Below are 40,946 nucleotides of genomic sequence, written 5' to 3' on the forward strand. Positions count from 1 at the left end.
ATCGAGATGGGGCGCACGCCCGATCGCGCCGCCCTCGAAGATCCGGCAGCGGATCTGAAAGCCCTGACGCTCTGAATTTCAAAGGTGCATGAACCGGGGAGATCCCGGTTCCGGCCGCCGGCCGCCTTTCAGGATTCGGCATTTGTTAAGCATGACCTGACGTTACGTTAGGTCATGCCGTGCCAGTTCAGGTCAATTCACGGATTCTTCAGGCTTCTCCGGCTGATTGAGGCAAATTGCCCTCCTGCCTGGTGACCCTGATGCTCCGTATACTGACCTGCATAGTCGTTGAGCACAATATTCGACTCGTTCTGCTGGCGGCCCTCATCTGCATACTGTCCTGTTATGTGGCGGTCATGCTCACGCAAAGGGCGCGTATGGTCGAGGGCACGGCGCGCCATCTCTGGCTGGGGGCGGCCGGCGCGACGAGCGGGTTTGGCATATGGGCGACGCATTTCATCGCCATGCTGGCCTACGATCCCGGCGTCGTGATCGGCTACGACATGAAGCCGACGCTGATCTCGCTTGCCGTGGCCATCGTGGTGACGACGATCGGCCTTGCCGTTGCGACCTGCGTTTCGGGCCGCCGCGCCCTTGTGGCGGGTGGGCTCCTGCTGGGTGCCGGCATTGCGTCCATGCACTATATCGGCATGTCGGCCGTGGAGCTGCCCGGCACCCTTCACTGGGATCCCGTCTATATCGCGGCCTCGCTCGTCTGCTCGGGCCTGTTCGGCGTGCTTGCCCTTCTCGTCTGCATGCGTGCGAAGCCGGGCATCCGCTCGCGCCTCCTTGCCACGGGCCTGATGGCGCTGGGCGTCGTGTCGCTGCATTTCACGGGGATGGCGGCCGTGACGATCGAGCCGGGCCTGATGCCGGTCGGCGAAGACGCGCTGATCTCGACGACCCTGATGGTGCCGCTGATCGCAGCCGTTGCCTTCTCCCTGCTTTTTACCGGTCTGACGGCGGCGGTGTTCGCAAGGCAGGCGGAGCTTGCCGCAAGCGAGAGCACGCGCCAGTTCGCCATGCTTGTCGAAGGCGTCAAGGACTATGCCATCTATATGCTCGATCCCGAAGGCCGCGTCGCCAACTGGAACGAGGGGGCGGAGCGTCACAAGGGCTACAAGGCGTGTGAAATCGTAGGCCAGCATTTCTCGCAGTTCTACAGTGCCGAGGATCGTGCCGCCGGCCTGCCGGAGCAAGCGCTCCGTATCGCACGGGAAGAGGGCAAGTACGAGAATGTGGGATGGCGCTACCGCAAGGACGGTACGGCCTTCTGGGCCAATGTGGTCATCGATCCCATCCATGATGCCGGTGGTGCGCTCGTGGGCTATGCCAAGATCACCAAGGACGTGACGCGGGAGAAGACGGATGCCGACCGGCTCGCCGCGGTGACGAAGAACCTCGATCTGGCGCTCGAGAACATTTCGCAGGGCCTGTGCCTGTTCGACAAGGACGAGCGCCTGTTGCTCGCGAACAGACGGTACAGCGAAATCTTCGGCTTCCCGGAAGGCCGCATCCAGCCGGGCATGACCCTGCGCGAGATCGTGGATCAGGGCGTTGCCGACAACTATGCCGATCCGGATGTGGCGCGGCTCAAAGCCCGTGACATCTATGCGCGCCGCCGCGCGGCGATCCAGGCGAATGACGGCGGGGCCATCATCGAGAAGCTGCCGAGCGGCATCTCGATCCAGTTGCGCTATCGCACGCTGCCGGATGGCGCCTGGGTTGCGACCTATGAGGACGTCTCCGAGCGCCTGCGCTCCGAGGAGCAGATTTCCTTCCTGGCCCGCCATGACGGCCTGACGGGCCTGCCGAACCGGGCGAGCTTCAACCACCGGCTCGAAGCCGATCTCGATGCTGCGCTCCGCTCCGGCGGCAAGGTCGCGGCCATCGGCATTGACCTCGACAAATTCAAGGAAATCAACGACACGCGTGGCCACGCGGCAGGCGACGAGGTGCTTGTCACGCTGTCCCGGCGCCTGGAGGCCTGCCTTGAGGCGGACGAGACGATCGCCCGTTTCGGTGGCGACGAGTTCGCGGCGGCAAAGCGCTTCGAGGACATGTCGGAGCTGACCGATTTCATCCAGCGCCTCGAAACCTGCCTCAACGAGGAAATCCGCATCGACGGCTACGACATCAAGCCGGGCGCAAGCCTCGGCGTGGCGATCTATCCGCAGGATGCCGACAACCTCGAAGCGCTGCTCAACAATGCCGACCTTGCCATGTATCGCGCCAAGGATGCGCTGATGCAGTCGGTCTGCTTCTATGAAGTATCGATGGACGAGGCGGCCCGCAGCCGCCGTCTCATCGCCAACGATCTCTGGCAGGCGGTGGAGCGCAAGGAACTGCAGCTCCACTACCAGGTCCAGAAGGCGGTCAATTCGGGCGATACGGTCGGCTACGAGGTGCTGCTGCGCTGGCATCACCCGGTGCACGGCATGATCCCGCCCTCCGACTTCATTCCGATTGCGGAAGAGTGCGGCGCCATCCTACCGGTTGGTGAATGGGTGTTGCGCGAGGCCTGCCGCGAGGCGGCGACCTGGGGCAATGACTACAAGATCGCCGTCAACCTTTCGCCGGTCCAGCTTGGCAATGCCGATGTGGCGGACCTTGTGCACCGGGTCCTGCTGGAAACCGGCCTCAGCCCGCACCGGCTGGAACTGGAAATCACCGAATCGACGATCATCGGCGACAAGGAGCGCGCGCTGCACACGCTCCGCCGCATCAAGGCGTTCGGCGTCACCATCGCCATCGACGATTTCGGCACAGGCTATTCGTCGCTGGAAACCCTGCGCGCCTTCCCCTTCGACAAGATCAAGCTGGACCGCAGCTTCATGAAGGAAGTGGAGGCGAGCCCGCAGGCCAAGGCGATTGTTCGCGCCATCCTCGCGCTTGGCCAGACGCTGCGCGTGCCGGTACTGGCCGAAGGCGTTGAGACGCGCAGCCAGCTCGACATCCTTCTCGACGAAGGGTGCGACGAGGCGCAGGGGTATTTCCTGGGACGGCCGGTTCCGGTCGAGCACATCCGGGTGGGCGCAATAGCCGACGAAGCCGCCTGAGGCGGCTTCCCTTCCATCTATTGGCGCTGGAACTGCCGGCCGGCCAGATCGATCTGGAAGCGCGGGAAAATGAAGACGCCGATAATCGTACCGGCGTATTTTTCTTCGAGGCCCGTCGATTCACCGACGCAGAACACCGGCTGGCGCGCCGCGCCGTCGAGATGAATCGTCGTGGAAAAACAGAAGGACGACGAAGAGGTCGCAGCCTTTTCGAACAGCTCCAGTACACGCGTGCGATCGAGCGGCTCATAACAGCGGATGAGATTGAGCAGGCCGCAGGCGCGCTGCGACAGGCCATGCGCCAGCATGGCCTTCTCGCCGAGCGTGAAAAGCCCGTTGGAAAGATCGCCGGTCCAGCGCTCTGTCACGCAATATTGCGTGAGAAGCTCGTTGTCCGTCTCGTCGAAGTTCAGCGAGCCCGACAGGAAGGGCGCCGAAAGATCGGTCTTGATTATCTTGAACACCTACGACCCCAGGGCAGTTGCTCGAATCGGATCCGCATCCCCGCCTTGGGGCTGCGACACGCTAAAAAGCAGCGCCGGCTGACATCCATCGACGTCGGCCGAAACACTTTCTCATGTATTGAACTGCGCCCGGATCCTACGAATTGTATCGGATCGGACGTACGCGTGAAGTCCGCCGATGACTTCCGTTAGGGTCTTCCGCGGCTGTTCTGAACTAGAGGAATGCTGGCAGCACACGATTGTCTATCGAAAGCGAGCCACGAAACCTCGGGTAAAACTAATTGTTCACTTGGGGCGTCTTTATAGTTTGTTTTTTGATGCCAGCAACGGTTTTTTGGTAATTATTTTACAGATGGAGAAATTCTTTTCACGGGAACGATACAGATCCTGACGTATCGCAAAAACAGAAAGGGCGGCCCGAAGACCGCCCTTTCCGAACTGAACCGGATGGCCCAGATGCAAAGGCTTTCGCCTGTTACATCATGTCCATGCCGCCCGTTCAGCGCGCTTGACGCGCTGAACCACTTTTAAAGTGCATGGGCGAAGCTTGATGGCCATCCCGCAACAGGCTTTCGCCTGTTACATCATGTCCATGCCGCCCATGCCGCCCATGCCGCCAGGCATGCCGCCCGGTGCATCCTTCTTCGGCAGTTCGGCAATCATGGCTTCCGTCGTGATCAGCAGCGAAGCAACCGAAGCTGCGTTCTGCAGAGCCGTGCGGACAACCTTGACCGGGTCGACGATGCCGAGGGCGATGAGGTCGCCGTATTCGCCGGTCTGGGCGTTGTAGCCGTAGTTGTCTTCGTTCTTGTCGAGGATCTTGCCGACAACGATCGAAGCTTCGTCACCTGCGTTTTCCGCGATCTGGCGAACGAGGGCCTGGAGCGCGCGGCGGATGATGTTGATGCCGGCTTCCTGGTCGTCGTTTTCACCCTTGACGGTGATCTTCGTGGAAGAACGGAGCAGGGCAACGCCGCCGCCCGGTACGATGCCTTCCTGAACAGCAGCGCGCGTCGCGTTGAGGGCGTCGTCGATGCGGTCCTTCTTTTCCTTCACTTCGACTTCCGTCGAGCCGCCGACGCGGATCACGGCAACGCCGCCAGCGAGCTTGGCAAGGCGTTCCTGCAGCTTTTCGCGGTCGTAGTCGGAGGTGGTTTCTTCGATCTGGGCCTTGATCTGTGCGACGCGGCCTTCGATTTCAGCCTTCTGGCCTGCACCGTCGACGATCGTCGTGTTTTCCTTGGAGATCGAAACCTTCTTCGCACGGCCGAGCATGTCGAGCGTGACGTTTTCGAGCTTGATGCCGACGTCTTCGGAGATCACGGTGCCGCCCGACAGGATGGCGATGTCTTCGAGCATGGCCTTGCGGCGGTCGCCGAAGCCCGGAGCCTTGACGGCAGCGATCTTGAGGCCGCCACGCAGCTTGTTGACGACGAGCGTAGCAAGTGCTTCGCCTTCGACGTCTTCAGCGATGATGACGAGCGGCTTGCCAGTCTGGACGACGGCTTCGAGAACCGGGAGCATCGCCTGCAGGTTCGAGAGCTTCTTCTCGTGAAGGAGAATGTAAGCGTCTTCGAGGTCGGCGATCATCTTTTCCGGGTTGGTCACGAAGTAGGGCGACAGGTAGCCGCGGTCGAACTGCATGCCTTCGACGACTTCGAGTTCGGTTTCGGCGGTCTTGGCTTCTTCAACCGTGATGACGCCTTCGTTGCCGACCTTCTGCATGGCTTCAGCAATGTCGAGACCGACCTGCTTGTCGCCGTTTGCGGAGATCGTGCCGACCTGTGCGACTTCTGCCGACGTGTTGATCTTCTTGGCCTTGGCCTGGAGATCCTTGACGACTTCAGCAACGGCGAGATCGATACCGCGCTTCAGGTCCATCGGGTTCATGCCGGCTGCAACGGCCTTGTTGCCTTCGCGAACGATGGCCTGGGCAAGAACGGTTGCGGTCGTGGTGCCGTCGCCGGCGATGTCGTTCGTCTTGGAAGCGACTTCGCGAACGAGCTGTGCGCCCATGTTCTCGAACTTGTCTTCCAGTTCGATTTCCTTGGCGACGGAAACGCCGTCCTTGGTGATGCGCGGAGCGCCGAAGGACTTGTCGATGACAACGTTACGACCCTTCGGGCCGAGCGTTACCTTGACTGCGTCTGCGAGAACGTCGACGCCACGCAGCATCTTTTCGCGCGCGGTACGGCCGAATTTAACTTCTTTGGCTGCCATTGTGTGAGCTCCTGAAAGAGGTATCAGCGAATTTCGAAAGGGAATTTACCGGCAGATCAGCCGATGATGCCCATGATGTCGGCTTCCTTCATGATCAGAAGGTCTTCGCCGTCGAGCTTGACTTCGGTGCCCGACCACTTGCCGAACAGAACGCGGTCGCCAGCCTTGACGTCCAGCGGAACGACCTTGCCGGATTCGTCACGTGCGCCGGAGCCGACGGCGACGATTTCGCCTTCCTGCGGCTTTTCCTTGGCGGTGTCCGGAATGATGATGCCGCCCTTGGTCTTGGCTTCGGATTCGACGCGACGAACGACGACGCGGTCGTGAAGCGGGCGGAAGGTGGTGCTTGCCATTGTCTTATCCCTCGATCAAATGACACTACAGGTCACGAAATGGACCCGTCGGATTGATGTTAGCACTCTCAATTTGCGAGTGCTAGCGAAGCCGAGATAGGGGTCGATGACTTTCGAGTCAAGAACGGCGCCCTGAAATTGTTTCGGCCGGAATGGTTTCCGCAGTCGCCAGATGGGAGCCGCATCGCACGCCATCAAGGCAGGCGTGTGAAATTTGAGCCGATTAGCTGTGGATGGGGCAAAATTACCCTGAGAGGCTTGTTTTCTTGGCCTCGCTTTGCAATGTCAGCCGGGCTCGATCTCGACACGGGAAACCTTAATGTCTCAACGCATCCAATCCTTCCGCGACATTGCCTCGCAATATGACGTGGTGCTCTGCGACGTCTGGGGCGTCCTGCACAATGGCGTGGAAGCCTTTTCCCACGCGTCCGAAGCGCTTGCCGTCGCGCGCGCCGCGGGCCTGACCGTGGTCCTCATCACCAATTCGCCGCGCCCGCATCCGGGCGTCAAGGTGCAGATCCGCGGCCTTGGCGTTGCCGACGACGCCTATGACCGTATCGTCACCTCCGGCGACGTCACCCGTGCGCTGATCGCCGACGGTCCGAAGAACATCCACTTCATCGGCGCGGAAAAGGATCTTGCGCTGCTCGATGGCCTTGGCGTCGAACAGGTGGCGCTGGAAGAGGCCGAAATCGTGGTTTGCGCGGGCCTGCGCGACGACGAAGCGGAAACGGTCGAGGATTATCGCGAGGAGATGGCGAAGCTTGCCGCGCGCAAACTGCCCTTCATCTGCGCCAATCCGGACCTCGTCGTCGAGCGCGGCCACCGGCTGATCGCCTGCGCCGGCGCGATTGCCAAGCTCTATGAAGACCTCGGCGGAACGACCCGCATCGCCGGCAAGCCGCATCGGCCGATCTACGAGAAGTCGCTGGCCGAGGCGCGCGACGTGCGCGGCGCCTTCAATCACAGCCGCGTGATCGCCATCGGCGACGGCATGCCGACGGACGTGCGCGGCGCCGAAGCCTTCGGCCTGGATGTGCTGTATATTTCCGGCGGCATTCACGCGCAGCACTATGTCGAAGCCGGCCGCACGGACGAGGCGAAGCTGGAAGCCTTCCTCGCCCAGGAAAATGCCCATCCGAAATGGTGGATGCCCCGGCTGCAGTGACGGGACGGAGACGGTCATCGTGACGGTATTTCACAGGAATGAAACGAAGCAGCCCCTGCCGGAGCATCTGCGCGGCGGCGTCATCGCCATCGGCAATTTCGACGGCGTGCACCGTGGCCACCAGGCCGTGCTGCAGGGGGCGCTCGACATAGCGGCGCAGCGCGGTATTCCCGCGCTGGTCCTCACCTTCGAGCCTCATCCGCGCACGGTCTTCCGGCCGGAGCGCGCCGTCTTCCGCCTGACGCCCGCCCCGCTGAAGGCGCGCATTCTCGAAGGCATGGGCTTTTCCGCCGTCATCGAATATCCCTTCGACCGCAGTTTCTCCGAAATATCCGCCCACGATTTCATTCGCGCCATCCTCATGGAGTGGCTGCATGCCTCCGAAGTCGTCACCGGCTTCGATTTCCATTTCGGCAAGGGCAGGGAGGGCGGGCCGGCTTTCCTGATGGCCGCCGGCGGGGACAACGGTTTCGGCGTGACGCTGGTCGATGCGTTCCGCGACGAAAACGCCTCGGTCATCTCCTCCAGCTTCATCCGCTCACTGCTGGGCGATGGTGCGGTCGCGGAAGCGGCGGGCCAGCTCGGCTACCGCTACACGGTCGAGGCGGAGGTCATCGGCGGCAAGCAGCTCGGCCGCACGCTCGGCTATCCGACCGCCAACATGCAGCTTCCGCCGGAAGTGGAGCTGCGCAACGGCATCTACGCCGTGCGCTTCCGCCGCCCCGATGGCAGTCTCCATGATGGCGTCGCCAGCTACGGTCGCCGTCCGACGGTCGATGCGAACGGCATGCCGCTGCTCGAAACCTTCCTGTTCGACTTCTCCGGCGATCTCTATGGCGAAATCTCCGCCGTTTCCTTCTTCGGGCACCTGCGCGACGAGCTGAAATTCGACGGCCTCGATGCGCTCGTCGTCCAGATGAAGCGCGACGAGGAGGAGGCAAGGGCACTCCTCGCCGGCGTCCAGCCGCTCGGCCCGATCGACCAGCGTCTCTGTTTCTAGGCCTGCCATGGCAAGCGCGCCGTGCCCCCTCTATCTCTTCCGGTCGCCAGGATTTGCGCCGTCCGGCGATACGGTGGTCAGCATCGCGCCGCTGGAACAGGTCGTCGCCGTTTATGGCGGCGGTGGCGTCTTCGACACGGACGGGCTTTCCGCAGCCTTCGGCGGGGCGGCGATCTTCAGGAACGACGCGACCGGCGCTCTATTCGCGGGCGTCTGGGGTGGCCGCAATGCGTCCCGTTTCCGCCGCCAGATGAGGGAGAACATGGCCGTCGTGCTGTGTCGCGAGGCTCCCGACGCGCGGCTTGTCGTCTGGCGTGCCGACGCTGCGCGCCCTGCAAGGGGGCAGGGCGGCGAAGGCTGACATCCTGCCGGCCAAAGTGTTCGTTTCGCTTTTGCGCCCTTTTCAAAGCGGCGAAAAGGCCGTAATACCGCGCGCATGATGCTCAACCGGCTGACCATCGATCTGCGAATTAGTGGCCCGGCTTTCCGCGCGCTCTGAGCGAGGCCGGAAGGTCCGGGATTTAGGGCGTTCTCCATAGCGCCCCCGCCGTCATTGCCCCGGTGCATTGCAAATGCATTGATTGACATTTCCCCGCATGCGCGGAAAACGCGCGACGAGACGATAGCCACACCCATGACCGATACGCCCGAAAAAGTCGATTATTCGTCCACCCTCTACCTGCCGCAGACGGATTTCCCGATGCGCGCCGGCCTGCCGACGAAGGAGCCGGAAACGGTGGCCCGCTGGCAGCAGATGGGTCTTTACAAGAAGTTGCGCGCTTCCGCCGCCGGCCGCGAGAAGTTCGTGCTGCACGACGGCCCGCCATATGCCAACGGCAACATCCATATCGGCCACGCGCTGAACAAGATCCTGAAGGACGTCATCACCCGCTCGTTCCAGATGCGCGGCTTTGACTCTAATTACGTTCCCGGCTGGGACTGCCACGGCCTTCCGATCGAGTGGAAGATCGAGGAAAAGTACCGCGAAAAGGGCAAGAACAAGGACGAGGTCCCGGTCAACGAATTCCGCCAGGAATGCCGTGACTTCGCGGCCGGCTGGATCAAGATCCAGTCCGACGAGTTCAAGCGCCTCGGCATCGAGGGCGACTTCGACAACCCCTACACGACGATGAACTTCCATGCGGAAGCCCGCATCGCCGGCGAACTTTTGAAGATCGCCAGGAGCGGCCAGCTCTACCGCGGCTCCAAGCCGGTCATGTGGTCGGTCGTCGAGCGCACCGCGCTGGCCGAAGCCGAAGTCGAATATGCCGATGTCGAGAGCGACACGATCTGGGTGAAGTTCCCGGTGACCGAAGGCCCGGCCGACCTTCTGGGCAACTTCGTCGTCATCTGGACGACCACGCCCTGGACGATCCCCGGCAACCGCGGCATCAACTTCTCGTCCCGTTTCCCCTACGGCCTTTATGAGGTCGAGAGCGCCCAGAACGATTTTGGTCCGCAGCCGGGCGAAAAGCTGATCTTTGCGACGCGCCTTGCCGACGAGGCCGCCGCCAAGGCAAAGCTCACCTTCAAATTCGTCCGCGACATTGGACCGGAAGAGCTGGCGGCGGTCGTCTGCGCCCATCCGCTGAAGGATCTTGGCTACGACTTCAAGGTTCCGCTGCTCGATGGCGACCACGTCACCGACGATGCCGGCACCGGCTTCGTGCACACGGCGCCCGGCCACGGCCGCGAGGACTTTGACGCCTGGACGGCGGCAGCCCGCGTGCTTGAAGCCCGCGGCATCTCCTCGAAGATCCCGTTCACCGTCGACGACGCCGGCTTCTACACGTCAGACGCCCCCGGCTTCGACGGCGCCCGCGTCATGGACGACAACGGTAAGAAGGGCGATGCCAACGACCGCGTCATCAAGGCGCTGATCGCCTCCAACACCCTGTTCGCCCGTGGCCGCGTCAAGCATTCGTATCCGCATTCCTGGCGTTCCAAGAAGCCGGTCATCTTCCGCAACACGCCGCAGTGGTTCGTCTACATGGACAAGGAACTGGGCGACGGCACCACGCTGCGCTCGCGCTCGCTCAAGGCGATCGACGATACCCGCTTCGTGCCCGCGACCGGCCAGAACCGCCTGCGCGCTATGATCGAGAGCCGCCCGGACTGGGTGCTGTCGCGCCAGCGCGCCTGGGGCGTGCCGATCGTCGTCTTCGCCGACGAAAAGGGCGAAGTGCTCATCGACGAGGCCGTCAATGCCCGCATTCTCGAAGCCTTCGAGAAGGAAGGCGCCGATGCCTGGTTCGCCGAAGGCGCCAAGGAGCGCTTCCTCGGCGGCGACCACGATCCGGCCAGGTGGACACAGGTCATGGACATTCTCGACGTCTGGTTCGACTCGGGCTCGACGCATACCTTCACGCTGGAGGACCGTCCCGACCTGAAATGGCCGGCCGACGTCTATCTGGAAGGTTCCGACCAGCATCGCGGCTGGTTCCATTCCTCGCTGCTCGAAAGCTGCGCGACGCGCGGCCGCGCGCCTTACAACGCCGTCGTCACCCATGGCTTCACCATGGACGAGAAGGGCGAGAAGCAGTCGAAGTCCAAGGGCAACGTCGTTTCCCCGCAGGACGTGATGAAGGAATCGGGCGCCGATATCCTGCGTCTCTGGGTCATGACGACCGACTACTGGGAAGACCAGCGCCTCGGCAAGACGATCATCCAGACCAATATCGACGCCTACCGCAAGCTGCGCAACACGGTGCGCTGGATGCTGGGCACGCTGGCGCACGATACGGGCGAGGAGATCGCCCATGCCGACATGCCGGAGCTGGAAAAGCTGATGCTGCACCGGCTGTCGGAACTGGATGCGCTAGTGCGCGAAGGCTACGACGCCTTCGACTTCAAGAAGATCGCCCGCGCGCTGATCGACTTCTCCAACGTCGAGCTGTCGGCCTTCTACTTCGACATCCGCAAGGATGCGCTCTATTGCGACGCCCCGTCCTCGCTGAAGCGCCGCGCCAGCCTCTGCGTCATCCGCAAGCTGTTCGAGTGCCTCGTCACCTGGCTTGCGCCCATGCTGCCCTTCACCACGGAAGAGGCCTGGCTGTCGCTGAAGCCCGATGCCGTGTCTGTGCATCTCGAACAGTTCCCGGCGGTGCCGGCCGAGTGGCGCAACGATGCGCTCGAAGCCAAGTGGGAGAAGATCCGCAGCGTACGTTCGGTCGTTACCGGCGCGCTGGAAATCGAACGCCGCGAGAAGCGCATCGGCGCCTCGCTCGAGGCTGCCCCGGTCGTGCATATCGCCGATCCGGAGCTGCTGACGGCGCTCGAAGGCCAGGACTTTGCGGAAATCTGCATCACCTCGGCCATCACGCTCGTTGCCGGCGAAGGCCCGGCAGAGGCCTTCCGTCTTGCGGAAGTCGCCAGGGTCTCGGTCGAGCCGAAGCTCGCGGAAGGCCGCAAGTGCGCCCGGTCCTGGCGTATCACGACCGATGTCGGTTCGGATGCGGACTATCCGGACGTTTCGGCGCGCGACGCATCGGCGCTGCGCGAAATCGGCTTCCGCCGCGCCGCCTGAGCGGCGGGCCTGTTGACGGCCGGTGCTTTCCGGCCGTCGATTTGCCGCGATGAATTGCGCTTCAAAGCGTCATCCGGTAATGCTGCCTGAAAATGGTCGGATTGTTCCGCCATGGCACGGCGGACTTTTGCCGTGAGGTGGGTTTTCGGCGTACCGGCTCTGCTGGAAGGGTGTTCATGGGAATGACGCGAAATATTCGGGTGCGTACCGGCCTTCTGGGCCTCCTGGGCGCAAGCCTCCTTTTGACCGGTTGCATGGGCCCGACCTACGGAACGGACAAGACCGCCGGCGAACAGCTGATGAACGATCTCGGCGATGCCGTCATGATCCAGCCGGAAAACCAGGACGCCAAGAAGATCCGCTACCAGCCGCGTGGCAGTCTGATCGTGCCGAAGGACAAGGTCGCGCTTGCCAGCCCGCAGCAGTCTGTGTCGAGCAAGGACAATCCAGAATGGCTGGAAAATCCCGAGGACATGCGCGAGCGCCTGCGTGACGAGGCGGATGCCAATACCAACAATCCGCGCTACCGCTCGCCGCTCGCCAGCCAGAATTCGAATGCCGAACAGCTCGGCTCCGCTGCGCAGACGAAGGCCTATCGCGACGCCCGCCGGCTGCAGATGGGCGCCTATTCCGACAAGCGCCGCTACCTGAGCGATCCGCCGGTCGACTATCGCCGCATGCCGGAAGAGGCGCAGGCGGATCTGGGCGAGCCGGAGAAGCAGAAGGAGCGCCAGCGCAAGAAGGATGCAAAGGCGGCCAAGCAGAACAAGTCGACCTGGTGGCCTTTCTGATCCCATGACGGCTTATCGTATCCGTCCCGCCACCGTGGCGGATGCCCCGGTCATCCTGCGGTTCATCCGCGAACTTGCCGAATACGAAAAAGCGCTTCACGAAGTCGCCGCGACGGAAGAGACCGTCGCGGCTTCGATTTTTGGAGAGGGTTCCGTCACCCGCGCCGCGATCTGCGAGACGGCGGAAGGCGAGGCGGCCGGCTTTGCCGTCTGGTTCAAGAGCTATTCCACCTGGCAGGCGAAAAACGGCCTCTATCTCGAAGATCTCTATGTGACGCCGGCCCATCGTGGCGCCGGTGTCGGCAAGCTGCTGCTTCGGCACCTCGCGCGCGTCGCGGTGGAAGAAGGCTGCGGCCGTTTCGAGTGGAGCGTGCTGGACTGGAACGAACCGGCGATCCGCGCCTATGATGCCATTGGCGCCGAGCCGCAAAACGAGTGGATTCGCTACCGGCTGGCCGGCGACAGGCTGAAGAAGTTCGCCGAAGGCTGATCAGCGCCGTTCTGTGAAAAAGTCCTTGAGAATTTCCGCTGCTTCCATGCCGCCGATGCCGGAATAGACGTCCGGCGCGTGGTGGCAGGTCGGCTGGGCGAAGAAACGCACGCCATTGTCCACGCCGCCGCCCTTCGGGTCTTCCGCGCCATAGTAGAGCCGGCGGATGCGGGCGAAGGAAATGGCGGCGGCGCAGAGCGTGCAGGGTTCGAGCGTCACGTAGAGGTCGGCGCCGGTCAGGCGCTCCTGTCCGAGCTTGCAGGCGGCCTCGCGGATGACGGCGACCTCGGCATGCGCGGTCACGTCGTTCTCCGCGCGGGTGCGGTTTCCGGACTGCGCGATGACCACGCCGTCCTGCACCAGCACCGCCCCGACGGGCACTTCGCCACGCGCGCCGGCGGCGCGAGCCTCGCCGAGTGCGATCTCCATGAAGCGATTTGTCATGACCGGCACGAATTCCTCTTAACCCCGGACGCCTGACCTGATAGGACACGGCAAAACGCAGGCAGCACAAATGACATTCAAAGACAAGCCAAAACGGCCGGGCACCAAGCCCGCGGGCCGTGATACCAAGCCGCGTGGCGCCTCATCGGCCGCAGCGGACAAGAAACCCTTTGCCGCGGGCAAGCCCGCCGGCAAGAAGCCGGGCGGCAAGCCCTATGCCGACAAAGCCGCCCCGCGCGATGCAAAACCGGCCCGCGCCGGCAAGCCCGCGCCGAGCGTATCGGCCGGCGCCGAGCTTGTGCCCGAGCGTATTTCCAAGCTGCTCGCGCGCGCAGGCATCGCTTCGCGCCGCGATATCGAGCGGATGATCATGGAAGGCCGCGTCAGTGTGAACGGCAAGGTGCTGGAGACGCCCGTCCTCAACGCCACCTTCGCCGACCATATCGAGGTCGACGGCCAGCCGATCCGCGGCATGGAGCGCACGCGCCTCTGGCTCTACCACAAGCCGGCGGGCCTCGTGACCACCAATGCCGACCCGGAAGGCCGGCCGACCGTCTTCGAGAACCTTCCCGAAGACCTGCCGCGCGTCATGTCCATCGGCCGCCTCGACATCAACACCGAAGGCCTGCTGCTGCTGACGAATGACGGCGGCCTTGCACGCATGCTTGAACTGCCGACAACCGGCTGGCTGCGCCGCTACCGCGTGCGCGCCCACGGCAAGATCGAGCAGGCCGACCTCGACAAGCTGAAGGAGGGCATTGCCGTCGACGGCGTGCTCTACGGCGCGATCGATGCGACGCTCGACAAGGTGCAGGGCTCCAACGTCTGGCTGACGCTGGGCCTGCGCGAAGGCAAGAACCGCGAAGTCAAGAACGTGCTCGGCGCGCTCGGCCTCGACGTGAACCGCCTGATCCGCATTTCCTACGGTCCGTTCCAGCTCGGCGAACTGCCGGAAGGCCATGCCCAGGAAATTCGCGGCCGCACGCTGCGCGACCAGCTCGGCCCGCGCCTCATCGAGGAAGCCAAGGCGAATTTCGATGCGCCGCTGTTCGACCACGCATCCGACGATGCGGAGGAGAAGCCCGAGAAGAAGAGCCGCGCCGATGCCGCGCCCGCCTGGGGCGAGAGACCGGCCCAGCGATACGAGAAGCCTGCGGATCGCCGTGAAAACGCCCGCGCCCGGCTCGACACGAGGCGCGACGACCGTTTTGGCGACAAGCCGCGCGGCGGCGGTCGCGACGAGGACCGTTTCGAGTCCAAGCCGAAGCGCGAGCCCGCCGTCAGGGCGCGCAAGTCCAATGTCTGGATGGCGCCCGGCGCCCGTCCGGTTGCCGAAAAGAAGGCCGAGACCGCCGATGGCGTGAAGCGCGAGGCGCGCGAGCGTCCGGAAGGCGCACCGAAGACCAAGCGCTACGGCCGCACGGCCGATGGCGGCCTGTCGCGCTCCGGCAAGAAGTTCGATCCCGATCGCAAGGGTCCGGCCCGCGGCCGTCCCGGCGACGAAAGGGTTGAGAAGCCGCGCATCCTGAAGACGCGCGACGAGGACGGCGAGTGGATCCGCGCCACCGAGCAGGAAAGCCGCGACCGTGACGACGCAGGGCGCGGCGGCTTCGGCCGCAAGCGTTCCGGCGCCGGTGACGACCGTCCCGCCCGCTCCTTCGGCGATCGCCCGGCCTTTGGGGATCGCAAGCCCCGCGCGGAAGGGGAACGCTCGTTCGGTGATCGCAAACCGCGTGGCGAAGGCGACCGCTCGTTCGGCGACCGCAAGCCGCGTGGAGAGGGTGAACGCTCGTTTGGCGATCGTAAGCCCCGTGCGGAAGGTGAACGGTCCTTCTCGGATCGCCCGCCGCGCCGTGATGGCGGCAAGCCCTTCGGCGGCAAGCCTTCCGGCGGCAAGTCCTTCGGCGGCAAGCCGGGTGGACGCCCCTCCGGTGGAAAACCCGGCGGTGGCCGGCCCGCGGGCGGCAGCCGCCCGCGCGGCAAGGGCAAGTAAGCGCAAGTGCGGATCGTCGGCGGAGAGTTCCGCGGCCGCCCGCTCGCGACACCGAAGTCGGACGACATTCGTCCGACGACGGATCGCACGCGCGAAAGCCTGTTCAACATCCTGTCGCATGCCTATCCGCAGGCGCTCGACGGCACGCGCGTGCTCGATCTCTTCGCGGGAACGGGTGCGGTCGGCCTTGAGGCCATGTCGCGCGGTGCGCGCGCGGCGCTGTTCATCGAGCAGAGCGTCGAGGGCAGGGGACTGCTGCACGCCAATATCGAAACGCTCGGGGTGATCGGCCGCGCCAAGATTTTCCGTCGCGATGCCACCGCGCTCGGTAGCGTCGGCACGATGGAGCCGTTCGATTTCCTGTTCGCGGATCCGCCCTATGCCAAGGGGCTCGGCGAGCGCGCGCTGGATGCCGCCGCGCGCGGCGGCTGGCTCAACGATGGCGCCCTTGCGATCCTCGAGGAGCGCGCCGATATTCAGCCTGCCGCCGTCGATGGCTTCGATCTCATCGAAGTGCGCACCTTCGGCGACACGCGCATGCACTTCTATCGCTACCGGTCCGGCTGACAATCCGGGCCTCCGCAAAGGATGCCAGCGATGACCGATGCCCTCGTTTCCAAAGCGACGCCGCAGGAAAGCGGCCCGACCGTCGCCATCGCGCTCGGCGGCGGCGGCGCACGCGGCCTTGCCCATATCCATGTCATCGAGGTGCTGGACGAACTCGGCATCCGCCCGGTGCTGATCACCGGCGCCTCCATCGGCGCCATCATGGGCGCGGCGATGGCCGCCGGCATGTCGGGCAGCGAAATCCGCACGCATACGCTTGCTGCAATCGGTCGCCCGAGCCAGATCATGAACCGGCTGTGGAGCCTGCGCCCGACGCGCTTTTCCGAAATGGTCGCCGGCGGCTTCCGCGTCGGCCAGTTCAATCTGGAGCGCGTGCTGAAGGCCTTCCTGCCTGACCGCCTGCCGGAAACCTTCGAAGAGCTTGCAATCCCGTTGAAGGTCATCGCATCGGACTACTATGCCCAGTGCGAATGCGTCTGCGACAGCGGGCCGCTTTTCCCTGCCGTCGCCGCTTCCGCCGCGCTGCCGGCGATCTTCCGTCCCGTGGTCATCGACGGCCGCGTGATGATCGACGGAGGTCTGTGGAACCCGGTGCCGTTCGATCATCTCGCCGGCAAGGCGGACGTCACCATCGGGGTCGATGTCATCGGACATCCGCCGGCCGGCACCGCGGAGCTGCCGAACAGCATCGACAGCCTTTACGGCGCGACCCAGCTGACCATGCGCTCCATCGTCACGCTGAAGCTGGAAAAAAGCGCGCCGGACATCTTTCTCCAGCCGGATGTCGGGCGGTTCCGGGTGCTTGATTTCGCCAAGGCCGAGGAAGTGCTCTCCGCCTCGGCCGGCATTCGCGACGAGTTGAAGCGGGCGCTCGACCGGACGTTCTCGGCGCTGGTCTAGGGTTTTGCTTTTGCCGCATTTTCCAACGCCGAAGCAATGCCGCTTCGGCTGGGAATGCTCTATGCGCTTTCCGCCTCGTCGGCCTCTGCCTGCGTCTTCTTCCTGGGTTTGACCAGCGGTTCCGGCTTCACCGGCTTGGAATGCAGCATGTGGCGGCCTGCCGCTATGCCTTCGACGGCCTGAAGCTCCAGACGCGCCACGTCGCGGCGGCGGATATCGTCACCGATCGCCAGCGCGTCGTCGGGCTCGACCCCCAGTTCCTCCAGCGTTTCGCGGCCGAAGAGAAGGGCGGATTCGAAGGTCTCGCGCACATCGTGCTGCACGCCGCGCCCGCGCAGCGAAAGCGTATGGACGCGGTCGTAGGAGCGCACGAAGAGGGTCGCAGTGGGGTATTCGGATTGCACGAGGTCGACGATGCGGTCGGTGGTGCCTTTGCCCTGCGTGCAGATGGCGACGATCTTGGCGCGCTCGATGCCGGCGGCGCGCAGAACGTCCTTGCGCGTGCCGTCGCCGAAATAGATGCGGAAGCCGAAGCTTGCCGCCTGGCGCACGCGATCCGTCGAGTGGTCGATGACCGTGACCTCGCGCCCGCCGGCGAGCAGGATCTGCGCGGCGATCTGGCCGAAGCGCGAGAAGCCGATCATCAGCACGTCCGCGCCGGCCCCCTCGAAATCCTCCTCCATTTCCTCCGCCTCGTCCTCGACGAGCAGGAAGCGCGACAGTGCCGCGGCGATCGGCGTCAGCGCCATGGATATCGTGACGATGGCGATCAGCAGCGAGGCGAGGTCGCCGGAAAAGATGCCGGCGGCGGAGGCGGCGGTAAACAGCACGAAGCCGAATTCGCCGCCCTGCGGCAAGACGAGCGCAATGCGCACGGCATCGTTGTGCGGCGAGCCGGTAAAGCGGCAGAGCGCGTAGATGACGAGGCTCTTCACCAGCATCACCGCGGGCGTGGCCACAAGGATCGTCAGCCAGCTCGAAAAGATCACGTCGAGATGCAGCGACAGGCCGACGGCCATGAAGAATAGGCCGAGCAGGATGCCGCGGAAGGGCTCCACATCCGCCTGCAATTCATGGCGGTAGGAGGAATCGGCAAGCAGCACGCCGGCAAGGAAGGCCCCCATCGCCATGGAGAGCCCGGCCATCTGCAGGAGCATCGCAGCGGCAAGCACCACGAAGAGCGCCGCTGCGATCATCGCCTCGCGCGCGCCGGTGCGGGCAATGATCTGGAACAGCGGATTGAGCAGGTAGCGGCCGGCGACGAGCAGGGCGGCGATCGCCGACACGGCGATCAGGAAGTCCTCGAAGGCCGTGGTCGTGTCTTCCGGCATCTGCTGGGCAAGCAGCGGGATCAGGGCGAGCAGCGGCACGATGGCAAGGTCCTGCAACAGCAGCAGCGAGAAGGCCCGCTGGCCATAGCGCGTGTTGGTGTCGCCCTGCTCGTCGAGGATCTGCATGGCGAAGGCGGTGGAGGAGAGCGCAAGGCCGAAGCCGATGATCAGCGCGCCGTCCCAGTCCGCAAGGCCGAACAGGAGGGTCAGTCCCGTCAGAGCCAGTCCGGTCACGGTGACCTGCGCGATGCCGAGCCCAAAAATGTCGTGCCGCATCGACCAGAGGCGCGAGGGCTTCAGTTCCAGGCCGATGAGGAACAGTAGGAAGACGACGCCAAGTTCGGCCACGCCCAGCAATTCCTCGCCGTCGCGGATCTGGTGCAGGATGGGGCCGATCACCACGCCGGCGGCGAGATAACCGAGAATGGTGCCAAGTCCCAGCCGCTTGAAAATCGGCGCGGCCAGCAGCGCGCCGCCGAGCATCATGAGGACCTCGTTGTACGGACTATGGGTATAGGGCATGCAGAAGGCTTTCTCCGGGGGCGCTCGCAGGGCAAAAAGAGGGGCAGGCCCTTGATGCTCGTGCCCGTGCACAATAAATGGGGCATCAAAGAAAGGCCATGTCATGTCAGAGACGATCGATTCCGCAAGCCTTCTCGCGCGCGCCGGTGAACTTATCGACCGCGCCATCCAGGCGGGGGCGGATGCAGCCGATGCCGTCGTCGTCCGTGGCCGCTCCTCGTCCGTCAGCGTCCGGCTTGGCAAGGTCGAGGGCACGGAAGCCTCCGAGAGCGACGACTTTTCGCTGCGCGTCTTCGTCGGCAAGCGCGTCGCCAGCGTCTCGGCCAATCCCGGCTTCGACCTGAAGGTGCTTGCCGAGCGCGCCGTGGCCATGGCCAAGGCTTCTCCGGAGGACCCGTTCGCCACGCTCGCCGATGAGGCCGATCTTGCGCGCGAATGGCCCGATCTACAGCTTTTCGACCCGACCGAAGTGTCTGCCGACCAGTTGACGGAAGCAGCGCTTGCCGCCGAGGCCGCAGCGCTCGCCGTCCCGGGCGTCACCAATTCCGGCGGCGGTGGCGCGTCCGCCGGCATGGGCGGGCTGGTGCTCGCCACCTCGCACGGCTTCTCCGGCGCCTACAGCGCCAGCCGCTTCGGCCGGTCCGTCAGCGTCATTGCCGGCGAAGGCACGAAGATGGAGCGCGACTACGACTTCGATTCCAGCCTCTATTTCGCGGAACTGCGAGAGGCGCAGGACATCGGCCGCGAAGCGGGCGAAAGAGCCGTGCGCCGGATCAACCCGCGCCAGGTGCCGACGGCGAAAAACGTCACCGTCGTCTACGACCCACGCGTGGCGCGCGGCATCGCCGGCCACATTGCCGGGGCGATCAACGGCGCCTCCGTCGCCCGCAAGACCAGCTTCCTGCGCGAGCGCATGGGCCAGCAGGTGCTGAAGGCCGGCCTTTGCGTCACCGACGATCCGCTGGTCGTTCGCGGATCGGCCTCCCGTCCGTTCGACGGCGAGGGCATCAGCGGCAAGCGCCTCGCGATGATCGAGGATGGCGTTCTACAGCACTGGTTCCTCTCCACGTCGACGGCGAACGAACTCGGCCTCAAGACCAATGGCCGTGGCGTGCGTGGCGGCACGTCGGTCAATCCGGCCTCGACCAACCTTGCGCTGGAGCCGGGCGACATTTCGCCGGAAGAGCTGATCCGCTCCGTCGGCACCGGCTTCTACGTCACCGAGCTGATCGGGCAGGGCGTCAACATGGTGACGGGCGAATACAGCCGCGGCGCTTCCGGCTACTGGATCGAGAATGGCGAACTGACCTTCGCGGTCTCGGAAGTCACGATCGCCTCGAACCTTGTCGACATGTTCATGCGCATCACGCCGGCAAACGACATCGATCGCAGCTTCGGCGTTGCCGCGCCGACGCTCGCCATCGAAGGCCTGACGCTTGCCGGAACGTGAGACCATGACCACCCCCGCCAGCGACTGGACCGCCGACCTTGATCTCCTGGTCGGCGCTGCGCGGCTTGCGGGCGCCCGCGCGCTCGAGTTCTTCCGCAAGGAGCCGGAAGTCTGGTGGAAGCATGGCGGCCGCTCGCCGGTCAGCGCGGCCGATTTCGCCGCCAACGACATCCTCAAGAAAGAGCTTCTGGCGGCCCGCCCCGGATATGGCTGGCTGTCGGAGGAGACGGATGACGATGCCGCCCGGCTTGATAGCGAGACCGTCTTCGTCATCGACCCGATCGATGGCACGCGCGCCTTCATCGCCGGCAAGGACATCTGGTGCGTCAGCGCCGCCGTCGTCCATCACGGCCGGCCGGTCGCGGGCGTGCTCTTCGCGCCCTCGCTTGACGAGATTTTCACCGCTGCGCAGGACGGACCTGCCCTGAAGAACGGCCAGCCGATCGCCGTAACGCCGCCGGATGCCGCGCGCCCGACGCGCATGGCCGCGCCCGAGGATATGGCTCAGGGACTCCAGATGACCGGCGGCGTGCACCGCATCCCGCATGTGCCTTCGCTCGCCTATCGTCTCGCCATGGTGGCGGACGGGCGCATCGACGCGACGCTGGTCAAGCGCAATGCGCATGACTGGGATCTGGCGGCCGCCGACATCATCCTGATGCGCGCCGGCGGTGCGCTCGTCACGCTCGACGGCGAACCGCTTGCCTACAACCGGGCGGTTGTCAGCCATGAGACACTGGCGGCGGCCGGCCTGTCCCGGCTTTCAGGGCTTGTCGAAGCCGCGCGGAACCTTGCCGGCCATTGACCTTTTCTGCGGAATGCCGCAAACCGTCTGCCGAAATCGGCACAATAAAAGAGAGAAAACATGACCGAATCGACTGAACCCAAACAGCTCCTTCATCTCGTTTTTGGCGGCGAACTGAAGACCCTTGCGGATATGCAGTTCCGTGACCTGAACAACCTCGATATCGTCGGCATCTTCCCCGATTATGCGAGCGCGCTCACGGCCTGGAAGTCCAAGGCGCAGCAGACCGTCGACAATGCGCATATGCGCTATTTTATCGTGCATATGCACCGTCTTCTGGACCCGCAGCAGCAGGGCTGAGCCGCGTTCCCCGACATCGTCCCGCGCGGCGCGGCTGCGCCGGACAGAAGAACTGGACCTTGCATGATCCACGATCGCCCGAAAGCTGCAACGAGGGTGTCCCGCCGATGAGCAGACGGCTCGCCCGCGCAGCACTTTCGTTCTATCGCTGGGGCGGCTTCGCGCTCTATCCGGTGGTCGGCCCCTATCTCGCGCTGCGCGCGGCCAAGGGCAAGGAAGAGCGCTCCCGCCGCCGCGAGCGCTACGGCATCGCCAGCGTCGAGCGTCCCGCCGGGCCGCTCGTCTGGTTCCATGCCGCCAGCGTCGGTGAAACCAATGCGATCCTTCCCCTGATCAAGGAAGTGCGCCGCCGCGGCATTGCCGTGGTGCTCACCACCGGCACCGTCACCTCCGCCAAGGTCGTGCAGGATCGCCTCGGCAGCGATGTCATCCACCAATATGTGCCGCTCGACCTGAAGCCGGCGGTCAGCCGCTTCCTGGAATACTGGCATCCCGATCTTGCCATCATGGCGGAATCGGAAATCTGGCCGATGACCATTCTCGAACTCGGCCGCCGGCAGATCCCGCAGGTTCTGGTCAATGGCCGCATTTCCGACCGTTCCTTCCCGCGCTGGAAGCGCCGCCATGCAATCGCCGATGCGCTGTTCGAGAATTTCTCGCTGGTCATCGCGCAGTCCGAAGTGGATGCCGAACGGTTCCGCGCGCTCGGTGCCCTGCCGGTTCTCGTTTCCGGCAATCTCAAGGTCGATACCGATGGGCCGCCGGTCGATCCCGTCGTGCTGAAAACCTATCTCGACCAGATTCCGGGCCGGCGCAGCTGGGCGGCGATCTCCACCTTCGAGGGCGAGGAAGCGGCTGCCGGCAATGTGCACCGCGTGCTGAAGGAACGCATTCCGGGCCTGCTCACGATCATCGTGCCGCGCCATCCCGAGCGCGGCGACGCCGTCGCCGACATGCTGACGGCGCGCGGCCTCAAGGTCGTCCGGCGGACATCGGGCGACCCGCTGACGCCCGAGACGGATATCTTCCTCGGCGATACGATCGGCGAGATGGGGCTTTACCTGCGCATGACGGAGCTGGCCTTCGTCGGCCGCTCGCTCTTTGCCGAAGGCGGCCAGAACCCGCTGGAGCCGGCCATGCTCGGTTGCGCCATCCTGTCGGGCCCCAATGTGCAGAATTTCCGCGAGGCCTATCAGCAGCTCGCCCGCAGCGGCAGCGCCAAGACGGTGCGCGATGTCGAGATGCTGGCCAAGGGCGTCAACTATCTCCTGACGCATGACGACACCCGCCAGCAGATGATCGATGCGGGGCAGGAGACCGTGCAGGAAATGCGCGGTGCGCTGCGCGCCACGGTCAAGGGGCTGGAGCCCTACATCAATCCGCTCACCGTGAAGGCGCGGCTGCATCCACGCCAGACTTCCTGAAAGGACGGGACATGACCAAGGCAGCGACGATTTCCGGCATCCTCTTCGATAAGGACGGGACGCTGCTCGACTATGCCAAAAGCTGGGTGCCGGTGAACTACGAGCTTGCCCGCATCGCTGCGGGCGGCGACGAGGACCTTGCCCGCAAGCTGCTGGTCGCGGGCGGCATGGATCCGGATACCGGCTATGTCATGCCCGACAGCCTGCTTGCCGCCGGCAACTCGGTGGAGATTGCCGATGGCATGGTCGCCGCCGGCGCGCCTTTTACGGTGGAAGCGCTGACCACGCTGTTCGACGGGCTTTTCGCCAATTCCGCTGGCCTTGCCGTCGCCGTCACGGACCTTGCCGCCTTCTTCGCCACCATGCATGCCCGCGGCTTCTGGCTCGGCGTCGCTTCCAGTGACAACGAGGCCTCCATCCGCGCGACCGCGAAGCGCTTCGGCTTCGAAAACTACCTGCACTACGTCGCCGGCTACGACAGCGGCTTCGGCATCAAGCCCGAGCCCGGCATGGTGCTCGGCTTCTGCGCGGCGACGGGCCTCGAGCCGCACGAGGTCGCCGTCGTCGGCGACAACAATCACGACCTGCACATGGGCCGCAATGCCGGCGCCGGCCTGACCGTCGCCGTGCTGACCGGCACGGGTTCGCGTGCCTCGCTGTCGGACGCCTCCGACTATTGCCTCAACGACATCACCGAGCTTGTTCCGCTGTTTCCCGAGGCGGCTGCCGCCCGTCCGGTGGCGTGAGCCGCCAGATCGGCCCATGCCGTCACTGCCCGCAGTTGATTTTCCGCGCCGTCTCGCGTTTCTTGGACCGCAACGACCGGGCAAGGGAATCCGTGGGGGACCCGCATGGTAACTGAAGCGCCGCCATTCTGGTGGACGAAGCCGGACTGGCGCGCCTATGCGCTCCTGCCGGTTTCGCGTCTCTATGGGCTGATCGCCGGCCAGCGCATGCGCAAGGGGCGGCGCGCCGAAATACCGGTTCCGGTCATCTGCGTCGGCAATTTCACGGTCGGCGGGGCCGGCAAGACGCCGACCGCCATCGCGCTCGCCCGCGCGGCCAAGGCCCGGGGCCTCAAGCCCGGTTTCCTCTCGCGGGGCTATGGCGGCTCGCTCGACGTCACCACCGTCGTCGATCCGAGCCATCACCGTGCCCGCGCCGTGGGTGACGAGCCCTTGCTGCTCGCCCGCGAGGCGCTGACCGTCATTGCCCGCAAGCGGGCGAAGGGCGCGATGAAGCTGGTGGAGGAGGGCGCTGACCTCATCATCATGGATGACGGCTTCCAGAGCGCCCAGCTTGTCTTCGACTATGCGCTGCTCGTGGTCGACACGCGCCGCGGCATCGGCAACGGCTATCTCGTGCCGGCCGGGCCGGTGCGCGCGCCGATAGACGAACAGATGCGGCAGGCAAGCGCGCTGCTGGCGATAGGCAATGGCGATGCGGCCGACCGGCTGATCCGCCAGGCCGCCCGCGCCGGCAAGGCGATCCATCCCGCAACGCTCGTCACCGTGGGGGCGGACGATCTGGAAGAGCAGGTCGTCATGGCCTGGTCAGGCATTGCCGACAACGAGAAATTCTTCCGCACCGTGGCCGAGACCGGCGCGCATCTCTATGTCACGCGGAGCTTCCCCGATCATCATTATCTCAGCGACGATGAAGTGGCCGAAATTCTCGATCACGCCGAGGCGCATGATTATCGGCTCCTCACCACATCCAAGGACAGCGTGCGGCTCGGGGGCGGGCACGGCCGGTCGGAGGAACTGAAGGAAAGAAGCCGGGTGATCGAGGTCGAAATCCGCTTCGACGACCCGAAGGGGCCGGATGCGATCATCGATGCGGCGATCGCAAATGCCCGGCGGCGGAAACTGGGGAAGAGCTAGAGAAATTCCGGTGAAACCCGGCTCACCGCAATTACTCCAGGACTTTGTTCTTGCCGCACTATCCGACGCCGAAGCGATGCCGTTTCGGCTGGATTAGCGCTTCTGGTTCGGCAGGGCGCCGGCGCGCTTCTCGGCGTCCAGCGAGGCGGCGCAGCTGACATAGGCCTCCTGGCGCGCGACGCTCCAGTAGCGCAGTTCGTCGACCGGGACAGTCTCGCCGGTCATTGCGCAGGTCACATGCGAGCCGGGCATCAGAATCTGGAAATCGCCGTCGAGATAGCGGATCTTTGCTTCGCGGCTGCCGCCGCGGCCTTCCATATGGTTCATCATCGATCTCGGTATCCTATCAAGAATTGCAGCCCTGCATATCGCGCCGAACGCCAGAGTTCCAGCGTTTTCAGCTCCGGCCGAACAGCCGTTCGATATCGGAAAGCTTCAGTTCGATATAGGTGGGCCGTCCATGGTTGCACTGGCCGGAGCCGGGCGTCGCTTCCATCTGCCGCAAAAGCGCATTCATTTCCTCCGGCCGCATGCGCCGGCCCGAGCGCACCGAACCGTGGCAGGCCATGGTGGCGGCGAGATATTCGAGCTTGTTCTTGAGGCCGCTCGCCGTGTCCCATTCCGCCAGTTCATCGGCAAGTTGGCGGATGAGCCCGGCGGCATCCATCTCGCCGAGCATGGCGGGCGTTTCGCGCACCGCGACCGCGCCTGGCCCGAAGCGCTCGATGCCGAGGCCAAGTTTCGCGAATTCCTCGGCGTGCGACACCAGCCGGTCGCAATCGTCCTCCGGCAGGTCGACGATCTCGGGGATCAGCAGGGCCTGTGCGGGGACGGTGCGCGAATGCAGGGCATTGCGCATCTCCTCGAAGACGAGCCGTTCATGCGCGGCGTGCTGGTCGACGATCACCAGCCCGTCCTCGGTCTGCGCGACGATATAGTTTTCGTGCAGCTGCGCGCGCGCCGCGCCCAGCGGGTGGCGCTGCGGCTGCTCCTCTTCCGGCAGGGCGGCGGAAGGCGTGAACATCGGCTCGCTGCGCGCCGAGGGCGCGGCGAATTCGGCAAAGCCCGCCTGCCGCTCGCGCAAGGGGGCGGGGGAGGTCTCGAAGGGCCGGTAGGGCGAGGCGGTCGGCGTCCAGGGCGCGGAAGGGCGCTGTGCCTCCGGCCGGAAGGCGCGCATCAGGCCGCTTGCGCCGGTTGTCGACGCCCGGTCGCCCTCGCGGGCAAGCGCCTCGCGGATCGCGCCGATGATGAGGCCGCGCACGAGGCCGGGGTCGCGGAAGCGCACGTCGGATTTCGCCGGGTGCACATTGACGTCGACCAGCGCCGGATCGATCGTCATGAAAAGTACGGCGACCGGATAGCGCCCGTGCGGGATGGTTTCGGCATAGGCGGCGCGCAGCGCAGACCAGACCAGCTTGTCCTGCACCGGGCGGCCGTTGACGAAGGCGAACTGGTTGAGGCTGTTGCCGCGGTTGAAGGTCGGCACGCCGGCAAAGCCGGTCAGCCGCACGCCCTCGCGCTCCGCATCGATCTCGATGGCATTGTCGCGGAAATCGCGGCCGAGCACCTGCGCGATGCGGGCAAGCCGGTCGGTGCCGGTTGCCGGAAATTCCAGCGTCGTGCGGTCGGCGCCGGACAGGACGAACCGCACATGCGGGAAGGCGATCGCCATGCGGCGCACGACGTCGGAAATGGCCGAAGCCTCCGCCTTCTCGCTTTTCAGAAACTTGAGGCGGGCAGGCGTCGCGAAGAACAGGTCGCGCACCTCGACCACGGTGCCGCGATTGGCGGCGGCCGGGCGCACCGGCTCCACCTTGCCGCCCGTCACGCTGATCTCGGCCCCTTCGCTCGCCTCGGCGGTGCGGCTGAGCAGCGAGAGCCTTGCGACGGAGCCGATCGAGGGCAGCGCTTCGCCTCGGAAGCCGAGCGTGCGGATGTCGGTGAGGCTGTTGTCGAGCTTGGAGGTGCAGTGGCGGCGGATCGCCAGTTCGAGATCGACAGGCGCCATGCCGCCGCCATTGTCGGTGACGCGCAGCAGCGTCTTGCCGCCGCCGGCCGTGGCGATCTCTATCCGTGTCGCGCCGGCGTCCAGTGCGTTCTCGATCAGTTCCTTGGCCGCGCTTGCCGGCCGTTCGATCACCTCGCCGGCGGCAATCTGGTTGATGAGGGTTTCCGAAAGCTGCTTGATGCTCATGGCGCCATTTTCGCGGATTCGGCCGTTCCCCGCCAGTGGCCAAACCGGCTTATCCCGGCCTCTGCACATCCGCCGCCCGAAATGGTTTAAGCAGGCTTTAATAAAATGCTGCGAACGTGCGCCTGCGCTTGTATGAGCACAAGCTGGCCGGTCCTTCCCGGTGGACGATTTCAGCGTCGCTGTCCGCTGACATTCCCGTCAAGTCCCAAGGTGCGCGAGCGCCGTTCAGCATGTATCCGGGGATGCCAGCAGGCGAGGACTGCCATTATGAATGATGTAGCGCCGTCAGACGCGCACATCCGGTCGGGAATGTTCGAGGCCGCGTGCGATATCCTCGCCGCCGCGGTGATTGTCTATGACAGGAACGATTGCCTGGTCTTCGCCAGCCGTCAGGCCCTGCGCTATTTTCAGGTCCCCGCCGATACGCTGAAACCCGGTGCGCGGCTGCGCGACGTGATGGGCGCGATCTTCGACAGCGGCGTGCGCTACGGCATCGCGCCGGAGCAGCGCAACAAGGCAGTCAATCGCGAGGAGTGGATTTCCACCCGCATTTCCGTCCACTGGCGAGAGCAGTACGAAGCCATCGAACGGCTCGGTCGTGACCGCTGGGTCCACTTCCGCAAGCGCCGCCTGCCGAACGGCTACAATGTGACGACACTCGTCGACGTGTCCGAGCACAAGAAGCAGGAAGGGCAGTGGCGCGCGGATCTCGAGCGCATCGCGCTGACGGAGGAAATCCTCGAAACCCTGCCGTCGCCCATGGTCATCAAGGACCGGAACCTTTCCTATATCGCGGTCAACGCGGCCTTCTGCGCGATCTATGACGTCAGCTCGGGCAGCATACTCGGCCGCTCGATATGGGCGCTTGCCGATGCGACGAGCGCCGAGCGTATCGAAAACAGCGACCGCGCCGTACTGGAGACGGGCGAACCCTTCACGCAGGCCGAACATCTCACCCGCGCCGACGGCTCGGATCTCTACGCCATTACCCGCAAGTACAGGATCGGCGCGCCGGAGAACCATGCGGTCGTGACGGTCATGCAGGATGTGACGGCATTCGTGACCGGCGAGAGGGCCATGACGGATGCGGGTGACGCGTTGCTGCGCGTGCCCGGCGGTTTCATAGAGGCGCAGAACTGCTTCGATCCGGTGCGCGATGCGGAACGTCGTCTGCTGCTGGACCAGCTGGATCTGGAAGACCTGCACGCGGTGGCGGGCAAGAGGATCCTGATCGTCACGTCCAATCCGCGCATCGAGGACATCCTCGTCGGCGAGATCAAGGCGCATGGCGCCGATTGCTGCGCGGTCCGCAGCGCGCGCGAGCACGACGCCTTCCTCACCCTTGCCGACAGGCATGGCCTTGCCATCGATCTGATCGTCATGGACGACAACCTGCCGGACCACGGCGTCATAAGGCAGAACGGCCGCGGCCTCGCCATCCAGTCGATCGCGCTGGACGGCATCGGGACCGACCTGATGCGCGCCCTGGTCGATGAGCACGAGCTTCTGACGGAAAACGGTTCGCCGCTCGGCGATATCGTTACGCCCGTCCCGCTTGCCGACGACTGGTACATCGCCACCGACATCACGACCATGCCGCCCGCCACGGTGGGCGATGTGGAGGTGCTGGTCGCCGAGGACAACCAGATCAACCAGTTCGTTTTCTCGCAGATCCTCGAAGGCATGGGCATTTCGCACCGCATCGCCGAGAACGGCGAGGAGGCGGTCACGCTCTGGCGCAAGCATCAGCCGCGCCTCGTGCTGATGGATATTTCCATGCCGGTGATGAACGGCATCGATGCGGCGATGGAAATCCGGGAAGCCGAGAAATCGACGGGAACCCGCACGCCCATCGTCGCGGTCACTGCCCAGGCGCTCAATGTCGACATGCAGAACTGCCTGGATGCAGGCATGGACGACTATATCACCAAGCCGGTCAGCCCAGAGATGATCGAAGCCATCTACCGCCGCTACGCCGCGACGAAGCCGGAGAAATTCGTCGCCTAGGGAAGCGTCCGCAAGCGTTCGAGGCGTTTTCGCGTCCTGTATCGCGTGGGCATGCGCGGAACGGGCGGTCAACTCCCTATAAATGGGGAGAGTTGAGGGGAGGACTGGGGGGTACTTGCTATGCTTTTGTTAACGGTCATGCCTCATCGTGGGCAAGTCGCCGGAAATAGGGTGCAAGTACGGGAAATCATTGATGAAGTCTGCTGATCACGCGACACTGGATGTTTCCCAGACTGATCTTCATACCATGGCATATACCGACCCGCTGACCGGGCTCGGCAACCTCTATCGCCTGCGTGACAAGGTACGCCAGATCGCCAAGGAGCGCGAGGAAGACCCCGCGCCCTTCGCCATCGGCATCGCCAATCTCGACGGCTTCAAACCCATCAACGACCTTTTCGGCCCGCGCGCGGGTGATGAAATCCTCTGCCAGGTGGCCCACCGCCTGAAAGCCTGTATTCCGGACGGCGCGACCGTCACCCGGCATGGCGGCGACGAGTTCGCCTTCGTGCTGCCGCTCGTCTTCGAGCGCAAGGGCGCCGAAAAGATCGGCCAGATGCTGCGCGAGGTGCTTTCCGCGCCCTTCGATCTCGGCGATCGCAACGTTCGGCTTTCCGCCTCCTTCGGCTTTGCCATCTATCCGTTCGCGGGCGAGGATTTCACCGAGCTTCTGAAAAGCGCCGATACCGCCCTCTACCGCTCCAAGCGCCGAGGCCGCGGCCAGATCACCGTCTATTCGCAGGAAATCGCCCAGGAGATGAAGCGTGCCACGCAGCTCGAACAGGCGCTGCGCAATGCCATCATCGCCAATGAGGTGGACGTGCATTTCCAGCCGATCGTCAGCCTGCGCGACGATACGGTCGTCGGCTTCGAGGCCCTGGCGCGCTGGTGCGATGCCGATCTCGGCTATGTCTCGCCGGCCGTCTTCGTGCCGCTTGCCGAAGAGCGCGGCTTCATCGATGCGCTCTCCGATACGTTGCTGCGCAAGGCGGCGGAAGCGGCGCTCTCCTGGCCGCGCGAACTCTTCCTGTCCTTCAATCTCTCCTCCGCCCAGTTGATGGACCCGAAGACGGCGTTCAACACGCTGGCGATCCTCAACCGCGTCGGGCTCGACCCGCGCCGACTGGAACTGGAGATCACCGAAACCGCCGTGATGACGGATGCCGATACGGCGCAGAAGATCGTGGGCGAGCTGCGGGCCGCCGGCGTGCGCATCTCGCTCGACGATTTCGGCACCGGCCAGTCGAGCCTCGGGCGTCTGCGCGATTTCACCTTTGACAAGGTGAAGATCGACCGCGCCTTCGTCTCTCGCATTTCCAATGACAAGGCGTCCGAGCATATCATCAAGGCCATCGTCGCCATGTGCGAGGGGCTCGATCTGGCGGTGGTGGCCGAGGGCATCGAGGATTTCTCCGAAGCCCTGAAATTGAAAGCGCTCGGCTGCGGGATGGGGCAGGGCTATTTCTACGGAAAGCCGGCCGATGCGGTCGCCACCATGCGCTTCCTGGCCGATCGCTATATCTGTGTCGAAGGCCGCGCCGCTTCGGCCTGACCAACCGTCCCTGAATAAGCCAATTCATTAAAATTGCATGTTTCGGTTTAGCCGGGCGGCAAGCACTGGTTGTTATGCTCGTCGTCATCGAATGGGTGAGGGATGGAGCCAAGGATGACCAGCATCAAGGATATGCCCGTCAGGGCGACCGATCGTTCCAGAGTGCGCATTTTCGCAGATGTCCGGGTCATGCACCAGACGACACGCGGCCGGGTCGTCGACCTGTCGCCGAGCGGCATGGCGCTCGATCTGGAAAAGCCCATCCAGGTGTCGCCGGGGCAACTCGTGACCATCGAGAGCGAGGAACTGGGACGCCTTTCCGGCACGATCCGCTGGCTCAGCAATGGTCGGCTCGGCATCCAGTACAAGTTGTCGACCAATGCGCTGGCGCAGATCACCTCCTACTTCCGCTTCTTCCATGAAGAGGTGCGGCCGGTCCTGCGCCGCTAGAACAGTTCCGGTGAAAACCGGATCGCCGCAACCGCTCTAGGGGTTTGTTTTTGCCGCATTATCCGGCGCCGAAGCGATCCCGCTTCGGCTGGAAATGCGCTAGCGCGCCGGGCCTTCACCAGCCCGGCTCACCCGGCCTTCTTCCACGAGCCAGTCGCGCACGCGCCTGGCCGGACCGTTGAGTTCGCGCGAGCGCGGCCAGACGACGTGGAAAGCGTCGTCGGTTTTCAGCACATGGCCGCCGACGGGAACGAGCGCGCCCGAGCGCACCTGTCCCTCGATGAGGTGCTGCCAGCCGAGCGCCACGCCTTCGCCCGCCAGCACCGCCTGGATCACCAGCACGTAGTCGTTGATGGCGAGCCGCCGGGCCTGCGCCGGGTATCGCACACCGGCGCTGGCGAACCATTCCGGCCAGTCGCAGGCGGCGCGCACCGGTTCCTCCAGATGGATGAGCGGCAGCTTCAGCAGTTCTTCCGGTGTCTGTGGATGTCCACGGCTTTCCACGAAGGCGGGGCTTGCGACAGCCGTGACGACTTCCGGTGCGAGCAGCGCGGAATGATAGCGCGGCCATTTTGCCGGATCGCCGCCGCGGATGCCGAGCGGGATCGGTTCTTCATCGAGGTCGAGATCGCGCACGCTGGTCTGGATGCGCAGGTCGATATCCGGCAGGTCGGCCCGCAGCTTGGCAAGCCGCGGCAGCATCCACATCGATGCGAAAGCCGTGGAGGCGGCAAGCGTCACATTGGCCTCGCGCCCCTTGGCGCGAATGTCTTCCGCCGATTTCTGGATGCGCGACAGGCCGAGCGATACGTCGGCATGAAACCGCTCGCCGGCATCGGTGAGTTCGACGGCGCGGTGGACGCGGTGAAACAGCGCGACACCAAGCTGTTCCTCCAGATTGCGCACGGCATAGGACACAGCCGCCTGCGTCATGCCGAGCTCGGCGGCGGCGCGGGTGAAATTCTGATGCCGCCCGGCCGCCTCGAAGATGATGAGGCTGGAGGCGGAGGGAAGCAGGCGGCGCAGGGTTTCCATAAGCTCACCTTATAGTGTCGAATAATTTTTACCAGCGTTACAACCGGGTTTTTCCCGCCTAGCCTCGCTTGGAATTATGGAGGCGATCATGGGTGAGGCAGCAACGAACGAAGCACCGGCGCGGCGGGGCAGGGGCATACGGCGGGACAACACCGCCAAGCCGCTTGGCGTGCCCTATATCGTGCGCGCAATTCCGACCTATGACGTGCTTTCGGAGGAAAATCTCCAGAAGATCGAGCGCGCGGCGGATCGCATCCTCGCCGAGGTCGGCATCGAGTTCCGTGACGATCCTGCCACCATCGACCACTGGAAGCGCGCCGGCGCGAAGGTGGAGGGCGTACTCGTCCGCTTCGAGCCCGGCATGCTGCGCGAGATCGTTTCCTCGGCACCGGCCGAATTCACGCAGCACGCGCGCAACCCGGCCAACAACGTAGAGATCGGCGGCAACAAGGTCGTCTTCTCGCCCGCCTACGGCTCGCCCTTCGTCATGGACCTCGACAAGGGCCGGCGCTACGGCACGCTGGAGGATTTCCGCAATTTCATCAAGCTCGGCCAGTCGAGCCCGTGGCTGCACCATTCCGGCGGCACGATCTGCGAACCCGTCGATATTCCGGTGAACAAGCGCCATCTCGACATGGTCTACAGCCATATCAAATATTCAGACCGCGCATTCATGGGCTCGATCACCGCCGAAGAGCGCGCGGAGGATTCCATCGACATGGCGCGCATCCTGTTCGGCGCGGATTTCGTCGATAAAAACTGCGTCATCCTCGGCAATGTCAACGTCAACTCGCCGCTCGTATGGGACGGCACCATGACGAAGTCGCTGCGCGCCTACGCCCGCGCCAATCAGGCCGCCGTCATCGTGCCCTTCATTCTCGGCGGCGCTATGGGACCCGTGACGAATGCCGGCGCCATCGCCCAGTCCTTCGCCGAAACGCTTGCCGGCTGCGCGCTGACCCAGCTCGAACGCAAGGGCGCGCCGGTCATTTTCGGCAACTTCCTGTCCTCCATGTCGCTGCGCTCCGGCTCGCCGACCTTCGGCACGCCGGAACCGGCCATCGGCTCCATGGTGGTCGGCCAGCTTGCCCGCCGCCTGAAGCTGCCGCTGCGCTGCGCCGGCAATTTCTCCAATTCCAAGGTGCCGGACGGACAGGCCATGCAGGAAGGGCTGATGTCGATGCTGTCGGCCGTGCATTGCGGCGCGAACTTCATCCTGCATTCGGCCGGTTTCCTCGATGGCCTGCTCTCGATGTCCTATGAAAAGTTCGTCATGGATGCGGATCTGTGCGGCGCGCTGCATTCCTATCTCGCGGGCGTCACGGTCGACGAGAACACGCTTGCCATGGATGCCTTCCTGCAGGTCGGCCCCGGCAGCCATTTCCTCGGCTGCGACCACACGATGCGCAACTACCAGACCGCCTTCTGGGATTCGACGCTCTCCGACAACGAACCCTTTGAAAAATGGAGCGATGAGGGCGGCTCGACGGACATGGCGACCCGCGCCAATCGCCAGTGGAAGAAGACGCTCGCCGAATACGAAGCGCCGCCGCTGGATGTCGCGGTCGACGAGGCGCTTTGCGACTACATGGACCGCAAGAAGGCCGCTATCGCGGATGCGTGGTACTGATCTTTCGGACATCGTCCGAACAGGACGGCAATGAAAATCCCGGCGGCGCAGGGAACGCCACCGGGCTGGAGGTCAATAGAACCCGCCGGATTATTCGACCGGCTGGGTCGTCGCGGGGGCCGTGCCCGTATCGGTCGTCGATGAGGTCGTCGCGTCATCGACCGGGGCATTGGCCTGGCGTTCGGCGACCTGCTGCGCCTTCGTCTTGAATTCCGGCGCAGCCTGCAGGCTTTCGGCCGTTTCGGTCGTCGTCAGCTTGACGTCTTCCGTTTCCGGGGCCTGCGTGATCGAGATCGTGGTGAACGGAACGGCCACCCACTTTTCGCCGATGCCCAGGAAGCCGCCGACACCGATGATGGCTGCGGTGATGCCGCCATCCTTTTCCATGATCAGGTCGGAGATCTTGCCGATGCTTTCATCGGCGCTGTTGTAGACCGCCTGCCCGATATAGGTGTTGGCGCTGATCTGTTCATCGGACTGTGCTGCCAGATAACCGCCGCCAGCGGCCGGAGCCTGGGCGGTATCCTCGGTTGCCGTGCCCGTAGCCGGCGTCTGGGCCGTGTCTTCGGTCGGCGTCGTGCCCGGGGTTGCGGCGGTGTCGTCCGGGGTCGTGCCCGTTGCGGCGTCACCGGTCATGCCCGGCTGCTGCTCCATGGTCTGGCCGGCGGACGGCTGGGTGGTGTCCTGTGCATACGCTGCCGGAGCAAGGGCCGCGCCAAGAAAAATTGCACCAGCGGCAACGGAAGTAAGAAGCTTGTTGGTCATTGTGAACCTGCCTTTCGTCTCGTTGGTATCAAGGCGCGGCGGAGGTGTGAAACGTGCCCGTCCGCACCGGCTGATGGACAAGGAACGGGCCCCCAACTGTTTGGTTCCGATAAAAATTGCCTTCCTTTTGATGACAGCCATGCAAAAGGAGCGGCTCACCCGGTAAACGGGTGGCCGCTCCTGTGTTCAACGGGCAAAGGGTCAGAGCGCGAATTTCGGCTCGAAACGGCCCTTGACCGCAACGCCCAGCTCGAATGTCTGGCCGGCATGCGGATCTGCAAGGCGCGCGGCCGCGTCCATGTCCGCCCAGGCGGAGGTCACCAGCAGCCGGTCGGCCTTCTGGCCGATGAAGGCTGTGCAGCTTGCCTGCGAGGCCGGCACCTGGTGGCGCGCGACCTTCGTGCCGTCCGGCTTGTAGACGTCGACGGCGTTCGATCCCCAGCGCGCATTCCAGATCAGCCCGTCCGCATCGCATACCGAACCATCGATGCCGCCGGGTGTCCCGCTCCCATCGCTGAGGATTTCGGGCTCGCCGGTCGGAAGACCGGTTTTCGGGTCGAGCGTCACCTTCATCAGATGGTTGATATTCGTATCGGTGAAATAGCCGGTCGCGCCATCCGGCGAAAAGCAGATGCTGTTCGGGATGGTGACGTTGGCGAAGAGCTTCGTTACCCGCTCGCCCGCGACATGATAGATCGCGCCGGAATGTTTTTCCGCGCTGCGGCCCATCGTGCTTGCCCAGAGTGCGCCCGAAGGGTGTACGCGCCCGTCATTGGAGCGATTGACCGCCTTGTCCTCCAGCTTGACGAAGGGCGTGAGCCTGCCGTCCGCGATGTGCCGGATGAAGAGGCCCTGATCGGAAACGATGAGCTGGCGCTCTGCATCGATGACCGCAAGCACGCTGCCGAGGAAGGGCAGGTCGTGCACGGCCTTGGTCATGGTCGAAAGATGCAGTTCGTGCAGCTTCTGGCCAATGATGTCGAACCAGAAGGCCTTGTCGCTCGCCGGATCGTAGGTCGGGCCTTCGCCGAGCTGGCAGCTCGTCTCGCAAAGGACGCGGCCGGTGAAGGAATGGGTATCGGTCATCTGGTCGCTCCGTAGACAGCATCATAGGCATCGACCGTCGCCTTGCCGCGCGCGCGCACGTCAGCGGCGCTCATGCCGGGCTTGTAGATGCTGGAGCCGAGGCCGAAGCTGCGGATGCCGATGGCGGCATAGTCGGCAAAGTTCTTGTCCGACACGCCGCCGACGGCCGCGATCTCCAGCTCGGCCGGCAGCACCGTGCGGATCGCCTGGATGCCGGACGGGCCGAGCACGCTGGCCGGGAAGAACTTCAGACCCGTCGCGCCGGCGCGGGCGGCGGCCAGCGCTTCCGTCGGGGTGAAGACGCCCGGCATCGTCACCATGCCCTTGGCGGCGGCGGTCGAGATGACATCCGGCTCGACGTTCGGGCTCACCATCAGCCGGCCGCCGATATCGGCGAGGCGGTTGACGTCCGCCACCGTCAGCATGGTGCCGGCGCCGATGAGGCAGCCTTCGGGCGCCATCTTCACGGCGATCTCGATCGACTTGAAGGGCTCCGGCGAGTTCAGCGGAATCTCGATCGCGGTAAAGCCGGTCTCGATCAGCGCGCCGACGACCTCTTCGGTCTCGCTCGGCTTGAGGCCACGCAGGATGGCGATCAGGGGATACTTCATCGGGGGGAAGGGAATGCGGCTCATAGCTTTTACTTTCTCAGAGCAATTCCGGAAAAGGATGATGCGGCTTCGCGTCCGGAATTGCGTTGCAGTTCATGTTCAGAAGGACCAGAGCGCCCTGGCGCCCGCGGCAAGGCCATGGCGCACGGCGATATCGGCGTCGATAACGGAGGCTGAAAGGCCCGCAGCGGCCAGCGCTTCCTTGTAGAGTTCGCCGAGCCCGCCCGAGACGACGAGCGCAATCGGCGTGCCTTCGGCGACGAGCGAGAGGGCGCCGGCAATTTCCAGCCCGATCATCGTGCCGGAAAGGCGTGCCTTGGCATCCACCGGCGAAAGCCCGGCGATGAGCGAGCCGGCCCGCACGGTGAAAATCTGGTTCGTGGCAAGCGCAGGATTGGCCACCATGCGCGAGACGGCCGCGCGGAAGGCGGGGTTGTCGCCGGAAATTGGGCCGGCTTCGGCAATGGCGTGGCTGAGGGTGGTGTTCGTGGCGATGGCCTCGAAAAGCTCGCCCGTCATGAAGGTGGAAAAGCCTTCGACCTTGCCACCGGACAGGCGCACCCATTTGCTGTGCGTGCCGGGCATGCAGACGAGGTGAGCGCCGTCGCCGAGTTCGCCGGCCGCGCCGAGAAGCTGCGTTTCCTCGCCGCGCATGACATCGGGCGTCATCGCGTCCCGCTGGGCAAGGCCGGGCAGGATGCGGATATCCGCATCGACGCCGGGAATGCGCACGGCGGCGGCGGGAATGTCGGCAAGGGCGGCAGGCGTATCCAGATAGCCGGCCTCGACCCAGCCCTGCTTGGCGCCGGCCATGCCGCAGACCAGAACGGGCAGGCCCTCGGGCGCGGCAATGGCGGAAAGATGGCTCGCCAGCACCTCCATGAAGCCGGTGCGCGCGGCAGTGGTCATGCCCTCGCCGCTGCGGCGCTCGGCCAGCACGCTGCCATCCCGGGCGATGAGCCAGAGGCGGAAGCTGGAAGTACCCCAGTCGACCGCGACATAAGCGGGTTCGGGGTTGGGTTCAGTTGTCAAAGCATGCCTCCATCGACGATGAGCGTTTGTGCGGTGATGGCGGCGGATGCGTCCGACGCCAGGAAGAGGCAGGGGCCGACCATATCCTCGGCGACGAGCGAGCGCTTCAGGCACTGCCGGGCGATGCCGCCGTCGATGGCCGCTTCATCGATCCACAGGCGCTTCTGCCGTTCGGTCAACACCATGCCTGGCAGGATGGCGTTGACGCGGATCCTGTCCGGGCCGAGCTTGCCGGCGAGCGATTTGGTCAGGCCGATGATGCCGGCTTTCGCGGCGGCGTAGCCGGGGAGTTCCCCCATATTGAGCAGGAAGGCGATGGACGAGAAGCTGACGATCGCCCCGCCGCCGGCCTTGCGCATGTGCGGCACGACGGCCTGCGCGGCGAAGAAGTGGTGGCGCAGGTTCACCGTCTGGTTTTCGTCCCAGTCGTCGGGCTCGACGGTTTCCAGCTCATGCCGGTCGTCGCGCGCCGCATTGTTGACGAGCACGCGGATGCCGCCGAGCACGGATGCAGCCTCCTCGACGGCGGCGCGCAGCGCAGCGATGTCGCGCAGGTCCACTCTTATATAGTGCGGGAGATGCTCGACCTTGCCTTCCAGCTCGGAGACGAGCGCGCGGCTCGGGGCCTCGGCAATGTCGAGAAAGGCGACCCGTGCGCCCTCGGCTGCAAAACCCTCGACCAGCGTCGCACCGATCCCGGTGCCTCCGCCAGTGATGAGGACCCCCTGTCCTGCTAGATCCGGATAGCGCCCCGCCATCGTATTTCTCCGAGAGTATTCCACTATGTGGAACTGAGTTTGACTATTTGGAATTATTTCGGTAGCTTGGCAAACTGTCAAGAGATTGCGGGGAGCTGCGACGCTGATGCGCGAACGGAACGAGGAGAGCGGTACGGGCACGCTCGGCAAGGCCGTTTCCGTGCTGGAGACGGTGGCGCTCGCCGATCGGCCGATGCGCTTTACCGATGTGCTCGCCGTCAGCGGCCAGCCGCGCGGCACGCTGCACCGCCAGCTTTCCCATCTGGTGCAGGAGGGACTTCTCGAACTGCGCGCCGACCTTGCCTATGTGCCGGGCCTGCGCCTCTTGAAGCTTGCCTCGGCCAGCTGGGGGCGCAACGACTTCCGCAGCGTCGCAGCGCCCTTTCTCGAGGCGCTTCATCAGGAAACTGGCGAGACCGTGCATCTCGGCGTCCTGCGCGGGCAGGAGGTCATCTATCTCGACAAGGTGGAAAGCCGGCAGGCCGTCCGGATGAACTCGCAGATCGGCAATGCCTCGCCCGCCTATTGCACGGGTGTCGGCAAGGCGGCGCTTTCTGTGCTGGATGCCGCAGCGCTCGATACGGCTCTATCCGGCATGGAATTTCGTCGCTTCACGCCGCAGACCATCACCAGCCGTCCGGCGTTCATGGATGAGCTTGCGCAGATACGTGCGAGCGGCGTCGCCTTCGACCGGGAAGAGCACGAGCCCGGCATCCGCTGCGTCGCCGCACCCGTGTTTGACGCTGCCCGGTCGCTTGTGGCGGGCGTCTCCGTCACCGGGCCGGCCTATCGGGTGGGGCAGGAACAGCTTGAGCATTGGGCCCCGCGCGTTCGCCACGCGGCCGGCGCCATCATGGAAGAACTGTCGGCAAAGCTCGGGCCACAACGATAAGTCGATTTCGAAGCGGGCGAGAAGACCACAGAGTTGTCTTGCGGTCTTATTTTACGGTAAATTAGAAAATGGCGCTGGACGTGGATTGGGGTCGCCATTAGCTTTCGTAACGGCGAACTTGAACGTTGCGTCGTTCACCGCAGACTTGAGGTGCGGTTCTCGAACATACTTGCATTGGGATACGGGGGTTCCTGAGGCAAGCAAGTGCATTGTGCTGGCAGGTCCTGCCGCATAGTCGCGTGCGTGCTGAAGGGAGATGGTTATGGCGGATCGATTCCACACGACGACATCTGCACAGTTCCAAAACCGATGGGACTCGAGCCCGGTATCGGAAGAGGATGTTGTCGACACGCTGGAAGCTATCGTTAAACGCTTCGATCTGCGCGGCTATCTTCTGATCACGGTTCCGTCCGAAACCTCGACGGACTTCTCGTCCAACGTTCTCATGACGTCCTGGCCGGACGAAATGCTGAAAACCTACGATCATGCGGGCCTGATCTTCGGCAGCCCCGTCATCGAGCGCCTGCGCCAGAGCACCACCCCGTTCACCTACGATGCCGATCGCACGAACCGGACCCGTCTCGATGGCAAGGCGGCGATCGCCGCGGCGCTTTTCGAGCGGCATGGCGTGCCGCGCGGCGCCTATTTTCCGGCGCACAATTCGGCGGGCCTGCGTGGCGCGCTGGCCTTCGGCGGTTCGCGCGAGCCACTGCATCCGCGCGAGATGGCGGAACTCAACGCCGTGGCGAACCGGATCTTCACCGAGGTCATCGAACTGCGCGAAGGCCGCAGGCAGAACGTCTCCCTCTCGCGCCGCGAGATCGAGTGCCTGTCCTGGGCATCGGCCGGCAAGACCAGTGTGGAAATGTCCGAAATCCTCGGACTCTCCGAATATACCGTTAATCATTATCTCAACCGTGCCACGCGCAAGCTCGACGCGGTCAACCGGGTTCAAGCGGTCGCCAAGGCGATCCGCGCCGGACTATTGAGATGAGGCACAAGAACCCTTGCGACTTTCTGGAATGCGTGCGGTCCCGCTCCAATTGCTCAAGGCGAGGAAAAAAACATTGCGGGGCACCATGACGGCTGACGAAACCAGCGGCGGCGAAAGCCAAGTACAGGACGAGGGCGCAGAAATTGCAGCCCTCGAAACCCAGTTCGATATCGTGCGCTACATGCGGCGCAAGTGCGAGGAATACCGTCTCAAGTTTTTTATCGTCTTCACCCTGCCGGGGTTCGAGGCGGAAAAGATTTCGGCCTATTCCATCGTCAGCAACTGGCCGCAGGAAGTTCTTTCCAAATACGATACCCTGCGCATGGTCCGCCACAGCGCGGGCATCCGCAAGCTGCGGCTGACCACGGTGCCCTTCTCCTATGACATGCGCGAATGGATCGGCGAATCCTCGGGCGATGCCGATTTCACCGAGCTGATCGATCTCTTCACCAAACATGGCATGCTGCACGGACATTTCTTTCCCGTGCACGATGCGCTCGGCAATCGTGGCGCCGTCGCCTGGGGTGGCGAGAGCGCCACGATCAGTCACGACGACCGTCTGATGCTCCAGATGATCTCCGTCCATCTCTTCAACCGGCTCGCCGAAATAGGCTCGGCCTGGAAGACCGGCCAGGTGGTGCTCACCGAGCGCGAGATCCAGTGCCTCAGCTGGACGGCCGCGGGTAAGACGAGCCTCGATATCGCCGAAATCCTCGGCCTGTCCGAGCACACGGTGAACCACTACCTCAATCAGGTCACCCGCAAGCTGGAGGCGGTCAATCGCACCCAGGCCGTGGTCAAGGCGATCCGTCGCGGGCTGATCGCCTGACCGGGGTGCAGCGGGCGGTCTGAGGCAACCTGCCGCAAAGCTGCGCCTGCCCTTTGAGGGAAATTCGTTTGGCTGCGGCCTCTCCGTGCACTATCTACGGGGGAGGGCTGCGGGCCGATCCCGCGACAGGGTCTACGAGGGTTTCATGACGGACGTAAGCAAGGAACAGGTGCTGGAACGGTTGCGCACGGTGCGCGGCCCGGACATGGACGGCAACATCGTCGATCTCGGGCTCGTCTCCGACGTCTTCATCTCTGACGGGAAGGCCTATTTCTCGATCACCGTGCCGGCCGAACGCGCCCGCGAGCTCGATCCGATGCGCGCCGCCGCCGAGCGCGTTGTCAAGGAAATTCCCGGCATCAACGCCGCCATGGTGGCGCTGACTGCCGACAAGCGCGCCGCCTCCGGCCCGGCCGCATCC

Annotated in this window: 38 protein-coding genes (1 of these 38 cut by a window edge); 25 read left to right on the top strand and 13 right to left on the bottom strand. The window is 64.4% G+C overall.

What is annotated here, in order from left to right:
• Positions 1-75, top strand: the final stretch of a protein-coding gene (locus WA950_RS08510; RefSeq protein WP_424551272.1) for an NAD(P)/FAD-dependent oxidoreductase. It extends 1,143 nt beyond the left edge of the window; only the last 75 of its 1,218 coding nucleotides appear in the window; the start codon falls outside the window, past its left edge; the stop codon is at positions 73-75.
• 185 nt (positions 76-260) lie between these two features.
• Positions 261-3,059, top strand: a complete 2,799-nt coding sequence (locus WA950_RS08515) for a bifunctional diguanylate cyclase/phosphodiesterase (protein WP_424551273.1) — start codon at positions 261-263, stop codon at positions 3,057-3,059.
• A 17-nt stretch (positions 3,060-3,076) separates the two neighbouring features.
• Here the strand turns inward: WA950_RS08515 and WA950_RS08520 are convergent, their stop codons facing one another.
• The 3 genes from WA950_RS08520 to groES form a co-directional block, all read right to left on the bottom strand.
• A complete protein-coding gene (locus WA950_RS08520; RefSeq protein WP_424551274.1) occupies positions 3,077-3,523 on the bottom strand; it encodes a hypothetical protein in 447 nt (148 codons plus the stop codon).
• 579 nt (positions 3,524-4,102) lie between these two features.
• On the bottom strand, positions 4,103-5,743 hold the full coding sequence (gene groL / locus WA950_RS08525; RefSeq protein ID WP_424551275.1) for a chaperonin GroEL: 1,641 nt from the start codon (positions 5,741-5,743) through the stop codon (positions 4,103-4,105).
• A gap of 56 nt (positions 5,744-5,799) precedes the next feature.
• Positions 5,800-6,096: a co-chaperone GroES gene (gene groES, locus WA950_RS08530; RefSeq protein ID WP_424551276.1), complete on the bottom strand. Its 297-nt coding sequence runs from the start codon at positions 6,094-6,096 to the stop codon at positions 5,800-5,802.
• 319 nt (positions 6,097-6,415) lie between these two features.
• Here groES and WA950_RS08535 point away from each other — a divergent pair, with 319 nt between their 5' ends.
• The 6 genes from WA950_RS08535 to WA950_RS08560 all read left to right on the top strand — a co-directional run bounded on the left by WA950_RS08535 (position 6,416) and on the right by WA950_RS08560 (position 13,071).
• Positions 6,416-7,264: a TIGR01459 family HAD-type hydrolase gene (locus WA950_RS08535; RefSeq protein WP_424551277.1), complete on the top strand. Its 849-nt coding sequence runs from the start codon at positions 6,416-6,418 to the stop codon at positions 7,262-7,264.
• Positions 7,265-7,283: 19 nt separating this feature from the next.
• On the top strand, positions 7,284-8,264 hold the full coding sequence (locus WA950_RS08540; RefSeq protein WP_424551278.1) for a bifunctional riboflavin kinase/FAD synthetase: 981 nt from the start codon (positions 7,284-7,286) through the stop codon (positions 8,262-8,264).
• Between the two features lie 7 nt (positions 8,265-8,271).
• Entirely contained in the window at positions 8,272-8,625 is a 354-nt protein-coding gene (locus tag WA950_RS08545; RefSeq protein WP_424551279.1) for a hypothetical protein, read from the top strand.
• A gap of 273 nt (positions 8,626-8,898) precedes the next feature.
• Positions 8,899-11,790 (top strand): isoleucine--tRNA ligase, encoded by a 2,892-nt coding sequence (gene ileS / locus WA950_RS08550; protein ID WP_424551280.1) that lies wholly within the window; start codon positions 8,899-8,901, stop codon positions 11,788-11,790.
• 176 nt (positions 11,791-11,966) lie between these two features.
• The gene (locus WA950_RS08555) at positions 11,967-12,581 is read left to right on the top strand and encodes a hypothetical protein (protein WP_424551281.1); all 615 of its coding nucleotides are present in this window, start codon (positions 11,967-11,969) and stop codon (positions 12,579-12,581) included.
• A gap of 4 nt (positions 12,582-12,585) precedes the next feature.
• Complete coding sequence (locus tag WA950_RS08560) at positions 12,586-13,071, top strand: N-acetyltransferase family protein (RefSeq protein ID WP_424551282.1); 486 nt, start codon at positions 12,586-12,588, stop codon at positions 13,069-13,071.
• On the opposite strand, the gene WA950_RS08565 is transcribed toward WA950_RS08560, so the two are convergent.
• On the bottom strand, positions 13,072-13,515 hold the full coding sequence (locus tag WA950_RS08565) for a nucleoside deaminase (protein ID WP_424551283.1): 444 nt from the start codon (positions 13,513-13,515) through the stop codon (positions 13,072-13,074). It abuts the gene before it with no gap.
• A 70-nt stretch (positions 13,516-13,585) separates the two neighbouring features.
• Here WA950_RS08565 and WA950_RS08570 point away from each other — a divergent pair, with 70 nt between their 5' ends.
• The 3 genes from WA950_RS08570 to WA950_RS08580 are packed head-to-tail and all read left to right on the top strand — an operon-like array spanning position 13,586 to position 16,975.
• Entirely contained in the window at positions 13,586-15,508 is a 1,923-nt protein-coding gene (locus WA950_RS08570) for a pseudouridine synthase (RefSeq protein ID WP_424551284.1), read from the top strand.
• Between the two features lie 6 nt (positions 15,509-15,514).
• Positions 15,515-16,075, top strand: a complete 561-nt coding sequence (gene rsmD, locus WA950_RS08575; protein ID WP_424551285.1) for a 16S rRNA (guanine(966)-N(2))-methyltransferase RsmD — start codon at positions 15,515-15,517, stop codon at positions 16,073-16,075.
• 30 nt (positions 16,076-16,105) lie between these two features.
• Positions 16,106-16,975 (top strand): patatin-like phospholipase family protein, encoded by an 870-nt coding sequence (locus tag WA950_RS08580; RefSeq protein ID WP_424551286.1) that lies wholly within the window; start codon positions 16,106-16,108, stop codon positions 16,973-16,975.
• A gap of 59 nt (positions 16,976-17,034) precedes the next feature.
• On the opposite strand, the gene WA950_RS08585 is transcribed toward WA950_RS08580, so the two are convergent.
• On the bottom strand, positions 17,035-18,828 hold the full coding sequence (locus WA950_RS08585; protein ID WP_424551287.1) for a monovalent cation:proton antiporter-2 (CPA2) family protein: 1,794 nt from the start codon (positions 18,826-18,828) through the stop codon (positions 17,035-17,037).
• Between the two features lie 103 nt (positions 18,829-18,931).
• Here WA950_RS08585 and WA950_RS08590 point away from each other — a divergent pair, with 103 nt between their 5' ends.
• The 6 genes from WA950_RS08590 to lpxK all read left to right on the top strand — a co-directional run bounded on the left by WA950_RS08590 (position 18,932) and on the right by lpxK (position 24,690).
• Positions 18,932-20,278, top strand: coding sequence for a TldD/PmbA family protein (locus WA950_RS08590; protein WP_424551288.1), 1,347 nt, complete (start codon positions 18,932-18,934; stop codon positions 20,276-20,278).
• Positions 20,279-20,282: 4 nt separating this feature from the next.
• Positions 20,283-21,083, top strand: coding sequence for a 3'(2'),5'-bisphosphate nucleotidase CysQ (locus WA950_RS08595; RefSeq protein ID WP_424551289.1), 801 nt, complete (start codon positions 20,283-20,285; stop codon positions 21,081-21,083).
• 60 nt (positions 21,084-21,143) lie between these two features.
• Positions 21,144-21,383 (top strand): DUF4170 domain-containing protein, encoded by a 240-nt coding sequence (locus tag WA950_RS08600; RefSeq protein ID WP_424551290.1) that lies wholly within the window; start codon positions 21,144-21,146, stop codon positions 21,381-21,383.
• A 107-nt stretch (positions 21,384-21,490) separates the two neighbouring features.
• The gene (gene waaA, locus WA950_RS08605) at positions 21,491-22,807 is read left to right on the top strand and encodes a lipid IV(A) 3-deoxy-D-manno-octulosonic acid transferase (RefSeq protein WP_424551291.1); all 1,317 of its coding nucleotides are present in this window, start codon (positions 21,491-21,493) and stop codon (positions 22,805-22,807) included.
• Between the two features lie 11 nt (positions 22,808-22,818).
• Positions 22,819-23,553: an HAD family hydrolase gene (locus WA950_RS08610; protein ID WP_424551292.1), complete on the top strand. Its 735-nt coding sequence runs from the start codon at positions 22,819-22,821 to the stop codon at positions 23,551-23,553.
• 105 nt (positions 23,554-23,658) lie between these two features.
• Complete coding sequence (gene lpxK / locus WA950_RS08615; protein ID WP_424551293.1) at positions 23,659-24,690, top strand: tetraacyldisaccharide 4'-kinase; 1,032 nt, start codon at positions 23,659-23,661, stop codon at positions 24,688-24,690.
• A gap of 93 nt (positions 24,691-24,783) precedes the next feature.
• Here the strand turns inward: lpxK and WA950_RS08620 are convergent, their stop codons facing one another.
• Both WA950_RS08620 and mutL read right to left on the bottom strand, forming a co-directional pair.
• Positions 24,784-25,020, bottom strand: a complete 237-nt coding sequence (locus tag WA950_RS08620; RefSeq protein ID WP_424551294.1) for a DUF2093 domain-containing protein — start codon at positions 25,018-25,020, stop codon at positions 24,784-24,786.
• Between the two features lie 67 nt (positions 25,021-25,087).
• Complete coding sequence (mutL, locus tag WA950_RS08625; protein ID WP_424551295.1) at positions 25,088-26,884, bottom strand: DNA mismatch repair endonuclease MutL; 1,797 nt, start codon at positions 26,882-26,884, stop codon at positions 25,088-25,090.
• A gap of 267 nt (positions 26,885-27,151) precedes the next feature.
• On the opposite strand from mutL, the gene WA950_RS08630 reads away from it, so the two are divergent.
• The 3 genes from WA950_RS08630 (at position 27,152) to WA950_RS08640 (ending at position 30,893) form a co-directional block, all read left to right on the top strand.
• Positions 27,152-28,891, top strand: a complete 1,740-nt coding sequence (locus tag WA950_RS08630; RefSeq protein WP_424551296.1) for a response regulator — start codon at positions 27,152-27,154, stop codon at positions 28,889-28,891.
• Positions 28,892-29,084: 193 nt separating this feature from the next.
• Positions 29,085-30,443: a putative bifunctional diguanylate cyclase/phosphodiesterase gene (locus WA950_RS08635; RefSeq protein WP_424551297.1), complete on the top strand. Its 1,359-nt coding sequence runs from the start codon at positions 29,085-29,087 to the stop codon at positions 30,441-30,443.
• 114 nt (positions 30,444-30,557) lie between these two features.
• A complete protein-coding gene (locus WA950_RS08640) occupies positions 30,558-30,893 on the top strand; it encodes a PilZ domain-containing protein (protein ID WP_424551298.1) in 336 nt (111 codons plus the stop codon).
• A gap of 99 nt (positions 30,894-30,992) precedes the next feature.
• On the opposite strand, the gene WA950_RS08645 is transcribed toward WA950_RS08640, so the two are convergent.
• On the bottom strand, positions 30,993-31,928 hold the full coding sequence (locus WA950_RS08645; RefSeq protein ID WP_424551299.1) for a LysR substrate-binding domain-containing protein: 936 nt from the start codon (positions 31,926-31,928) through the stop codon (positions 30,993-30,995).
• Positions 31,929-32,016: 88 nt separating this feature from the next.
• Between WA950_RS08645 and WA950_RS08650 the strand changes: the two genes are divergently transcribed.
• Entirely contained in the window at positions 32,017-33,558 is a 1,542-nt protein-coding gene (locus WA950_RS08650; RefSeq protein WP_424551300.1) for a trimethylamine methyltransferase family protein, read from the top strand.
• 90 nt (positions 33,559-33,648) lie between these two features.
• Here the strand turns inward: WA950_RS08650 and WA950_RS08655 are convergent, their stop codons facing one another.
• From WA950_RS08655 to WA950_RS08675, 5 genes are all read right to left on the bottom strand, one after another.
• Positions 33,649-34,323 (bottom strand): PRC-barrel domain-containing protein, encoded by a 675-nt coding sequence (locus WA950_RS08655; RefSeq protein ID WP_424551301.1) that lies wholly within the window; start codon positions 34,321-34,323, stop codon positions 33,649-33,651.
• A gap of 201 nt (positions 34,324-34,524) precedes the next feature.
• The gene (locus WA950_RS08660; RefSeq protein WP_424551302.1) at positions 34,525-35,409 is read right to left on the bottom strand and encodes an SMP-30/gluconolactonase/LRE family protein; all 885 of its coding nucleotides are present in this window, start codon (positions 35,407-35,409) and stop codon (positions 34,525-34,527) included.
• A complete protein-coding gene (locus WA950_RS08665; protein WP_424551303.1) occupies positions 35,406-36,044 on the bottom strand; it encodes a 2-dehydro-3-deoxy-6-phosphogalactonate aldolase in 639 nt (212 codons plus the stop codon). The genes WA950_RS08660 and WA950_RS08665 overlap by 4 nt, the downstream gene beginning before the upstream one ends.
• Positions 36,045-36,119: 75 nt before the next feature.
• Positions 36,120-37,052: a 2-dehydro-3-deoxygalactonokinase gene (locus tag WA950_RS08670; RefSeq protein WP_424551304.1), complete on the bottom strand. Its 933-nt coding sequence runs from the start codon at positions 37,050-37,052 to the stop codon at positions 36,120-36,122.
• Positions 37,049-37,810, bottom strand: a complete 762-nt coding sequence (locus WA950_RS08675; RefSeq protein ID WP_424551305.1) for an SDR family NAD(P)-dependent oxidoreductase — start codon at positions 37,808-37,810, stop codon at positions 37,049-37,051. Before WA950_RS08675 ends, WA950_RS08670 begins: the two co-directional genes overlap by 4 nt.
• 106 nt (positions 37,811-37,916) lie before the next feature.
• Between WA950_RS08675 and WA950_RS08680 the strand changes: the two genes are divergently transcribed.
• The 4 genes from WA950_RS08680 to WA950_RS08695 form a co-directional block, all read left to right on the top strand.
• On the top strand, positions 37,917-38,702 hold the full coding sequence (locus WA950_RS08680) for an IclR family transcriptional regulator (protein WP_424551306.1): 786 nt from the start codon (positions 37,917-37,919) through the stop codon (positions 38,700-38,702).
• Between the two features lie 262 nt (positions 38,703-38,964).
• Entirely contained in the window at positions 38,965-39,696 is a 732-nt protein-coding gene (locus tag WA950_RS08685; RefSeq protein WP_424551307.1) for a helix-turn-helix transcriptional regulator, read from the top strand.
• 85 nt (positions 39,697-39,781) lie between these two features.
• Complete coding sequence (locus tag WA950_RS08690; RefSeq protein ID WP_424551308.1) at positions 39,782-40,525, top strand: helix-turn-helix transcriptional regulator; 744 nt, start codon at positions 39,782-39,784, stop codon at positions 40,523-40,525.
• A gap of 145 nt (positions 40,526-40,670) precedes the next feature.
• A partial coding sequence (locus tag WA950_RS08695) for an iron-sulfur cluster assembly protein (protein ID WP_424551309.1) occupies positions 40,671-40,946 on the top strand: 276 nt, incomplete at its 3' end.

Source organism: Shinella sp., assembly GCF_049651085.1.
In the GTDB taxonomy this organism is placed as follows: Bacteria; Pseudomonadota; Alphaproteobacteria; order Rhizobiales; family Rhizobiaceae; genus Shinella.

What these genes read in the sequence shown, in the direction of transcription:
- WA950_RS08515 (WP_424551273.1), top strand. Translation starts at nt 261, where the DNA reads ATGCTCCGTATACTGACCTGCATAGTCGTTGAGCACAATATTCGACTC.
- groL (WP_424551275.1), bottom strand. Translation starts at nt 5,743, where the DNA reads ATGGCAGCCAAAGAAGTTAAATTCGGCCGTACCGCGCGCGAAAAGATG.
- groES (WP_424551276.1), bottom strand. Translation starts at nt 6,096, where the DNA reads ATGGCAAGCACCACCTTCCGCCCGCTTCACGACCGCGTCGTCGTTCGT.
- WA950_RS08535 (WP_424551277.1), top strand. Translation starts at nt 6,416, where the DNA reads ATGTCTCAACGCATCCAATCCTTCCGCGACATTGCCTCGCAATATGAC.
- WA950_RS08545 (WP_424551279.1), top strand. Translation starts at nt 8,272, where the DNA reads ATGGCAAGCGCGCCGTGCCCCCTCTATCTCTTCCGGTCGCCAGGATTT.
- ileS (WP_424551280.1), top strand. Translation starts at nt 8,899, where the DNA reads ATGACCGATACGCCCGAAAAAGTCGATTATTCGTCCACCCTCTACCTG.
- WA950_RS08555 (WP_424551281.1), top strand. Translation starts at nt 11,967, where the DNA reads ATGGGAATGACGCGAAATATTCGGGTGCGTACCGGCCTTCTGGGCCTC.
- WA950_RS08560 (WP_424551282.1), top strand. Translation starts at nt 12,586, where the DNA reads ATGACGGCTTATCGTATCCGTCCCGCCACCGTGGCGGATGCCCCGGTC.
- WA950_RS08565 (WP_424551283.1), bottom strand. Translation starts at nt 13,515, where the DNA reads ATGACAAATCGCTTCATGGAGATCGCACTCGGCGAGGCTCGCGCCGCC.
- WA950_RS08570 (WP_424551284.1), top strand. Translation starts at nt 13,586, where the DNA reads ATGACATTCAAAGACAAGCCAAAACGGCCGGGCACCAAGCCCGCGGGC.
- WA950_RS08580 (WP_424551286.1), top strand. Translation starts at nt 16,106, where the DNA reads ATGACCGATGCCCTCGTTTCCAAAGCGACGCCGCAGGAAAGCGGCCCG.
- WA950_RS08585 (WP_424551287.1), bottom strand. Translation starts at nt 18,828, where the DNA reads ATGCCCTATACCCATAGTCCGTACAACGAGGTCCTCATGATGCTCGGC.
- WA950_RS08590 (WP_424551288.1), top strand. Translation starts at nt 18,932, where the DNA reads ATGTCAGAGACGATCGATTCCGCAAGCCTTCTCGCGCGCGCCGGTGAA.
- WA950_RS08595 (WP_424551289.1), top strand. Translation starts at nt 20,283, where the DNA reads ATGACCACCCCCGCCAGCGACTGGACCGCCGACCTTGATCTCCTGGTC.
- WA950_RS08600 (WP_424551290.1), top strand. Translation starts at nt 21,144, where the DNA reads ATGACCGAATCGACTGAACCCAAACAGCTCCTTCATCTCGTTTTTGGC.
- waaA (WP_424551291.1), top strand. Translation starts at nt 21,491, where the DNA reads ATGAGCAGACGGCTCGCCCGCGCAGCACTTTCGTTCTATCGCTGGGGC.
- WA950_RS08610 (WP_424551292.1), top strand. Translation starts at nt 22,819, where the DNA reads ATGACCAAGGCAGCGACGATTTCCGGCATCCTCTTCGATAAGGACGGG.
- lpxK (WP_424551293.1), top strand. Translation starts at nt 23,659, where the DNA reads ATGGTAACTGAAGCGCCGCCATTCTGGTGGACGAAGCCGGACTGGCGC.
- WA950_RS08620 (WP_424551294.1), bottom strand. Translation starts at nt 25,020, where the DNA reads ATGATGAACCATATGGAAGGCCGCGGCGGCAGCCGCGAAGCAAAGATC.
- mutL (WP_424551295.1), bottom strand. Translation starts at nt 26,884, where the DNA reads ATGAGCATCAAGCAGCTTTCGGAAACCCTCATCAACCAGATTGCCGCC.
- WA950_RS08630 (WP_424551296.1), top strand. Translation starts at nt 27,152, where the DNA reads ATGAATGATGTAGCGCCGTCAGACGCGCACATCCGGTCGGGAATGTTC.
- WA950_RS08635 (WP_424551297.1), top strand. Translation starts at nt 29,085, where the DNA reads ATGAAGTCTGCTGATCACGCGACACTGGATGTTTCCCAGACTGATCTT.
- WA950_RS08640 (WP_424551298.1), top strand. Translation starts at nt 30,558, where the DNA reads ATGACCAGCATCAAGGATATGCCCGTCAGGGCGACCGATCGTTCCAGA.
- WA950_RS08645 (WP_424551299.1), bottom strand. Translation starts at nt 31,928, where the DNA reads ATGGAAACCCTGCGCCGCCTGCTTCCCTCCGCCTCCAGCCTCATCATC.
- WA950_RS08650 (WP_424551300.1), top strand. Translation starts at nt 32,017, where the DNA reads ATGGGTGAGGCAGCAACGAACGAAGCACCGGCGCGGCGGGGCAGGGGC.
- WA950_RS08655 (WP_424551301.1), bottom strand. Translation starts at nt 34,323, where the DNA reads ATGACCAACAAGCTTCTTACTTCCGTTGCCGCTGGTGCAATTTTTCTT.
- WA950_RS08660 (WP_424551302.1), bottom strand. Translation starts at nt 35,409, where the DNA reads ATGACCGATACCCATTCCTTCACCGGCCGCGTCCTTTGCGAGACGAGC.
- WA950_RS08665 (WP_424551303.1), bottom strand. Translation starts at nt 36,044, where the DNA reads ATGAGCCGCATTCCCTTCCCCCCGATGAAGTATCCCCTGATCGCCATC.
- WA950_RS08675 (WP_424551305.1), bottom strand. Translation starts at nt 37,810, where the DNA reads ATGGCGGGGCGCTATCCGGATCTAGCAGGACAGGGGGTCCTCATCACT.
- WA950_RS08680 (WP_424551306.1), top strand. Translation starts at nt 37,917, where the DNA reads ATGCGCGAACGGAACGAGGAGAGCGGTACGGGCACGCTCGGCAAGGCC.
- WA950_RS08685 (WP_424551307.1), top strand. Translation starts at nt 38,965, where the DNA reads ATGGCGGATCGATTCCACACGACGACATCTGCACAGTTCCAAAACCGA.
- WA950_RS08690 (WP_424551308.1), top strand. Translation starts at nt 39,782, where the DNA reads ATGACGGCTGACGAAACCAGCGGCGGCGAAAGCCAAGTACAGGACGAG.